This is a genomic window from Haemophilus parainfluenzae (genome assembly GCF_014931375.1).
Taxonomy (GTDB): domain Bacteria; phylum Pseudomonadota; class Gammaproteobacteria; order Enterobacterales; family Pasteurellaceae; genus Haemophilus_D.
The window spans coordinates 749731-807401 of the sequence record NZ_CP063117.1; the positions used below are offsets into that span (position 1 = coordinate 749731).

53 protein-coding genes, 1 tRNA gene and 3 rRNA genes (2 of these 57 only partly in view) are annotated in these 57671 nt (G+C 40.8%); 31 read left to right on the top strand and 26 right to left on the bottom strand.

All coding sequences use genetic code 11. The features are described 5' to 3' along the window. From INP95_RS03620 to rpoC, 7 genes are all read left to right on the top strand, one after another. Positions 1-234, top strand: partial view of a YagU family protein gene (locus INP95_RS03620; protein WP_005700166.1) — the 3' portion only. Its footprint begins 390 nt before the window's first position; the window shows 234 of its 624 coding nt (coding positions 391-624); its start codon lies beyond the left edge, outside the window; its stop codon occupies positions 232-234. 199 nt (positions 235-433) lie between these two features. Further along, the gene (locus INP95_RS03625; protein ID WP_111387953.1) at positions 434-1180 is read left to right on the top strand and encodes an MlaA family lipoprotein; all 747 of its coding nucleotides are present in this window, start codon (positions 434-436) and stop codon (positions 1178-1180) included. An 80-nt stretch (positions 1181-1260) separates the two neighbouring features. Next, complete coding sequence (locus tag INP95_RS03630; protein ID WP_005694694.1) at positions 1261-1650, top strand: RidA family protein; 390 nt, start codon at positions 1261-1263, stop codon at positions 1648-1650. 312 nt (positions 1651-1962) lie between these two features. Next, a complete protein-coding gene (gene rplJ, locus INP95_RS03635; protein WP_005694693.1) occupies positions 1963-2454 on the top strand; it encodes a 50S ribosomal protein L10 in 492 nt (163 codons plus the stop codon). Between the two features lie 54 nt (positions 2455-2508). Beyond that, positions 2509-2880: a 50S ribosomal protein L7/L12 gene (gene rplL, locus INP95_RS03640; RefSeq protein WP_005697375.1), complete on the top strand. Its 372-nt coding sequence runs from the start codon at positions 2509-2511 to the stop codon at positions 2878-2880. A 296-nt stretch (positions 2881-3176) separates the two neighbouring features. Then, entirely contained in the window at positions 3177-7205 is a 4029-nt protein-coding gene (rpoB, locus tag INP95_RS03645; RefSeq protein ID WP_197560917.1) for a DNA-directed RNA polymerase subunit beta, read from the top strand. 123 nt (positions 7206-7328) lie between these two features. Further along, on the top strand, positions 7329-11579 hold the full coding sequence (rpoC, locus tag INP95_RS03650; protein ID WP_197560918.1) for a DNA-directed RNA polymerase subunit beta': 4251 nt from the start codon (positions 7329-7331) through the stop codon (positions 11577-11579). Positions 11580-11763: 184 nt separating this feature from the next. Here rpoC and INP95_RS03655 read toward each other — a convergent pair whose 3' ends face one another. From INP95_RS03655 to metN, 3 genes are read right to left on the bottom strand one after another with little or no spacing between them, the layout of a single operon-like run. After that, complete coding sequence (locus INP95_RS03655; protein WP_070582971.1) at positions 11764-12594, bottom strand: MetQ/NlpA family lipoprotein; 831 nt, start codon at positions 12592-12594, stop codon at positions 11764-11766. A 39-nt stretch (positions 12595-12633) separates the two neighbouring features. Next, positions 12634-13326 carry a methionine ABC transporter permease gene (locus INP95_RS03660; protein WP_049371343.1) on the bottom strand — a complete coding sequence of 231 codons (693 nt, stop codon included), beginning with the start codon at positions 13324-13326 and terminating at the stop codon, positions 12634-12636. After that, positions 13316-14353 (bottom strand): methionine ABC transporter ATP-binding protein MetN, encoded by a 1038-nt coding sequence (gene metN, locus INP95_RS03665; protein ID WP_005694681.1) that lies wholly within the window; start codon positions 14351-14353, stop codon positions 13316-13318. The genes INP95_RS03660 and metN overlap by 11 nt, the downstream gene beginning before the upstream one ends. A 174-nt stretch (positions 14354-14527) precedes the next feature. Here metN and gmhB point away from each other — a divergent pair, with 174 nt between their 5' ends. From gmhB to hemN, 8 genes are all read left to right on the top strand, one after another. Continuing rightward, positions 14528-15082, top strand: a complete 555-nt coding sequence (gene gmhB / locus INP95_RS03670; RefSeq protein ID WP_197560919.1) for a D-glycero-beta-D-manno-heptose 1,7-bisphosphate 7-phosphatase — start codon at positions 14528-14530, stop codon at positions 15080-15082. A 331-nt stretch (positions 15083-15413) separates the two neighbouring features. Further along, positions 15414-16953, top strand: a 16S ribosomal RNA gene (locus INP95_RS03675). A gap of 112 nt (positions 16954-17065) precedes the next feature. Next, positions 17066-17141, top strand: a tRNA-Glu gene (locus INP95_RS03680). A gap of 182 nt (positions 17142-17323) precedes the next feature. Further along, positions 17324-20221: ribosomal RNA gene (locus INP95_RS03685) — 23S ribosomal RNA — on the top strand. A gap of 146 nt (positions 20222-20367) precedes the next feature. Continuing rightward, positions 20368-20483: ribosomal RNA gene (gene rrf / locus INP95_RS03690) — 5S ribosomal RNA — on the top strand. The 16S, 23S and 5S rRNA genes sit together here with 1 tRNA gene alongside, the layout of an rRNA operon. 178 nt (positions 20484-20661) lie before the next feature. Further along, entirely contained in the window at positions 20662-21219 is a 558-nt protein-coding gene (gene yihI, locus INP95_RS03695) for a Der GTPase-activating protein YihI (RefSeq protein ID WP_070775900.1), read from the top strand. Positions 21220-21224: 5 nt separating this feature from the next. Beyond that, positions 21225-21668 (top strand): DUF2489 domain-containing protein, encoded by a 444-nt coding sequence (locus INP95_RS03700; RefSeq protein WP_070775902.1) that lies wholly within the window; start codon positions 21225-21227, stop codon positions 21666-21668. Then, positions 21668-23035, top strand: a complete 1368-nt coding sequence (gene hemN / locus INP95_RS03705) for an oxygen-independent coproporphyrinogen III oxidase (RefSeq protein ID WP_197560920.1) — start codon at positions 21668-21670, stop codon at positions 23033-23035. The genes INP95_RS03700 and hemN overlap by 1 nt, the downstream gene beginning before the upstream one ends. A gap of 54 nt (positions 23036-23089) precedes the next feature. Here hemN and lysA read toward each other — a convergent pair whose 3' ends face one another. Together lysA and lptM are read right to left on the bottom strand one after the other, a co-directional pair. Further along, on the bottom strand, positions 23090-24340 hold the full coding sequence (gene lysA, locus INP95_RS03710) for a diaminopimelate decarboxylase (RefSeq protein WP_197560921.1): 1251 nt from the start codon (positions 24338-24340) through the stop codon (positions 23090-23092). 27 nt (positions 24341-24367) lie between these two features. After that, on the bottom strand, positions 24368-24493 hold the full coding sequence (gene lptM / locus INP95_RS09860) for an LPS translocon maturation chaperone LptM (protein ID WP_005697346.1): 126 nt from the start codon (positions 24491-24493) through the stop codon (positions 24368-24370). Positions 24494-24588: 95 nt separating this feature from the next. Here lptM and cyaY point away from each other — a divergent pair, with 95 nt between their 5' ends. After that, positions 24589-24894 carry an iron donor protein CyaY gene (cyaY, locus tag INP95_RS03715; RefSeq protein ID WP_070868500.1) on the top strand — a complete coding sequence of 102 codons (306 nt, stop codon included), beginning with the start codon at positions 24589-24591 and terminating at the stop codon, positions 24892-24894. Next, complete coding sequence (recQ, locus tag INP95_RS03720) at positions 24894-26759, top strand: DNA helicase RecQ (RefSeq protein WP_197560922.1); 1866 nt, start codon at positions 24894-24896, stop codon at positions 26757-26759. Before cyaY ends, recQ begins: the two co-directional genes overlap by 1 nt. Positions 26760-26801: 42 nt before the next feature. Here recQ and INP95_RS03725 read toward each other — a convergent pair whose 3' ends face one another. Then, on the bottom strand, positions 26802-28343 hold the full coding sequence (locus tag INP95_RS03725) for a YjjI family glycine radical enzyme (protein ID WP_197560923.1): 1542 nt from the start codon (positions 28341-28343) through the stop codon (positions 26802-26804). Positions 28344-28533: 190 nt separating this feature from the next. Here INP95_RS03725 and yczE point away from each other — a divergent pair, with 190 nt between their 5' ends. Next, complete coding sequence (gene yczE, locus INP95_RS03730) at positions 28534-29199, top strand: membrane protein YczE (protein ID WP_197560924.1); 666 nt, start codon at positions 28534-28536, stop codon at positions 29197-29199. Here the strand turns inward: yczE and INP95_RS03735 are convergent. The 5 genes from INP95_RS03735 to INP95_RS03755 all read right to left on the bottom strand — a co-directional run bounded on the left by INP95_RS03735 (position 29149) and on the right by INP95_RS03755 (position 34653). Then, a complete protein-coding gene (locus INP95_RS03735) occupies positions 29149-30180 on the bottom strand; it encodes a glycosyltransferase family 9 protein (RefSeq protein ID WP_197561031.1) in 1032 nt (343 codons plus the stop codon). The two genes, yczE and INP95_RS03735, sit on opposite strands and share 51 nt — an antisense overlap. Further along, positions 30177-31163 (bottom strand): O-antigen ligase family protein, encoded by a 987-nt coding sequence (locus INP95_RS03740; RefSeq protein ID WP_232088529.1) that lies wholly within the window; start codon positions 31161-31163, stop codon positions 30177-30179. Before INP95_RS03740 ends, INP95_RS03735 begins: the two co-directional genes overlap by 4 nt. A 341-nt stretch (positions 31164-31504) precedes the next feature. Continuing rightward, positions 31505-32584 (bottom strand): class II fructose-bisphosphate aldolase, encoded by a 1080-nt coding sequence (gene fbaA / locus INP95_RS03745; protein ID WP_005699675.1) that lies wholly within the window; start codon positions 32582-32584, stop codon positions 31505-31507. Between the two features lie 96 nt (positions 32585-32680). Further along, positions 32681-33841, bottom strand: coding sequence for a phosphoglycerate kinase (gene pgk, locus INP95_RS03750; protein ID WP_005696971.1), 1161 nt, complete (start codon positions 33839-33841; stop codon positions 32681-32683). A 98-nt stretch (positions 33842-33939) separates the two neighbouring features. Continuing rightward, on the bottom strand, positions 33940-34653 hold the full coding sequence (locus INP95_RS03755; RefSeq protein ID WP_049384072.1) for a ribonuclease T2 family protein: 714 nt from the start codon (positions 34651-34653) through the stop codon (positions 33940-33942). A 75-nt stretch (positions 34654-34728) separates the two neighbouring features. Between INP95_RS03755 and INP95_RS03760 the strand changes: the two genes are divergently transcribed. The 7 genes from INP95_RS03760 to rpoH all read left to right on the top strand — a co-directional run bounded on the left by INP95_RS03760 (position 34729) and on the right by rpoH (position 40726). Beyond that, on the top strand, positions 34729-34989 hold the full coding sequence (locus INP95_RS03760; protein ID WP_014064693.1) for a YfhL family 4Fe-4S dicluster ferredoxin: 261 nt from the start codon (positions 34729-34731) through the stop codon (positions 34987-34989). A 35-nt stretch (positions 34990-35024) separates the two neighbouring features. Beyond that, positions 35025-35177 carry a DUF1232 domain-containing protein gene (locus INP95_RS03765; protein WP_005696968.1) on the top strand — a complete coding sequence of 51 codons (153 nt, stop codon included), beginning with the start codon at positions 35025-35027 and terminating at the stop codon, positions 35175-35177. A 142-nt stretch (positions 35178-35319) separates the two neighbouring features. Next, positions 35320-36534: an MFS transporter gene (locus INP95_RS03770; protein ID WP_049384164.1), complete on the top strand. Its 1215-nt coding sequence runs from the start codon at positions 35320-35322 to the stop codon at positions 36532-36534. A 134-nt stretch (positions 36535-36668) separates the two neighbouring features. Next, positions 36669-38372 (top strand): nitrate/nitrite two-component system sensor histidine kinase NarQ, encoded by a 1704-nt coding sequence (gene narQ, locus INP95_RS03775; RefSeq protein ID WP_049373508.1) that lies wholly within the window; start codon positions 36669-36671, stop codon positions 38370-38372. 9 nt (positions 38373-38381) lie between these two features. Next, positions 38382-39407, top strand: coding sequence for a UDP-N-acetylmuramate dehydrogenase (gene murB / locus INP95_RS03780; protein ID WP_197560926.1), 1026 nt, complete (start codon positions 38382-38384; stop codon positions 39405-39407). 19 nt (positions 39408-39426) lie between these two features. Beyond that, complete coding sequence (locus INP95_RS03785) at positions 39427-39738, top strand: DUF2322 family protein (RefSeq protein WP_197560927.1); 312 nt, start codon at positions 39427-39429, stop codon at positions 39736-39738. Between the two features lie 145 nt (positions 39739-39883). After that, a complete protein-coding gene (gene rpoH / locus INP95_RS03790) occupies positions 39884-40726 on the top strand; it encodes an RNA polymerase sigma factor RpoH (protein WP_049373516.1) in 843 nt (280 codons plus the stop codon). 49 nt (positions 40727-40775) lie between these two features. Here the strand turns inward: rpoH and plsY are convergent, their stop codons facing one another. Then, entirely contained in the window at positions 40776-41375 is a 600-nt protein-coding gene (gene plsY / locus INP95_RS03795; RefSeq protein ID WP_049373518.1) for a glycerol-3-phosphate 1-O-acyltransferase PlsY, read from the bottom strand. Positions 41376-41472: 97 nt separating this feature from the next. On the opposite strand from plsY, the gene folB reads away from it, so the two are divergent. Continuing rightward, positions 41473-41829: a dihydroneopterin aldolase gene (gene folB / locus INP95_RS03800; RefSeq protein WP_049356175.1), complete on the top strand. Its 357-nt coding sequence runs from the start codon at positions 41473-41475 to the stop codon at positions 41827-41829. A gap of 54 nt (positions 41830-41883) precedes the next feature. Here the strand turns inward: folB and INP95_RS03805 are convergent, their stop codons facing one another. After that, complete coding sequence (locus tag INP95_RS03805; RefSeq protein ID WP_197560928.1) at positions 41884-42495, bottom strand: cation diffusion facilitator family transporter; 612 nt, start codon at positions 42493-42495, stop codon at positions 41884-41886. An 85-nt stretch (positions 42496-42580) separates the two neighbouring features. On the opposite strand from INP95_RS03805, the gene INP95_RS03810 reads away from it, so the two are divergent. Then, entirely contained in the window at positions 42581-42964 is a 384-nt protein-coding gene (locus tag INP95_RS03810) for a MerR family transcriptional regulator (protein WP_193475751.1), read from the top strand. A 51-nt stretch (positions 42965-43015) separates the two neighbouring features. Here the strand turns inward: INP95_RS03810 and INP95_RS03815 are convergent, their stop codons facing one another. The 7 genes from INP95_RS03815 to INP95_RS03845 form a co-directional block, all read right to left on the bottom strand. Continuing rightward, positions 43016-44113 carry an NnrS family protein gene (locus tag INP95_RS03815; protein WP_197560929.1) on the bottom strand — a complete coding sequence of 366 codons (1098 nt, stop codon included), beginning with the start codon at positions 44111-44113 and terminating at the stop codon, positions 43016-43018. Continuing rightward, entirely contained in the window at positions 44106-44798 is a 693-nt protein-coding gene (locus INP95_RS03820) for an ATP-binding cassette domain-containing protein (protein WP_178163454.1), read from the bottom strand. The genes INP95_RS03815 and INP95_RS03820 overlap by 8 nt, the downstream gene beginning before the upstream one ends. Then, positions 44798-45595, bottom strand: coding sequence for an ABC transporter permease (locus INP95_RS03825; RefSeq protein ID WP_197560930.1), 798 nt, complete (start codon positions 45593-45595; stop codon positions 44798-44800). Before INP95_RS03825 ends, INP95_RS03820 begins: the two co-directional genes overlap by 1 nt. Before the next feature lie 21 nt (positions 45596-45616). Then, positions 45617-46594: an ABC transporter substrate-binding protein gene (locus INP95_RS03830; protein ID WP_197560931.1), complete on the bottom strand. Its 978-nt coding sequence runs from the start codon at positions 46592-46594 to the stop codon at positions 45617-45619. 178 nt (positions 46595-46772) lie between these two features. Beyond that, positions 46773-47258, bottom strand: a complete 486-nt coding sequence (locus INP95_RS03835; RefSeq protein WP_049373532.1) for a PM0630 family protein — start codon at positions 47256-47258, stop codon at positions 46773-46775. Between the two features lie 26 nt (positions 47259-47284). Beyond that, on the bottom strand, positions 47285-48694 hold the full coding sequence (locus INP95_RS03840) for a multicopper oxidase domain-containing protein (RefSeq protein WP_049373533.1): 1410 nt from the start codon (positions 48692-48694) through the stop codon (positions 47285-47287). Between the two features lies 1 nt (position 48695). Continuing rightward, entirely contained in the window at positions 48696-49418 is a 723-nt protein-coding gene (locus tag INP95_RS03845; RefSeq protein WP_049373535.1) for a 1-acylglycerol-3-phosphate O-acyltransferase, read from the bottom strand. 87 nt (positions 49419-49505) lie between these two features. Here INP95_RS03845 and lpxH point away from each other — a divergent pair, with 87 nt between their 5' ends. Then, positions 49506-50210, top strand: a complete 705-nt coding sequence (lpxH, locus tag INP95_RS03850) for a UDP-2,3-diacylglucosamine diphosphatase (RefSeq protein ID WP_049373537.1) — start codon at positions 49506-49508, stop codon at positions 50208-50210. Positions 50211-50274: 64 nt separating this feature from the next. Here the strand turns inward: lpxH and glmS are convergent, their stop codons facing one another. The 6 genes from glmS to nudC form a co-directional block, all read right to left on the bottom strand. Further along, positions 50275-52107: a glutamine--fructose-6-phosphate transaminase (isomerizing) gene (gene glmS / locus INP95_RS03855; RefSeq protein ID WP_049373539.1), complete on the bottom strand. Its 1833-nt coding sequence runs from the start codon at positions 52105-52107 to the stop codon at positions 50275-50277. A 50-nt stretch (positions 52108-52157) separates the two neighbouring features. Further along, positions 52158-52940, bottom strand: coding sequence for a DeoR/GlpR family DNA-binding transcription regulator (locus INP95_RS03860; RefSeq protein WP_049368683.1), 783 nt, complete (start codon positions 52938-52940; stop codon positions 52158-52160). A gap of 126 nt (positions 52941-53066) precedes the next feature. Continuing rightward, positions 53067-53339, bottom strand: coding sequence for an HU family DNA-binding protein (locus INP95_RS03865; protein WP_005696943.1), 273 nt, complete (start codon positions 53337-53339; stop codon positions 53067-53069). A 137-nt stretch (positions 53340-53476) separates the two neighbouring features. Beyond that, a complete protein-coding gene (locus INP95_RS03870; protein ID WP_005696942.1) occupies positions 53477-54067 on the bottom strand; it encodes a YjaG family protein in 591 nt (196 codons plus the stop codon). Between the two features lie 11 nt (positions 54068-54078). After that, positions 54079-55143 carry a uroporphyrinogen decarboxylase gene (gene hemE / locus INP95_RS03875; RefSeq protein ID WP_049373543.1) on the bottom strand — a complete coding sequence of 355 codons (1065 nt, stop codon included), beginning with the start codon at positions 55141-55143 and terminating at the stop codon, positions 54079-54081. A gap of 10 nt (positions 55144-55153) precedes the next feature. Beyond that, positions 55154-55948, bottom strand: coding sequence for an NAD(+) diphosphatase (gene nudC, locus INP95_RS03880; RefSeq protein ID WP_049373544.1), 795 nt, complete (start codon positions 55946-55948; stop codon positions 55154-55156). A gap of 147 nt (positions 55949-56095) precedes the next feature. On the opposite strand from nudC, the gene INP95_RS03885 reads away from it, so the two are divergent. The 3 genes from INP95_RS03885 to INP95_RS03895 all read left to right on the top strand — a co-directional run. Continuing rightward, on the top strand, positions 56096-56551 hold the full coding sequence (locus INP95_RS03885) for a DUF3290 family protein (protein ID WP_049365274.1): 456 nt from the start codon (positions 56096-56098) through the stop codon (positions 56549-56551). Further along, the gene (locus tag INP95_RS03890) at positions 56551-57186 is read left to right on the top strand and encodes a DUF421 domain-containing protein (protein WP_197560932.1); all 636 of its coding nucleotides are present in this window, start codon (positions 56551-56553) and stop codon (positions 57184-57186) included. The genes INP95_RS03885 and INP95_RS03890 overlap by 1 nt, the downstream gene beginning before the upstream one ends. Positions 57187-57362: 176 nt before the next feature. After that, positions 57363-57671, top strand: partial view of a factor H binding protein domain-containing protein gene (locus INP95_RS03895; RefSeq protein ID WP_197560933.1) — the start only. The gene runs 1638 nt beyond the window's last position; only the first 309 of its 1947 coding nucleotides appear in the window; the start codon lies at positions 57363-57365; its stop codon lies off the right edge, out of view.

Below are 57671 nucleotides of genomic sequence, written 5' to 3' on the forward strand. Positions count from 1 at the left end.
TTCTGGCAAGGTATTGGTGCAGGTTTAATCGCAGATATTTGTGTGCACTACATCACTTTCCCTGCATTAGGTTTAACACCACCTGTTGCAGAATGGCCGTTATATGAACATATTTCTGAATTAGTGGGACACATTTTCTGGTTCTGGACAATTGAGATTATTCGTCGTGATTTACGTAACCGTATTACTCGCGAGCCAGATGCAGAAATTCCATTAAAAAATGCAACTGAATAATTAATCTATATTGCAAAGAATGCCACCGAAAGGTGGCATTTTTGTTTATGTCAGGAACAAAAGTCATTTTTGGAAAACTAAAAAGCACCATGATTAAACATAGCTAACAGAAAAGTCATTTCTAGGTTTTAATAAATTTTTTGTAGTTATCTTTCAAGTTGGTTAGAATAAAGACAATTTTTTATGATAGGAAAGTGGAATGAAAAAAACACCTTTACTTGCGGTCGGCTTAATGACAACAGTTTTATTAACGGGTTGTGCAACCAAAGCAGATGGTGAACGCAATGATAAATTAGAAAGTTTTAACCGTACGATGTTTGATTTTAACTATAAAGTTATGGATCGTTATGTGTTGGAACCTGCAGCTAAAGGCTGGCGTGATTACGTGCCGACACCGGTCACAAAAGGTTTATCCAATGTGGCAAATAACTTAGATGAGCCAGTGAGCTTTGTGAACCGTTTATTAGAAGGTGAACCGAAAAAAGCCTTTGTTCACTTCAACCGTTTCTGGATTAACTCCACATTTGGTATTGGTGGTTTATTTGATTTTGCCAGTGCAAGCAAAGACTTGCAGGTTTATGATCAACGCAGTTTTGGTGAAACATTGGGCACCTATGGTGTAGATGCCGGCACTTATATTGTATTGCCAATTTATAATGCAACAACACCTCGTCAATTAACAGGGGCGGTGGTCGATGCGGCTTATACTTATCCGTTCTGGAATTGGGTGGGCGGTCCGTGGTCACTGGTGAAATATGGTGTGCAAGCCGTAGATAAACGCTCGAAAACATTGGATCAAACAGAATTGCTCAATCAAGCACAAGATCCTTATGTTACTTTCCGTGAAGCTTATTATCAGAATTTAGAATTTAAAGTAAATGATGGCAAAGTAAAAGAAAGTTCACAGAAAGAATTGTCTGATGATGTATTAAAAGAGATTGATTAAGAATACTCGTATAAGCGATAAAGTCACTTATATGTTAGGATAGCAAGCGTATTTATACGTCAATATTAAAGGAGAATATCATGACTAAAATCATTCATACAGAAAAAGCCCCAGCCGCAATCGGTCCTTATGTTCAAGCGGTAGATTTAGGTAATTTAGTTTTAACATCAGGTCAAATCCCGGTTAATCCAGCAACGGGTGAAGTACCAAAAGATATTGTAGCTCAGGCGCGTCAATCGTTAGAAAACGTGAAGGCGATTATTGAACAGGCTGGTTTGAAAGTGGGTGATATTGTGAAAACTACTGTATTTGTGAAAGATCTTAATGATTTTGCAGCAGTAAATGCAGAGTATGAGAAATTCTTTAAAGAAAATAATCACCCAAATTTCCCTGCTCGTTCTTGCGTAGAAGTTGCTCGCTTGCCAAAAGATGTTGGCTTGGAAATTGAAGCAATTGCGGTAAGAAAATAATAGCAAAGTGCGGTTAAAATCTGCAGATTTTTTCTACAATAGACTTTACAAGAGCGAGATTAATCACTATAATCTCGCTCCTAAATTACGCTTAGCGTAAAATTTCTGGTTGGTGCTTGACCTATTCAAGCCCCGTCCAAGACCGTAGGGAATGGTTAGCAATAATCATCTTAATAATCCTACGTAGATGGTGAACAGAATAAGAATATTTCTTGCTTCTGGGCACCGAAGTCGTCCTAGTCTGAAAGATAACTCTTTCGATGAGGTAAATTAATTCCGAGAAATCGGAGTGTATTCAGGAGCTAAAAGCCAATGGCATTAAATCTTCAAGACAAACAAGCAATTGTTGCCGAAGTAAATGAAGCAGCCAAAGGTGCACTTTCAGCAGTAATCGCGGATTCTCGTGGTGTAACTGTTGATAAAATGACTGAATTACGTAAAGCAGCTCGTGAAGCTGGTGTAACAATGCGCGTTGTTCGTAATACTTTATTACGTCGTGCGGTTGAAGGCACTGATTTCGAATGCTTACAAGATACGTTTGTAGGTCCAACACTTATCGCATTCTCTAATGAACACCCAGGTGCAGCAGCACGTTTGTTCAAAGATTTTGCTAAAGCAAACGATAAGTTTGAAATTAAAGGTGCAGCCTTTGAAGGTAAGATCCAAGATGTTGAATTCTTAGCAACATTACCAACTTACGAAGAAGCAATTGCACGTTTAATGGGCACAATGAAAGAAGCTGCGGCAGGCAAACTTGTTCGCACTTTTGCGGCATTACGCGACAAATTACAAGAAGCAGCTTAATCATTAAGCGTTTCTTACTTCATTTAACTTTATTAATTTTAGGAATTGATTGTTATGTCATTAACTAACGAACAAATCATTGAAGCGATCGCTTCTAAATCTGTAACTGAAATCGTTGAATTAATCGCAGCGATGGAAGAAAAATTCGGCGTTTCTGCAGCAGCAGTAGCAGCAGCTCCAGCAGCTGGCGGTGCAGCAGCAGCGGCAGAAGAAAAAACTGAATTCGACGTAGTTCTTGCTGAAGCTGGTGCTAACAAAGTAGCAGTTATCAAAGCAGTACGTGGTGCAACTGGTTTAGGCTTAAAAGAAGCTAAAGACTTAGTTGAATCTGCTCCAGCTAACTTAAAAGAAGGTGTTTCTAAAGAAGAAGCTGAAGCACTTAAGAAAGAATTAGAAGAAGCTGGTGCAAAAGTAGAAATCAAATAATTTTTGATTCACTTATGTCCTGTTTCTCAGGCTTAATGGCTGGTGGTTTACCATCAGCCATTTTGTGCTATCAAAAACAGCACAAAAAACAGATAGGCATTTTCCGTTTAATGGTATCTGTTTCCACTTAAATTAATCAGACGTTTTAATTTAAGTAGCCCACTACAGAAGTAAGGTTCAGAGTGCGGTATCCGAAACGGCGTCAATCTCCGATATAAATAAAAACGTCAATTAATTTGACCGCACTTTTTTTATATCAACTCGGTCTCACTAAAATTTACAGAGGAAAACCAATAATGGGTTACTCCTATACTGAGAAAAAACGAATTCGTAAAGACTTCGGCAAACGTCCGCAAGTTTTAAATGTACCTTATTTATTAACTATCCAATTAGATTCTTTTGATAAATTCATTCAAAAAGATCCTGAAGGTCAACAAGGCTTAGAAGCTGCATTCCGTTCTGTTTTTCCAATCGTAAGCAATAACGGTTATACAGAATTACAATATGTTGATTACCGTTTAGAAGAACCAGAATTTGATGTACGTGAATGTCAAATTCGTGGTTCAACTTATGCAGCAGGCTTACGTGTAAAATTACGTTTAGTTAGCTACGATAAAGAGTCTTCATCACGCGCAGTCAAAGACATTAAAGAAAGCGAAGTATATATGGGTGAAATCCCATTAATGACTGACAACGGTACCTTTGTCATCAATGGTACTGAGCGTGTTATCGTTTCACAATTACACCGTAGCCCAGGCGTATTCTTTGATTCTGACAAAGGTAAAACACACTCTTCAGGTAAAGTGCTTTATAACGCACGTATTATCCCTTACCGTGGTTCTTGGTTAGATTTCGAATTTGATCCAAAAGATAACTTATATGCGCGTATTGACCGCCGTCGTAAATTACCGGCAACCATTATTTTACGTGCATTAGGTTACACTGTTGAAGAAATCTTAAACTTATTCTTCGACAAAGTAACTTTCGAGATTGCTGGCAATAAATTACTCATGACATTAGTGCCAGAACGTTTACGTGGTGAAACGGCGACGTTTGATATCGAAGCAAATGGTAAAGTCTATGTAGAACGCGGTCGTCGTATCACTGCTCGTCACATCAAAGCATTAGAAAAAGATAATGTGACACAAGTTGAAGTGCCAACTGAATATATCGCAGGCAAAGTAGCAGCGAAAGATTACGTTGATCTTGAATCAGGTGAAATTATTTGCCCAGCAAATGGCGAGATTTCTTTAGAAGTGTTAGCGAAATTATCGCAAGCAGGCTATAAAGTGATCGAAACATTATTCACTAATGACTTAGATTACGGTCCGTATATTTCTGAAACATTACGTGTTGATCCAACTTACGATCGTGTAAGTGCATTATATGAAATTTATCGTATGATGCGCCCAGGTGAGCCACCTACACCAGAATCTTCAGAAGCATTGTTCCATAACTTATTCTTCTCTGCAGAACGTTATGATTTATCTGCAGTAGGTCGTATGAAGTTTAATCGCTCATTAGGTATTCCTGAAGGCGAGGGGACTGGTATTTTAAGTAACGACGATATCATTCGTGTGATGAAAAAACTCATCGATATCCGTAATGGTCGTGGTGAAGTGGATGATATCGACCACTTGGGTAACCGTCGTATTCGTTCTGTGGGTGAAATGGCAGAAAACCAATTCCGTATTGGTTTAGTTCGTGTAGAAAGAGCAGTTAAAGAGCGTTTATCTTTAGGCGATTTAGATGCGATCACGCCACAAGACTTAATTAATCCAAAACCAATTTCTGCGGCAGTGAAAGAATTCTTTGGTTCTTCACAACTTTCGCAATTCATGGACCAAAATAACCCATTATCAGAAGTAACACACAAACGTCGTATTTCTGCATTAGGTCCAGGCGGTTTAACGCGTGAACGTGCTGGCTTTGAGGTACGTGACGTACATAACACTCACTATGGTCGTTTATGTCCAATCGAAACCCCTGAAGGTCCAAACATCGGTTTGATCAACTCACTTTCTGCGTTTGCTCGTACTAATGATTATGGTTTCTTAGAAACGCCATATCGTAAAGTGGTTGATGGTCAAGTAACCGAAGAAATCGAATATTTATCTGCAATTGATGAAGCAAACTACATCATTGCACAGGCGAACTCAAACCTTGATGAGAACAATCGCTTTACAGATGCATTCGTTACTGCACGTGGTGAACGTGGTGAATCAGGTCTTTATAAACCAGAAGAAATTCACTATATGGACGTTTCAACCCAACAAGTTGTATCTGTGGCAGCAGCGTTAATTCCATTCTTAGAGCATGACGATGCGAACCGTGCCTTAATGGGTGCGAACATGCAACGTCAAGCGGTTCCTACTTTACGTGCTGATAAGCCGTTAGTGGGTACAGGTATGGAAAAACCAATCGCACTAGACTCAGGTGTGGCGGTTGTAGCGAAACGTGGTGGTACAGTTCAATACGTTGATGCTTCTCGTATCGTTATCAAAGTAAATGAAGACGAAACCGTAGCAGGCGAAGCGGGTATCGATATTTATAACTTAATTAAATACACCCGTTCTAACCAAAATACCTGTATCAACCAAATTCCTTGTGTGAATTTAGGCGATCCAATTAACCGTGGTGAAGTGTTAGCAGATGGTCCTTCAACAGACTTAGGTGAATTAGCATTAGGTCAAAATATCCGTGTGGCGTTCATGCCTTGGAACGGTTATAACTTCGAAGACTCAATGTTAGTTTCCGAGCGTGTTGTACAACAAGACCGCTTCACAACAATCCACATTCAAGAATTATCTTGTGTGGCACGTGATACAAAATTAGGCTCTGAAGAAATCACAGCGGATATTCCAAACGTAGGTGAATCTGCATTAAGTAAATTGGATGAATCAGGTATCGTTTATGTGGGTGCTGAAGTGAAAGGTGGTGACATCTTAGTCGGTAAAGTAACCCCTAAAGGCGAAACGCAATTAACACCAGAAGAAAAATTGTTACGTGCAATCTTTGGTGAAAAAGCATCTGATGTGAAAGACTCTTCATTACGTGTACCAAATAGCGTAAGCGGTACTGTAATTGACGTTCAAGTCTTCACCCGTGATGGCGTAGAAAAAGACAAACGTGCATTAGAAATTGAAGAAATGCAGTTAAAACAAGCTAAGAAAGACCTTTCTGATGAATTAGAAATCTTAGAAGCTGGCTTGTTTGCTCGTGTGCGTAATGTCCTTATCGCTGGCGGTATTGATGCGGCTCAATTAGATAAAATGGATCGCACAAAATGGTTAGAACAAACCATTTCAGATGAAGAAAAACAAAACCAATTAGAGCAGCTTGCTGAGCAATATGAAGAATTACGTAAAGAGTTTGAACACAAACTTGAAGTAAAACGTAAGAAAATCATTAAAGGCGATGACCTAGCACCAGGCGTGTTAAAAGTGGTTAAAGTTTACCTAGCGGTGAAACGTCACATCCAACCGGGTGATAAAATGGCGGGTCGTCACGGTAACAAAGGTGTTATCTCAAAAATCAACCCTGTGGAAGATATGCCATACGATGAAAACGGTCAACCGGTTGAAATCGTATTGAACCCACTGGGTGTACCATCTCGTATGAACATCGGTCAGATCTTAGAGACCCACTTAGGCTTAGCAGCGAAAGGTATTGGTGATCAAATCAATGCGATGATCAAACAAAAACAAGATGTTGAGAAACTTCGTGGCTATATGCAAAAAGCATACGATTTAGGTCATGGCGCACAAAAAGTGGATTTAAGCACCTTTAGTGATGACGAAATCATGCGTTTAGCAGAAAACCTACGTAAAGGTTTACCGGTAGCTACACCAGTGTTTGATGGTGCTGATGAGCAAGAAATCAAAGAAATGTTGAAACTTGGTGGCTTACCAACTTCAGGTCAGATCACATTATACGATGGCCGTACAGGTGAGAAATTCGAGCGTCCAGTAACTGTAGGTTATATGTACATGCTCAAATTGAACCACTTAGTTGATGACAAAATGCATGCTCGTTCAACTGATTCTTATAGTCTTGTTACTCAACAACCACTTGGTGGTAAAGCACAATTCGGTGGTCAACGTTTCGGTGAGATGGAGGTATGGGCACTTGAAGCATACGGTGCGGCTTATACCTTACAAGAAATGTTAACTGTGAAATCCGATGACGTGAACGGCCGTACGAAGATGTATAAAAACATCGTCGGTGGCAACCAACAAATGGATCCGGGTACACCGGAATCTTTCAACGTAATTATGAAAGAAATCCGTTCACTTGGTTTGAATATCGAGCTAGACGAAGAGTAATCGACAAACCGGTCTTCCCCTGTACACAGGGGAAGCAAAAGGAAGAAATCGCCGAAGTGCGGTTAAAAAACAAAATATTTTTGACCGCACTTTGAAACCCTTAACTCCGACAGGAGACTATTTGTGAAAGACTTAGTTAAGTTTTTAAAAGCACAATCAAAAACCAGTGAAGATTTTGATGTGATTAAAATTGGGTTAGCTTCTCCAGACATGATCCGTTCTTGGTCATTTGGTGAAGTTAAAAAACCTGAAACAATCAACTATCGTACGTTCAAACCTGAGCGTGACGGTCTTTTCTGTGCACGTATTTTCGGGCCAGTAAAAGATTACGAATGTTTATGCGGTAAATATAAACGCTTAAAACACCGTGGTGTGATTTGTGAAAAATGTGGTGTTGAAGTAACACAAACTAAAGTGCGTCGTGAACGTATGGGCCACATTGAATTGGCTTGTCCAGTTGCACATATTTGGTTCTTAAAATCACTTCCGTCCCGTATCGGTTTATTACTTGATATGCCGTTACGTGATATTGAACGTGTGCTTTATTTTGAAATGTACATCGTGACTGAACCGGGTATGACCGATTTGGAACGTGGACAGTTATTAACTGAAGAACAATTCCTTGATGCAGAAGACCGCTGGCAAGATGAATTCGAAGCGAAAATGGGTGCTGAAGCAATTCAAGATTTACTTAAAGGTATTGATCTTGAAGTGGAATGTGAAAAATTACGTGAAGAGTTACAAGAAACTAACTCTGAAACAAAACGTAAGAAAATCACTAAACGCTTAAAATTATTAGAAGCTTTCCAACAATCTGGTAACAAACCAGAGTGGATGGTGATGACTGTATTACCTGTACTTCCACCAGATTTACGTCCGTTAGTACCATTAGATGGTGGTCGTTTTGCAACTTCTGACTTGAACGATTTATATCGTCGTGTAATCAACCGTAACAACCGTTTAAAACGTTTATTGGATTTAATCGCGCCAGATATTATCGTGCGTAACGAAAAACGTATGTTACAAGAATCTGTTGATGCGTTATTAGATAATGGTCGTCGTGGTCGTGCGATTACGGGTTCTAACCGTCGTCCATTGAAATCACTTGCGGATATGATCAAGGGTAAACAAGGTCGTTTCCGTCAAAACTTATTAGGTAAACGTGTTGACTATTCAGGCCGTTCTGTAATCACTGTAGGTCCATACTTGCACTTACACCAATGTGGTTTACCGAAGAAAATGGCATTGGAATTATTCCGTCCGTTTATCTACGCAAAATTAGAAAGCCGTGGTTATGCAACTACAATCAAAGCAGCTAAGAAAATGGTTGAGCGTGAAGACGCGATTGTTTGGGATATCTTGGCAGAAGTTATTCGTGAGCACCCAATTCTATTGAACCGTGCACCGACACTTCACCGTTTAGGTATCCAAGCGTTTGAACCACTTCTAATCGAAGGTAAAGCAATCCAGTTACACCCACTTGTTTGTGCGGCGTTCAACGCGGACTTCGATGGTGACCAAATGGCGGTTCACGTACCATTAACACTTGAAGCGCAGTTAGAAGCGCGTGCGTTAATGATGTCAACCAACAACGTACTTTCACCAGCAAACGGTGATCCTATTATCGTTCCATCACAAGACGTGGTGTTGGGTCTTTACTATATGACCCGTGAAAAAGTGAACGGTAAAGGTGAAGGCATGTTATTGCAAGATCCGCGCGAAGCTGAAAAAGCCTATCGCACAGGTGAAGCAGAGTTACATTCTCGCGTTAAAGTACGTATTACTGAATATGTGAAAAATGAAGCTGGCGAATTCGAAGAGAAAAACACATTAACCGATACCACTATCGGTCGTGCAATCTTATGGATGATCGCGCCAAAAGGTATGCCTTATTCATTGTTTAACCAAACATTAGGTAAAAAAGCAATTTCTAAACTTATCAACGAAGCTTATCGTCGTTTAGGTTTGAAAGAAGCGGTAATGTTTGCTGACCATATTATGTATACCGGTTTTGCTTATGCGGCTCGTTCAGGTTCTTCTGTGGGTATCGACGATATGGTTATCCCAGAGAAAAAATATGAAATTATTTCTGCAGCGGAAGCTGAAGTGGCAGAAATTCAAGAACAGTTCCAATCTGGTCTTGTAACAGCTGGTGAGCGTTATAACAAAGTCATCGATATTTGGGCTGCAGCAAATGAGCGTGTAGCGAAAGCAATGATGGAAAACTTATCTCAGGAAGAAGTTATCAACCGTGAAGGTAATCCTGAGAAACAAGCTTCTTTCAACAGTATCTTTATGATGGCTGACTCTGGTGCTCGTGGTTCTGCAGCTCAGATTCGTCAGTTAGCAGGTATGCGTGGTTTGATGGCACGTCCAGATGGTTCGATCATCGAAACTCCAATTACAGCTAACTTCCGTGAAGGTTTAAACGTACTTCAATACTTTATTTCAACCCACGGTGCGCGTAAAGGTTTGGCGGATACCGCATTAAAAACAGCAAACTCTGGTTACTTAACTCGTCGTTTAGTTGACGTAGCACAAGACTTAGTGATCGTTGAAGATGACTGTGGTACGCACGAAGGCTTAGTCATGACCCCATTAATCGAAGGTGGTGATGAGAAAGTTCCACTTCGCGAATTAGTGTTAGGTCGTGTTGTGGCTGAAGATGTGTATAAACCAGGTACAGAAGAAGTATTAATTGCACGTAACACTTTATTAGATGAAAAACTTTGTGATGTGTTAGATGCAAACTCAGTGGACAGCGTAAAAGTACGTTCTGTTGTAACTTGTGATACTGACTTCGGCGTATGTGCGAAATGTTACGGTCGTGACTTAGCACGTGGTCACCTCATCAACCAAGGTGAAGCAGTTGGTGTTATCGCTGCTCAATCTATCGGTGAGCCAGGTACACAGTTAACCATGCGTACGTTCCACATCGGTGGTGCAGCTTCTGCAGCAGCGAAAGAATCTAGCGTACAAATCAAAAACAACGGTACTTTACACCTTGCTAACGCGAAATTCGTTGTTAATGATGAAGGTAAATTAGTTTTAACTTCTCGTAATACTGAATTAACGGTGACTGATGAATTTGGTCGTACGAAAGAACACTATAAAGTGCCTTACGGTACTGTATTGAACAAAGCTGACGGTCAAGAAGTGTCTGCTGGTGAAACTGTGGCAAATTGGGATCCACATACTATGCCAGTAGTCTCTGAAGTATCTGGTTTTGTGAAATTCGTTGATATCGTGGATGGTTTAACTGTAACTCGTCAAACGGATGAATTAACCGGTCTTTCTTCTATCGTGGTACAAGACGTGGGTGAACGTGCAACAGCAGGTAAAGATTTACGTCCAACTATTAAATTAGTTGATGCAAAAGGTAACGATATCTTCTTACCTGAAACTGACGTTATTGCACAATACTTCTTACCAGGTAAAGCAATCGTAAGTTTAGATGACGGTGCGGAAGTGAAAGTGGGTGAACCACTTGCACGTATTCCACAAGAATCTGTGGGTACTAAAGATATTACCGGTGGTCTTCCACGCGTTGCTGATTTATTCGAAGCTCGTAAACCGAAAGAGCCTGCAATCTTGGCTGAAATTTCAGGTATCGTGTCCTTCGGTAAAGAAACCAAAGGTAAACGTCGCTTGTTAATCACCCCAACTGAAGGTGAAATCTACGAAGAAATGATTCCAAAATGGCGTCAGCTCAACGTATTTGAAGGTGAGATGGTAGAACGTGGTGACGTGATTTCTGATGGTGCAGAGACTCCACACGATATCTTACGTTTACGTGGTGTTCGTGCTGTAACTGAATACATCGTGAACGAAGTGCAAGAAGTTTACCGCTTACAAGGGGTAAAAATTAACGATAAGCATATCGAAGTTATCGTACGTCAAATGTTACGTAAAGCAGTTATCACCAAAGCTTATGACAGCGAATTCCTTGAAGGGGAACAAGTTGAAGTGGCTCGCGTGAAAATTGTTAACCGTAAACGTGAAGCGGAGGGTAAACCACCAGTTGAGTTCGAACGTGAATTACTTGGTATTACCAAAGCGTCATTGGCGACAGAATCCTTCATTTCTGCAGCATCGTTCCAAGAAACCACTCGCGTGCTTACTGAAGCAGCGGTGGCGGGTAAACGTGATGAATTACGCGGCTTGAAAGAGAACGTAATCGTAGGTCGTTTAATCCCAGCTGGTACTGGTTTTGCGTATCACCAAGGTCGTCACAAGAAACGTATTGTAGACGATGTTGTAATTAAATTGTCTGAAGACGATGAAGCAGCAATTGCTGATGAATTCGTGATGACAGCAGATGATGCAACAACTAACTTAGCAGAAATGCTTAATATGGCAGATGATGCAGAGTAATCGCTAATCGATAAAAGAAAACCCGAGTTTAGGCTCGGGTTTTTTATTATCTTAATACAGAAAGGCGGTCAGTTTTTGATGCGTTTTTCGTTTGGAAAAGTATCGTAAAAATGACCGCACTTTCTTTTCATCAATAAAAAAGCCACCTTATCGGTGGCTTTGAAATATTTTGCTTAAGCTGAGATTACCAACCTTTTACAACACCATCTTTAAAGTGTTTTTTCGCTTCTTGGTAAACTTCTTCAGTTTGGTATGCTTTCACGAAATCTTGGATCGCTTTGCTGTCTTTGTTATCAGTACGCGCAACGATGATGTTTACGTATGGAGAATCTTTATCTTCTACGAATACGCCATTATCTTGTGCATTTAAGCCAACTTGACCCGCATAAGTGTTATTTACAACAGCAAGATCAACATCATCTAATGCACGAGCTGCAACAGAGGTATCTACTTCAGAAATTTTTAAGTTTTTCGGATTTTCAACGATATCTGCGACAGTTGAAAGAAGATCGTTAGAATTTTTAAGTTTGATTAAACCTTGTTTTTCAAGAAGGATTAATGCACGACCACGGTTTGATGGGTCATTTGGCACAACAACTTTCGCGCCATCTTTTAATTCATTTACATTTTTGATGGTTTTAGAATAGCCAGCAAGAGGGTAAACAAAGGTGTTACCAACGATCACTAAATTGTTTAAGTTTTTCGCTTTTACATCTTCATCTAAGTAAGGTTTATGTTGCATTGCGTTAGCATCTAAATCACCTTTAGATACAGCAGTATTTGGTAATGCGTAGTCATTGAATAAAACAAATTCAACATTTAAGTTGTATTTGTCTTTTGCCACTTTTGCAGCGGTTTCGGCTACTTGGTGCTCAGGACCTGCCATTACACCAACTTTGATTGATGTTGCTGCAGGCGCAGTTGACGCTGCATCTGCTTTTTTCTCTTCTTTACAACCTGTTAATACTAATGCTGACGCGATAGCGGTGATAGCAAATAAGTTTTTTAATTTCATGTTTTTTCCTTGTTGTGAATAAAATGATATAGAAAATAATTAACGGTGATCCACTCGTTTTGCGAGTGTGTCGCCTAATTTTTGACTGAGCATCACGATAATCACGATAACAATCGTTGCTGCCCAAGTTACTGATGGCATATTACGATAGACACCATAGTTAATGGCGAGACTTCCTAAGCCGCCACCGCCTTGCGTTCCCGCCATTGCGGTATAGCCAATTAATGTCACGAAAGTGAGCGTAATAGCATTAATGAGCGTAGGTAGGGATTCAGGCAAATAGAATTTACGAATAATTTGCCAATTGGTTGCACCCATGGCTTTTGCTGTTTCAGTCAAACCGGTTGGAATCTCAAAAAGCGCATTACTCGTAAGACGTGCAAAAAATGGCGTTGCGGCTGCACTTAATGAGACAATCGCTGCATTAGAACCAATACTACCGCCAGGAAGTAACCAACTGGTAAGCGGAATTAAAGCGAGTAATAAAATAATATAAGGAATTGAACGTCCGATATTAATAATGACGTTTAAAAACGCATTGAGCTTTTTGTTTTCTAAAATCGCCCCTTTATTGGTTAAAAAGGTTAAAAAACCCAGTGGTAAGCCTAATAAAGCGGCAATTAATGTCGATAATACTGACATATAAATTGTTTCAACGGTCGATACCGTTAATAAACTCGCAAAATTATCGGGGAATTGTTGGCTAAATGTTGCCCATAAATCATTGAACATAGCCTAGCACCTCTACTCGAACGTTATTTTCCATTAAATAAACTTTGGCTTGCGTAATCGCATCTTCATCACCTTCAACCTCCGCAATGGTAAAGCCAAATTTTACCCCACCGGCATAATCAATTTGTGATGTTAAGATACTGAGTTCCACGCCAAATTTTTTCGATGCTTGAGAAAGTAATGGCGCATCGACGGAACGACCAGTAAATTCAAATTTGATGATCGGATACGATTTGGCATGTTTTGGTGTATCAGATAAATTTTCTAAATATTCTTCCGGCAACGTAATGTGGAAAGTCGAACTGATAAATTCTTGGGCCAATTCTGTTTTCGGATTAGAGAAAATTTCGCTAACCGTGCCTTGTTCAATCAGACGACCTTTATCAATCACGGCAACTTGATCGCAGATGCGTTTAACCACTTCCATTTCATGGGTAATAAGAAGAATGGTGATACCTAAAGTGCGGTTGATTTCTTTTAATAATTTTAGAATGGATTGGGTTGTTGCCGGATCTAATGCGCTAGTCGCTTCATCACAAAGTAAGACTTTTGGATCGCTTGCAAGTGCACGAGCAATCGCTACTCGTTGTTTTTGACCACCAGAGAGATTAGCAGGATACACATTATGTTTATCACTTAATCCAACAAGTGCTAAAAGTGCGGTCGTTTTTTCTTGAATTTCTGCTTTCGATTTATTTTCTAATTCAAGTGGCAATGCCACGTTTTCAAAAACGGTTCGAGAGGTCAATAAATTAAAATGTTGGAAAATCATACCGATTTGGCGGCGTGTTTTCACTAATTCAGCGTCAGAAAGTTGAGTTAGATCCACATCATCGATGATCACTGCACCGTGAGTCGGTCTTTCTAATAAGTTTACACAACGGATAAGCGTACTTTTACCTGCACCAGAGGCACCAATGACACCGCAAATCTGTCCCTTAGGCACATGTAATGAAACATTATCAAGTGCGGTCAGTTTTTTATCTGGAAGTGTAAAAATCTTCGTAATGTTATTTAGCTTAATCATATAAGCCCTTGTTCTCAGTTAATATTTGAATTTCATTTGTATTCTAGACGTCTAGAATGCTGTGTCAATATCTTCAGGGATCTTTTTTAAACATATCAGTTATGACTTATTATTGCTTATATTAAGGATAAAAGGGATAATTTTGCCTTAAGAAAAAGATAAATGAGAAAATATATGAAGAAAGCTGTTTTTTTAGATCGTGATGGCACTTTAAATATCGACCATGGTTATGTCCATAAAATTGATGATTTTCAATTTATTGAAGGCAGTATTGATGCATTAAAAGAATTGAAGGAAATGGGATACCTTTTAGTTTTAGTAACCAATCAATCAGGCATCGCACGTGGATATTTTTCAGAAGATCAGTTTTTGCAACTGACAGAATGGATGGATTGGTCATTAGCTGATCGTGGTGTGGATTTAGATGGCATCTACTATTGTCCTCATCATCCAGAAGGGAAGGGCGAATATAAAGAAGACTGTGCATGCAGAAAACCAAAATCAGGCATGTTATTAGAGGCGATTAAAGCGCTGAAAATCGATCCTGCACAATCTATTATGGTTGGCGATAAGATTGAAGATCTTAAAGCAGGCATGGGCGCAAAAGTAAAAACAAATATTTTAGTGCGAACAGGCAAACCTATTACAGAAGAGGGAGAGAACCTTGCTGATTATGTTTTGGATTCCATTGCAGATTTGCCAAGAATAGCAAAACGATTAATTAAGTAACAAAAATGATCTATTTTTTGTTCGAATAGGCGAAAAGATCTTCAACTAAGAAAAAATTTACATTTTTTTACAAAAAGATCTTGCAAAGGTGTCTGAAATGCCTATAATACGCCCCACACAACGACGCGCTGTTGTGACTCTTAAGAAAAACCGGTGCGTCGTTCTTTTTTGCTCTTTAACAATATATCAGACAATCTGTGTGGGCACTTGTTGATTGACTTGTTTTAAAAATATTTTTTAATTTTGAAGTCTTAATAGGTGCTAACTAGAAATTCATAATACTTTTTTAAGTAGTGACATTTTATGTCAGCAGTATTGAGCGATTGAACTTGAATTGAAGAGTTTGATCATGGCTCAGATTGAACGCTGGCGGCAGGCTTAACACATGCAAGTCGAACGGTAACATAAAGAAGCTTGCTTCTTTGATGACGAGTGGCGGACGGGTGAGTAATGCTTGGGAATCTAGCTTATGGAGGGGGATAACTACGGGAAACTGTAGCTAATACCGCGTAGTATCGAGAGATGAAAGTGTGGGACCTTCGGGCCACATGCCATAGGATGAGCCCAAGTGGGATTAGGTAGTTGGTGAGGTAAAGGCTCACCAAGCCGACGATCTCTAGCTGGTCTGAGAGGATGACCAGCCACACTGGGACTGAGACACGGCCCAGACTCCTACGGGAGGCAGCAGTGGGGAATATTGCGCAATGGGGGCAACCCTGACGCAGCCATGCCGCGTGAATGAAGAAGGCCTTCGGGTTGTAAAGTTCTTTCGGTAGCGAGGAAGGCATTTAGTTTAATAAACTAGGTGATTGACGTTAACTACAGAAGAAGCACCGGCTAACTCCGTGCCAGCAGCCGCGGTAATACGGAGGGTGCGAGCGTTAATCGGAATAACTGGGCGTAAAGGGCACGCAGGCGGTGACTTAAGTGAGGTGTGAAAGCCCCGGGCTTAACCTGGGAATTGCATTTCATACTGGGTCGCTAGAGTACTTTAGGGAGGGGTAGAATTCCACGTGTAGCGGTGAAATGCGTAGAGATGTGGAGGAATACCGAAGGCGAAGGCAGCCCCTTGGGAATGTACTGACGCTCATGTGCGAAAGCGTGGGGAGCAAACAGGATTAGATACCCTGGTAGTCCACGCTGTAAACGATGTCGATTTGGGGGTTGAGCTTTGAGCTTGGCGCCCGTAGCTAACGTGATAAATCGACCGCCTGGGGAGTACGGCCGCAAGGTTAAAACTCAAATGAATTGACGGGGGCCCGCACAAGCGGTGGAGCATGTGGTTTAATTCGATGCAACGCGAAGAACCTTACCTACTCTTGACATCCAGAGAACTTTCCAGAGATGGATTGGTGCCTTCGGGAACTCTGAGACAGGTGCTGCATGGCTGTCGTCAGCTCGTGTTGTGAAATGTTGGGTTAAGTCCCGCAACGAGCGCAACCCTTATCCTTTGTTGCCAGCGATTCGGTCGGGAACTCAAAGGAGACTGCCGGTGATAAACCGGAGGAAGGTGGGGATGACGTCAAGTCATCATGGCCCTTACGAGTAGGGCTACACACGTGCTACAATGGCGTATACAGAGGGAAGCGAGAGTGCGAGCTGGAGCGAATCTCACAAAGTACGTCTAAGTCCGGATTGGAGTCTGCAACTCGACTCCATGAAGTCGGAATCGCTAGTAATCGCAAATCAGAATGTTGCGGTGAATACGTTCCCGGGCCTTGTACACACCGCCCGTCACACCATGGGAGTGGGTTGTACCAGAAGTAGATAGCTTAACCTTCGGGGGGGCGTTTACCACGGTATGATTCATGACTGGGGTGAAGTCGTAACAAGGTAACCGTAGGGGAACCTGCGGTTGGATCACCTCCTTACCAAAAACGAGAGACAATAAGTGTCCACACAGATTGATTGATATATTGTAGAAAATGAATGAAGAGAGAAAAGTGCGTAAGCAAAATGTAAGATAGAGTATCTTTATTTGTTGTCCCCATCGTCTAGAGGCCTAGGACATCGCCCTTTCACGGCGGTAACCGGGGTTCGAATCCCCGTGGGGACGCCAAATAAAGATAACTTTATTATCTTCTGTTCTTTAACAACCAGGAAACAAGCTGAAAAACTGAAGAGACTTTCAAGTCCTTTTAAAGGATAAGAAAAAGTCTGAGTAAGAAAAAAATCTTGATTGAACAAAAGCAATCAAGTGTTTAGTTGAAAACACAACATCAAGAATTTTTGAGGTTGTATAGTTAAGTGACTAAGCGTACAAGGTGGATGCCTTGGCAATCAGAGGCGACGAAGGACGTGCTAATCTGCGAAAAGCTTGGATGAGTCGATAAGAGGCGTTTAATCCAAGATGTCCGAATGGGGAAACCCAGTAGATGAAGAATCTACTATCACTTACTGAATCCATAGGTAAGTGAGGCAAACCGGGAGAACTGAAACATCTAAGTACCCCGAGGAAAAGAAATCAACCGAGATTTCGTTAGTAGCGGCGAGCGAACGCGAAGGAGCCTGTTAGTGATAATGACAGAGACAGAGGAACAAGCTGGGAAGCTTGGCGATACAGGGTGATAGCCCCGTACTCGAAGTCCAGGTCATGGTACTAAGCTAACGACAAGTAGGGCGGGACACGTGATATCCTGTTTGAAGATGGGGGGACCATCCTCCAAGGCTAAATACTCCTGATTGACCGATAGTGAACCAGTACTGTGAAGGAAAGGCGAAAAGAACCCCGGTGAGGGGAGTGAAATAGAACCTGAAACCTTGTACGTACAAGCAGTGGGAGCCCTTTAAGGGTGACTGCGTACCTTTTGTATAATGGGTCAGCGACTTATATTTTGTAGCGAGGTTAACCGAATAGGGGAGCCGAAGGGAAACCGAGTCTTAACTGGGCGAATAGTTGCAAGGTATAGACCCGAAACCCGGTGATCTAGCCATGGGCAGGTTGAAGGTTGGGTAACACTAACTGGAGGACCGAACCGACTAATGTTGAAAAATTAGCGGATGACTTGTGGCTGGGGGTGAAAGGCCAATCAAACCGGGAGATAGCTGGTTCTCCCCGAAATCTATTTAGGTAGAGCCTTGAGCGGACACCTTCGGGGGTAGAGCACTGTTTCGGCTAGGGGTCCATCCCGGATTACCAACCCGATGCAAACTACGAATACCGAAGAGTGATACTCAGGAGACACACGGCGGGTGCTAACGTCCGTCGTGGAGAGGGAAACAACCCAGACCGCCAGCTAAGGTCCCAAAGTCTATATTAAGTGGGAAACGAAGTGGGAAGGCTTAGACAGCTAGGATGTTGGCTTAGAAGCAGCCATCATTTAAAGAAAGCGTAATAGCTCACTAGTCGAGTCGGCCTGCGCGGAAGATGTAACGGGGCTCAAATATAGCACCGAAGCTGCGGCATCAGTAGCAATACTGTTGGGTAGGGGAGCGTTCTGTAAGCGGATGAAGGTGAATCGAGAGGTTTGCTGGACGTATCAGAAGTGCGAATGCTGACATAAGTAACGATAAAACGGGTGAAAAACCCGTTCGCCGGAAGACCAAGGGTTCCTGTCCAACGTTAATCGGGGCAGGGTGAGTCGGCCCCTAAGGCGAGGCTGAAAAGCGTAGTCGATGGGAAACGGGTTAATATTCCCGTACTTGGATAAACTGCGATGTGGGGACGGAGTAGGTTAGGTTATCGCACTGTTGGATATGTGCGTTTAAGTTGGTAGGTGTGAAGTTTAGGCAAATCCGGACTTCTTTAACACCGAGAGATGATGACGAGGCTCTACGGAGCTGAAGTAACCGATACCACACTTCCAGGAAAAGCCACTAAGCTTCAGGTTTATCTAAACCGTACTGAAAACCGACACAGGTGGTCAGGTAGAGAATACTCAGGCGCTTGAGAGAACTCGGGTGAAGGAACTAGGCAAAATAGCACCGTAACTTCGGGAGAAGGTGCGCCGGCGTAGATTGTAGTCCCTAGCGGGCGAAGGTTGAACCGGTCGAAGATACCAGCTGGCTGCAACTGTTTATTAAAAACACAGCACTCTGCAAACACGAAAGTGGACGTATAGGGTGTGATGCCTGCCCGGTGCTGGAAGGTTAATTGATGGTGTAATCGAAAGAGAAGCTCCTGATCGAAGCCCCAGTAAACGGCGGCCGTAACTATAACGGTCCTAAGGTAGCGAAATTCCTTGTCGGGTAAGTTCCGACCTGCACGAATGGCATAATGATGGCCAGGCTGTCTCCACCCGAGACTCAGTGAAATTGAAATCGCCGTGAAGATGCGGTGTACCCGCGGCTAGACGGAAAGACCCCGTGAACCTTTACTATAGCTTGACACTGAACATTGAATTTTGATGTGTAGGATAGGTGGGAGACTTAGAAGTAGTCACGCCAGTGATTATGGAGTCGACCTTGAAATACCACCCTTTAACGTTTGATGTTCTAACGAAGATTACGAAACGTGGTCTCGGACAGTGTCTGGTGGGTAGTTTGACTGGGGCGGTCTCCTCCCAAAGAGTAACGGAGGAGCACGAAGGTTTGCTAATGACGGTCGGACATCGTCAGGTTAGTGCAATGGTATAAGCAAGCTTAACTGCGAGACAGACAAGTCGAGCAGGTACGAAAGTAGGTCATAGTGATCCGGTGGTTCTGAATGGAAGGGCCATCGCTCAACGGATAAAAGGTACTCCGGGGATAACAGGCTGATACCGCCCAAGAGTTCATATCGACGGCGGTGTTTGGCACCTCGATGTCGGCTCATCACATCCTGGGGCTGAAGTAGGTCCCAAGGGTATGGCTGTTCGCCATTTAAAGTGGTACGCGAGCTGGGTTTAGAACGTCGTGAGACAGTTCGGTCCCTATCTGCCGTGGGCGTTGGAGAATTGATTGGGGCTGCTCCTAGTACGAGAGGACCGGAGTGGACGCACCACTGGTGTTCCGGTTGTGTCGCCAGACGCATTGCCGGGTAGCTAAGTGCGGAAGAGATAAGTGCTGAAAGCATCTAAGCACGAAACTTGCCAAGAGATGAGTTCTCCCTGTTTTTAAGACAGTAAGGGTTGTTTAAGACTAAGACGTAGATAGGTCTGGTGTGTAAGCGGTGCGAGCCGTTGAGCTAACAGATACTAATTGCCCGAGAGGCTTAACTATACAACGCTCAAGGGTTTTTGGGGTTGTAAGACTAAAATAAAAAGACTCAGAGAAGAAAGAGAAAGTTTTGAAGTTGAATCAGCTTGTTTGGTTGTGAGCGCTAGAGATAGCGGAACAGAAAGAAATAGAGTTATTAAAGGAATAATCCTGGCGGCGATAGAGCGGTGGTCCCACCTGACCCCATACCGAACTCAGAAGTGAAACGCCGATGCGCCGATGGTAGTGTGGGGCTTCCCCATGTGAGAGTAGGACACCGCCAGGTAGTGAATGTGAACCCCGAGCTGAATGGCTTGGGGTTTTTATTTTTAGATTTTATTTTAATAAATAAAAAGTGCGGTCAAAATCAGAATAGTTTTATTAAAGATGTTTAAATCTTTTAATGAGAAAATAGAGGTGGAATGGTACAATCACCAAAATTTTTTATAGGATAAATAACACAAATGGCTCGTAAAAAGAAAAGTCGTAAAATTAGCGATATTATGCCAATTCGTAAATCGGACAAGAAACCTGAAGCACCAAAGCTATCAGGTAAGAAATTAACACGTTATGAATTAGACGCTAAGGCAAGAGAAGATAAGAAAAAACGTAAACATAAAGGTTTAGCATCCGGTTCTCGTCATAGTAACGCTGAACAAAATAAAAATAACCAAATCATTGAACAAAAAGATCCGCGTATTGGTAGCCGTAAAAAGGTTCCACTGATTGTTGAATTTGTGAATAAGCCTGAGAAAGGGATGACAATTCCAGCCGTCAAAGAACCGAAAAAACTTGCGCCTGAAGTGGAGTTAGAACGTTTAGAAAATAATGAAATTCTAAATGAATTGTTGGATGCTTTAGATGAAGGCAAAACGATTAGTAAAGCTGATCAACAATTTGTAGATGAATGCTTAGATCGTATTGCTCAGTTAATGGAAGAATTAGGTATTCAAGATGAAGAAGAGACAGAGGATGACCTCTATCGAACCTTCGAGAAGATTGATATCAACCAATTCAGATAATTGTCATGTGGCCGATTATTTTAAGTATTATTGCTTTGGGAATTATTGCTGGCGTATCATTTTATGCCTTTAAATTACTTAGGAAGTTACGCCATCAAAACACTCTCATTAAACAGGCTAAGATAGCACGTACAAAACGCCTAAAAGAGAGTATGGTAATTATCGCTAAAGCGATGCAAAATGGAGATTGTAACCATTCAGAAGGGGTGATTCGTTTATCAATGCTTTTACTCCCTTTTGGACAATCTTTGCAGCCATATCAAGCCATGTATGCACTTTATAATATTGTAAAAGAAATGCCTACGCATGAAGCTCGGAAAGCCTTATTAAAAAAAGAAAGAATGAAACTCGATCTTGAGCGAGAAAGTGCAGAAGCAAAATTTGAAGAAGAAATTATGTTGGAGTTACGTCAGTTTTTAAATGACGTAGAGAAATTTGGGGAAGTTTAATGTCTGAAATTATTTGGGATCTTGCGTTAATTCAAAAATATAACCAATCAGGACCTCGTTATACATCTTATCCAACTGCATTAGAATTTAATGAAAGTTACACAAACGAAGATTTTATTGCAGCAGCTAATCGTTATCCGGAAAGACCACTTTCCCTTTACGTACACATTCCGTTTTGTCACAAACTTTGCTACTTTTGTGGCTGTAATAAGGTAATTACTCGTCATCAACATAAGGCGGATATTTATCTTGATTACCTTGAAAAAGAAATCAAAGCGCGTTCAGAATTATTCAAAAATCGTGTTGCGACTCAAGTGCATTGGGGCGGTGGTACACCGACTTATTTGACAGAAGAGCAATCTGCTCGTTTGATGAAGATGCTTAAAGATCATTTTACGATTGCGGATAATGCAGAAGTTAGTATTGAGATGGACCCACGCGAAATTGAGCTCGACATGCTTGATCATTTACGCAATATTGGTTTTAACCGAATTAGCATGGGTGTACAAGATTTCAATAAAGCGGTTCAAAAAGCGGTAAACCGTGAACAAGATGAAGAGTTTGTGAATGCATTACTTGTTCGTGCTCGTGAGTTAGGTTTCCAATCGACCAACCTTGATTTAATTTATGGATTGCCACTTCAAAATGTGGAAAGTTTTATGTTTACATTACATAAAGTGATTGAATTAAATCCAGATCGTTTGAGTATCTTTAACTATGCTCATTTACCAAGTCGATTTGCGGGGCAGGCAAAAATTAAAGAAGATCAATTGCCGCCACCAGAAACTAAATTAGAGATCTTACAGAAAACTATCGAAACTTTGGGCAATGCAGGCTATAAGTTTATCGGTATGGATCACTTTGCTAAACCCGATGATGAATTAGCGATTGCCCAAGAGAAAGGTGTCTTACACCGAAATTTCCAAGGCTATACCACACAAGAAGAATGTGATTTGCTCGGTTTAGGTGTATCAGCCATTAGTTTATTAGGTGATACATATGCTCAAAACCAAAAAGAATTAAAACATTATTATCATGATATAGAAAATTCAGGTATTGCACTGCATAAAGGTTTAGCGATGACAGAAGAGGATTGCTTACGCCGTGATGTGATTAAGCAATTGATTTGTAATTTTAAGCTTGATTTTGCACCAATTGAAAAACAATATAATATTGATTTCAAAAAGCACTTTGCTGAAGATTTACAGTTATTAAAACCATTACTTGAAGATGGATTAATTTCTGAAACGGAAACAGGCTTACAAGTTTCGCCTAAAGGTCGATTATTAATTCGTAATATTTGCTTATGCTTTGATACCTATTCAAGAGCTGCAGCAAAACGACAACAATTCTCTCGAATTATTTAGTTATATAAAAAACGGTCAAGATGTAAGTCTTGACCGTTTTTTCTTTCTATCTTTTTATTCCGCGATGCTTTCTAGTGCCCATAACTCGCTGAGATTTTCTCTACGACGAATTAAATGAGTTTTGTTTCCATCCACTAATACTTCAGCCGTACGTGGACGAGAATTGTAGTTTGAGGACATACTTGCACCATAAGCACCAGCAGAGCGTTGAGCAATATAATCACCTTCAGCAATGGCGAGTTCACGCTGTTTACCTAAGAAATCAGAGGTTTCGCATACCGGGCCAACAACATCATAAATGGCTTTTTCACGCCCTAAAGTGCGGTCAATTTCAATTATATTCATATAAGCTTCATAGAGTGCTGGACGAATCATATCGTTCATCCCTGTATTGGTAATCGCGAAGTTTCGACTTTCATTACTTTTTAAGTATTGAACTTTTGCCACTAAAATCCCTGCATTCGCCGCGATCGCTCGACCGGGTTCTAGAATAATTTCGAGATCTTCATAATCTTTTAATTTATTCAGTAGCGCAGTTGCATAGTCACTTGGGTGAGGTGGCGTTTCATTAGTATAAGTTACGCCCAAACCACCACCGAGATCTAAGTGTTTTAATTTGATGCCATCTTCTTTTAATTGTTCCATTAAACGAATGAGGCGATCAGTTGCATCTAAGAAGGGCTGTAATTCAGTAAGCTGAGAGCCAATATGGCAATCCATACCCGTAATTTTCACATGAGGTAAGGTTGCTGCTAATTTATATACCTCACGTGCTTCATCTACGTTCACACCAAATTTATTTTCTTTCAATCCAGTGGAAATGTAAGGGTGGGTATGGGCATCAACATCGGGGTTCACGCGTAAAGAAATAGGGGCTACTTTACCCATTTCACCCGCAATTTGGTTGATGTGATGTAATTCCGCAACAGATTCCACATTGAAACAACGAATGCCTATTTCTAACGCTCGCATAATTTCTGTACGAGATTTTGCTACGCCGGAAAAGACAACTTTTGATGCGTCCCCACCTGCTGCCAATACGCGTTCTAATTCACCTTGTGAAACGATATCAAAACCAGAACCTAATTTTGCCATGACATTCAATATTCCAATATTAGAATTGGCTTTAACGGCATAACAAATTAAGTGTGGATGCTTTCCTAAAGCGGAATCGAAGGCATGCCAATGGCGTTCAAGTGTGGCACGAGAATAAATATAAAGTGGTGTACCGAATTCTTCAGCGAGTTGTTTGACGGGCAAATCTTCAACATAAAGTTGCTCGTTTTTATATTGGAAAAAATCCATGACGAATCCTTTGAGTGCAGTCAGTTTTTATTGTGTTTTTTGTGTGTTTTGCGGTTGTTCTTTTTCAGGGAAATATAATGGCCCTTTTACACCGCAACCTGTCGCTAAAGTACAGAATGCACTGAGTAATAAAATAGAAAGTAATTTTTTCATTTTTCAATCTCTCTAATAAGTAAAATCTGCCTTTGCCAACGAGGCGAAAGGCTTTATAATTCACGGCATTCTATCAGATTTAATCGGAAAATTTTATGAATGTTGCAGAATTTCACCAAAATATTGAACAGGTTTGGCAAAAAATTGAAGAAACGTTAGAGAATCAAGATTGTGATGTGGATTGCGAAACGCAAGGTTCGGTATTCACGATCACATTTGATGACCGTTCACAAATCGTTATCAATAAACAAGAACCACTTCTTGAGCTTTGGCTTGCGAGCCGTTTGGGTGGATTCCATTTTGCTTATAAAAATAATGATTGGGTGGCAAATGATGGTAAACGCTTTTGGGATTCTTTAACCGAGGCGGTTGCGGCTCACGGAGAAACGGTAACATTCTAATGACCGAACTCGCGGAACATGCCCCGCAAAAAACAGACTTAAAAACGACCGCACTTCATACGTTGCGGTCTGTTTTTGGTTACCAATCTTTCCGCAAAGGGCAGGAAGAAGTGATTCATGCTGCATTAAGTGGTCAGGATGCCTTAGTGGTTATGGCTACAGGGAATGGCAAATCCTTGTGTTATCAAATTCCAGCACTTTGTTTTCCCGGTCTCACATTAGTGATTTCGCCTTTAATTTCTTTAATGAAAGATCAGGTGGATCAACTCCAAGCAAACGGTATTGAAGCTGATTTTCTAAACTCTAGTCAGACGCCAGAACAACAACAGCAAGTTGAAAATAAGCTGATTTCAGGACAATTAAAATTATTGTATGTTTCACCTGAAAAAGTGATGACAAACAGTTTTTTTCAGCTGATTTCTTATGCTCAAATTTCCTTTATCGCTATTGATGAAGCACATTGTATTTCACAATGGGGGCATGATTTCCGTCCTGAATATACCCAACTTGGCGGCTTAAAAGCGGCTTTTCCAAATGCGCCGATTATGGCATTAACGGCTACGGCTGATTATGCGACAAGACAGGATATTCTCACTCATCTTAAATTAGACCATCCTCACAAATACATTGGCAGTTTTGACCGTCCGAATATTCGTTATACGTTGGAAGAAAAGTTTAAGCCAATGGAGCAGCTTACGCATTTTGTCTTAGCTCAGAAAGGCAAAAGTGGCATTGTGTATTGTAATAGTCGTTCGAAAGTAGAACGTATAGCTGAAACTTTGCGAAATAAAGGTGTTTCAGCTGCGGCATATCATGCGGGAATGGAAACTGCACTGCGTGAACGCGTCCAGCAAGATTTTCAACGAGATAATGTTCAAGTTGTGGTTGCGACGATTGCGTTTGGAATGGGCATTAATAAATCCAATGTGCGTTTTGTTGCCCATTTTGATTTGCCGAGAAGCATTGAATCATATTATCAAGAAACTGGTCGCGCGGGGCGAGATGATTTACCTGCAGAAGCAGTACTTTTCTACGAACCGGCTGATTATGCTTGGTTACAGAAGATTCTGCTTGAAAAACCAGAGACGCCACAACGTCAAATTGAGCAACATAAATTGGAAGCCATTGGTGAATTTGCCGAAAGTCAAACTTGTCGCCGTTTGGTATTACTCAATTATTTTGGTGAATATCGTCAAACGCCTTGCCAAAACTGCGATATTTGTCTAGACCCGCCAAAGAAATATGATGGCTTAATTGATGCGCAAAAAGTGATGTCGACGATTTATCGTGTGGGGCAGTGTTTCGGCGTGCAATATGTGATTGCGGTATTGCGAGGGATGCATAATCAAAAAATTGTAGAACGCCAACATGATAAGTTAAGTGTTTATGGCATTGGTAAAGATAAAAGCAAAGAACATTGGCAATCGGTCATTCGCCAACTTATCCACCTTGGTTTTATTCAACAAGTAATCGGTGAGTTTAATAGTGCAACGCTTCAGCTCACAGAAAGTGCACGCCCTGTTTTAAAAGGCGAAGTGCCGCTTGAATTAGCGATGCCACGTATTTCATCCATTAATAAAATTGTGCATACGTCTCATAAAAATACAGTGGCAAATTATGATAAAGATTTGTTTGCGCGTTTGCGTTTCTTACGGAAGCAGCTAGCGGATAAGGAAAATATTCCACCTTATATTGTCTTTAATGATGCAACATTGCAGGAAATGGCACAGTATATGCCAACAAGTAATATTGAAATGCTACAAATTAATGGAGTCGGGGCGATCAAATTAGAACGCTTTGGGCAGCCGTTTATGGCATTGATTAGAGAACACAAAGCAATTTTAGAAAAGGCAGAAAAAGAATAAGTGCGGTCAAAAAACAAAGAATTTTTCGACCGCACTTTTTTTCTAGCTTGCACTTACATCTTGTTCATCGCGTAATTGGCGGTCAAAGACTTGTGCACAATCATCGGTACCTGAACCATACCAAGTGGTATCACGTAATGCTACTTCACCTTTACGGTATTTTTCCACTTCGCTTTTCTTCACCAAATAACCCGTTACCCGAATCAAATCGGTGTTTTTAAGATAAGTGGTGATATAACGGTAACCTTGCGCAAATGAACCATCGATAATATCAACGACGGCATCTAAATGATCCACATAGGTTTGGTCAAAGGCAAACAAATCTCCCGTACCTGATGGGAAGTATTTATGGAATGGCGCAGATTGTTTTAAATGAGCCAATAACGTTGGTTCTTCACCCACACGAATACGATGCGCAGGCGCATTACGTTTATCTTCTTCATGATTGCTTGCGCCTACTTGCGCATGTAATAAATAACGATTGCCCGTGCGTTCCGCATACACGCCTTCATGGTTATCTGTGACTTCTTTCAATTTATCCATAATCATGGTCGCAATTTCATCACCGCGTTGGCTTTTACCAAAGGTTTCGTTTAAGCCTTCTTGTTGTAGCAAGTGATTCGCTGCATCTGCAAGTCCTACAATGGCAAACATCCCCGTAAAATTAGTGCGTTTGATAAAACCTTCTTTTTCGAGGAATGAGGTATTGAAGAAGTTGCTTTCTTCCACTACAAATTTATGGCGTTTATCCATAGTGGAAAGTGCACATTTTGCTACACGAGGTAAGAGCTCATTGATCATTTCATCCACGGTTTTACAGGCGCGCGCGATAGTCCCTAAGCGCAAGCGAGTGAGGGTATAAGCGCCGCCACATTCAGGCAGTGCGTTATAGCAGCTTGCAATACCATATTGTTCGCCTAAGTCAGAAATGTAGTAAGCATCATTGGCAAAAGACGGTTTGGAAACCAATAAGCACGCTTTTGCCGCCAATTCTGCAAATTCACGACTTGTTTTACTCTTATCATAACGAATGGTCATATTTGGTGTTGGCGCTTCCAATTCAATCACCGCTTTTAAAATCAAACGCCCTGCTTTGGTATCATAAGGACCAATATTGGCGTGGCAAAATGAATCCGGCACAGTTTTGTCTACATGATTTAAGAAACGTTTAATTTTGATGTAGTCTTGTTCCTCATCGGTAATAAACGGATCAAGTAGCACGTCTAAACGACCAATGTAAACTGGGAATGTGGTAATGGAGGGCACGTGGGAATATAAAATCAATAAGCCATCTAATGCTTCATCAAGATCTTTTGGTGGCGGCAATTCAAGGAATTCACAGCCTTTTTTAATATACACATTGTAATCCGGCAAAATATAGCGGGGGCGATAAATCGCATAGCCTTCGTTTAAATCACAGATCATTTGATTTTGAAGGAATTGCCATTCTTCATCCGTGTAGCCTAATAATTCACGAGGATCAAATAATCGCTCGGCGATATTGCCTAAACACATGAGTTTTTGTTGATAGGTGAGTGTATTGGATTTTACGGTATCCAAAATATCTTGAAGAGATGCAAGCATAATCATGTCCTAATTTAAAAGGGTAGCCTATTTTAAGTCAGTGGCTGAATGATGACAATTTTGACAATGTGATCTACATCACATTTATGATATTTATCAGTCAATTCGGTTATATCATATGACGTTAAAATGTTTTGGTTTTATGGGGTTTCCCATTATGATGTAAGCGTTAAATATAAATGGGAATAATATGAAAAAAGCACGGGTGATTCCTCACACCAGTTGGGCCGCCAAATCGCTATGGTCAGTCGAAGGTAAAACCATGTCGATGCTCTTATTTGCTTTGGCAATACTGGGCATTGGAGATGGCTTGATTGTGCTCGCTAATTTGGGTTCTTCACCTTGGACCGTACTTTCTCAAGGCGTGGCATTACAAGCTGGAGTTAGTATTGGTTGGGCATCATTCGGTATTAGCTGTTTGGTGATGTTGGCTTGGATTCCCCTTAGGTTAAGATTTGGGCTTGGCACGATTTTGAATATTATCGTGATTGCTTTTTTTCTGGGTTTAACCGTGAAAATTATACCTGAACCAACCGCACTTTTGAGTCGAATCTTATTCGGCGGAATTGGGCTTTTGCTTTATGGGCTTGGAACAGCATTATATTTAACCTGTCATCAAGGCGCTGGCCCGCGGGATGGATTAATGGTGGGGTTTTGCCAACGCCTTCATTTAAAAGTAGGCATTGTGAGAACAAGCCTTGAAGTGTCGGTTTGTGTGTTGGGTTATCTTCTCGGCGGCACAGTCGGAATCGGTACCGTTGTTTTTGCCGCCGCAATAGGTTGGATTGTACAGTTATGCTTAAACTCAATTGCTCGCTTGCCACATCTTCCGCACGAAGGGGATAATCTCCACTAAGGCATCATCAATAGAAATTAAGCCTAAATTCATTTCGTCTTTCCCTTTTGGCGGGCAGAAAGCAAGGTGTTTGTCTGCATCGTTAATCGGTTTCCAACGACGAGGCTGAGATGAGCGACTATTTGGATAGAACCCGATTGTTGGCACATTGAATGCACTGCTTAAATGCAATGGTCCAGTAGAGCCCGCAATGAATAAATCCGCACAAGCCAGAGAGTGTGCAAAATCAACCAATCCTTTATTTTTATCGTAAACAACCACATTTGGTCTGTCGATTTTTTCCGCTAACTCATGAGATTTTTCACTTTCACCAGGTCCTGCTGTTAAGATAATCTGGCAATCAAATTCGCTTAACAAACCTTGTATTAATTGAGCATATTGTGTCAACGAAAGGCTTGTTGCTGAACCACCTGTTCCGCTATGCACAAACACCCATTTTTTATCAGCCGATATGCCTAATTGTTCTTGCAGAAAAACACGTTGATTTTTAACCGCACTTTCAGGAAGTGAAAGGTAAGGTGGTTTGGGTTCCACAATCGGCATATTGTGTTTTTTTAAGAAAGCACGAGCCAGATCTTGATTGTATTCTGCTTCAGATTTTTCTGAGCGTGAACGGCGTTGTGTTAAACGATGGTTATAAAGGATTTGCACCCATTTTGTCGCAGGTGCAAGACGATAGGAAATTCCACTTTTCCATGCTAATTTACCATTATGGGTATTGGAAAAGAAGCTAATCATGCCATCAAATTGCTGCTCTTTAATTTCTTTAACAAGACGATTAAAATCCGCTTTGTCGTTCTTGGCACTATCAATGATGACATTATCTAAATAGGGGCAAATTTGAGCCAATGGGGCTGTATAAGCCGGCACAAGTGCAGTTAGTTTTAGCTCGGGATTTGAGGCTTTCAACATCGCAAAAGCGGGAAACGCCTGAACAAAATCGCCCAGTTTATCATTACGAATGACTAAAATTTTCATTATTCTGCCTTCTGATGTGTTCGTATTGCAGCATAAAACACAATCGTTAAGAAAAAGTAAAAAATAGTACCTGAATTATGTACCAAGAAACCTTGGCTTAAGCCATAGATCATCACAGATAAAATATGGGCAACGCCTAACGTTGCAATTAGCTTGATCTCATTATTTGCTGTTTTCAGATTTTTCATAAAGCTATGTAGAGGGATAAATAAAACAGCAAGTAAGGCGAGCAAGCCAACAATTCCTCGTTTGGATAGGTCATCTAAATATTGGTTATGAGCATGAGTAAATTGTCCAATGTTACCTGTGGCAATTTTTTCTTTTGTTTCTTGTTTACGTTTTTCTGTTGCCCCTTGAATGCCCCAGCCAAATAGGGGTTTTTCTTTTACCATTTCCAGTGCGCTTTTCCACATTTCAAAACGCGCACCTAGAGAAGTATTGCCATCATGGTTATCCAAGTAAAGTTGGATATCTTTTCGTGCAACGTCAATCCGTTCCATAATTCGGTTATTGGGCATTTGGCTAATTCCAACGCTTGCTACGGCAATGATTCCAAAGAAAGTCAGGAAAAAACGTTTTGAAAGAGAATGGCGATAAATATAAAGGATAACAATAAGTAAGATCGGTAGTGCAACCCATCCTCCACGAGCGGTAGAAAGCAAACTTCCTACGATGCCACATAAAGCACCAATCACACTAAGAGCGGTCAGTTTCCCCTCTCTTTTTTGATAAGCATATAGGGCAACAATCAGGCTCAAAATGCCTAATGACATAGAAATGTCACCGCCTTGAATGTGCATAATTCGAGGATTTTGATCCGGATTAAGATTCAAGATAAATTTATCATAAAGCGCGATGCAGACAGAAACAATACCACCAAGGGGGATAGAGTAACTCAATACACAGGTTTTGATTGGATATTTTAATAATAAAAGTAAAACAGGAATTAAGAAAACAACACGACTTGCCGTATCTAGATCACGCATTTTCCCCCCATTAATACAGAGGGAAAGTACAAAGGTAAGAAAATAAAAAAGGTAGCTGTAAATTAACCATTTATCAACTTTCGATAAGTTTAAAAGCGGTCTCTTGATTAAAGCATAAACGCCATAACCTAAACCGATTAACATCAATAGAGCAGGCGCAGCATTATATCCCCCTTTGACAATAAATATCGAAAGAAAGAAAAGCGTTACCGCAAAGTTTATTAGGGTGGCTAACCAATTTTGTTTTGTTATTTGCATAGATAAGAGCCAACATTCGGGTTATGTAAAACTAAAAAACCGCACTAACAAAGTGCGGTTTCATTTTAGTCTATTTTTATGGATTATAAAACATCAACGCAGTTTAAGTCTTCGAAAGATTGCTCTAAGCGTTTAGACATTGATTCTTCCATTTTACGTAACCAAACACGTGGGTCGTAGTATTTTTTGTTTGGTGCATCAGGACCCTCAGGGTTACCTAATTGACCTTGAAGATAAGCTTCATTTGCTTTATAGAAGTTTAAGATACCATTCCATGCAGCCCATTGAGTATCCGTATCGATATTCATTTTGATTGCACCATAGCTAATTGCTTCGCGGATTTCTTCGCGGCTAGAACCTGAACCACCGTGGAAGACGAAATTGATTGGTTTAGCAGGAAGATTACGTTCTTTTGCAACGAATTCTTGTGATGCACCTAAAATAGATGGTTTTAATTTTACGTTACCTGGTTTGTAAACACCATGCACGTTACCGAATGCTGCAGCAACAGTAAAGTTAGGGCTTACAGGGTTTAATTGGTCGTAAACATAAAGCACATCAGATGGTTGGGTATATAAACGAGATTCATCTACATCTGAGTTGTCCACGCCATCTTCTTCACCACCGGTAATACCGATTTCGATTTCAAGGGTCATACCTAGTTTGTCCATACGCGCAAGGTATTCACGGCAGATTGCCATGTTTTCTTCCATTGGTTCTTCAGATAAATCAAGCATGTGAGAAGAGAATAATGGACGGCCAGTTTCTGCGAAGTGTTTTTCACCCGCTTCAAGTAAGCCATCGATCCATGGAAGTAATTTTTTCGCTGCGTGGTCGGTATGAAGAATAACTGGCACACCGTATTCTTTGGCTAAAGTATGAACATGTTTTGCACCTGCGATTGCACCTAAAACGTCTGGACGTGCACCGCTTGTTGGTTTGATACCTTTACCTGCGTAGAAAGCTGCACCACCGTTTGAGAATTGGATAATTACTGGCGCTTTCACACGTGCAGCGGTTTCCAATACAGCATTTACGGAGTCAGAACCCACGCAGTTTACTGCAGGGATCGCGAAGTTGTTTGCTTTGGCATAAGCAAAGATTTTTTGTACATCTTCACCTGTTACTACGCCAGGTTTTACGATATCTAATAATTTAGCCATAGTTGTGTTTCCTTTTGTTTTGGAGGATTTCTTCCTCTGTTTGAAGAATCAATATTTATCCCCTCTATGAGCACAGAGGGGATTGAAGCCATTTAATTAACCGTTCGCACGTTTTTCAAGAATTTCTACTGCAGGTAATACTTTACCTTCAACGAATTCTAAGAATGCACCGCCACCGGTAGAGATATAAGAGATTTTATCTGCAATACCGAATAAATCGATAGCCGCTAAAGTATCACCACCACCAGCGATAGAGAATGCATCGCTGTTTGCAATCGCGTGAGAAATGATTTCAGTCCCTTTACGGAAGTTAGGGAACTCAAACACGCCAACTGGACCATTCCATAAAACGGTTTTTGCATTTTTGATGATTTCAGCTAATTGTTCTGCAGATTTATCACCGATATCGAAGATAGATTCATCGTCTTTCACTTCGGTTACTGATTTTTCTGTTGCAGGTGCAGTTTCAGAGAATTCAGTACCAACACGCACATCAACTGGAACTGGAATATCCGTGCTTGCTGCTAATTCTTTTGCTACAGGGATTAAATCTGCTTCATATAATGATTTACCTACATTGTGGCCAGCTGCCGCGATAAAAGTATTTGCAATACCACCACCCACGATAATTTGGTCAGCAATTTTTGAAAGAGAGTTTAATACTTCTAATTTAGTGGAAACTTTAGAACCGCCTACGATCGCAACCATCGGACGAGCAGGTTCTTTTAATGCTTTACCTAATGCATCTAATTCTGCTGCAAGTAATGGACCTGCACAAGCAACTGGTGCAAATTCCGCTACGCCGTAAGTTGACGCTTGTGCACGGTGAGCGGTACCGAATGCATCCATTACGAAGACATCGCAAAGTGCGGCATATTTTTTACCTAATTCAGGATCGTTTTTCTTCTCACCTTTGTTTACACGTACGTTTTCTAAAACAACGATTTCGCCTTCTTTAACATCCACACCGTTTAAGTAGTCTTGTACTAAACGCACATTGAAACCTGCGTCTTTTAAGTAATCAACAACCGGTTGTAAAGAGTCTTCAGGTTTGAATTCACCTTCAGTTGGACGACCTAAGTGAGAGGTAACCATCACTTTTGCGCCTTTCTCTAAAGCCAGTTTTAACGTCGGGATAGTCGCACGAATACGCGCATCAGATGTCACTTTGCCATCTTTTACCGGTACGTTTAAGTCCGCGCGAATAAATACACGTTTACCTTTTAAATCTAAGTCGGTCATTTTGATTACTGACATAAGCTTTCCTCTTGGGTTAGTTAAAATTAAACTGGGACATTATACCTAGATCTTACTAGGTTGTAACGATGTAGATCAAATAAAAAAGCGAATTATGCTTATTTAGGGCAATCGATTACTTGCCATTGACGATCATAGCAAATGAATAATTCATTATGGCTCGCGCCTAAATAAGCGCCTTTTAGTTGTGGATTATTCTGCTTCATCCATTGAAATAATTCTTTACGGCTTAATTGTTCGTTTGGCAAGGAGAGTGATTCAAATAATGCTTTCTCTTGTTTGAAATAAGCTTCCGCTGAATCAAACGCACAGCTGCCGTGTTTTTCCCATTCGCCTTGTAATAATTTTGCACCTGGCGAGATTGAAAGGTAAGGTTCGAGCGTTTCAACTGGAAGCGGTGCTAAATCACCCTTACAAAAACGTGGATGATCCGTAACAGAACGTGCATTCGCATTTTGTGGCCATAAACCATGCACTACCCAGCCAAATTGGTTTTTTGTACTACATTGATATTGCGCTGAATCAGGTAAATTATTGCCATATTGCGCACGTTGTTTTTCACAGAATGCAGGCGACCAAGATAAGGCCAACATATAGTAATCAACAGGGGCATTTTTATTTTGTCCAATGGCATCATCGCGCATGATGACATCATAATTTCCAAAATCTTTAGTATTTTTGACCGCACTTTGGGTTTGTTGCTGTGGGGGTGTTGGGGCGGGTTTAGTGTCTTTTTTGTGCTCAGTGAAATATTGCCAAATGCTAAATGCAGCAAGGGCAATAAGGGAAAGAGTGGAAACCTGTTTTTTCATAAAAATCCTGTTTAAATTTTGTCAATTTTGCTTTTGTCGGCTATAATTCGCCGCTTTCTCATATAAAGGAATGGTATGGCGTTACTGATCACAAACAAATGCACAAACTGCGATATGTGCCTCCCCGAATGCCCGAATGAAGCAATTTCAATCGGCGAGGAGATCTATGTGATCGATCCTGTCCTTTGTACGGAATGTGTTGGTCATTATGACACGCCAACTTGCCAAAAAGTTTGCCCGATTACAAACTGTATTAAGCCAGATCCTGAACATCAAGAAAGCGAAGAGCAGCTTTGGGAACGTTTTGTGATGATTCACCATTCGGATAAGTTGTAGAATTTACCTGATCTTTTTCTTTTCGTCCAATGACTATGAATAAAACGAAGTTAATTAAAATCGCCATCATTCTGATTTATCTGTTCAGTCCCATTGATATTTTGCCTGAAGCGGTGCTTGGCCCATTAGGTTTGGTGGATGATGCGGCAGCCATTGCTTTATTGATTCGAATTTTATTGAAAAAATAAAAACTTGAATAAAATCAACCGCACTTTGCTTTTCTCATTCTTGCAAAATCCCTTCAATTTTTCTAAACTACGCATCGGAAAATTTCTTTCCTCATCATTTCACTTTAAACGCTACCCGTGAGTAGCAAAAGGGACTTCAATCATGACAAACGTCAATCAATATGGCTGGAAAGCCTTGATTGGATCTGCTGTCGGCTACGCGATGGATGGATTCGATCTTCTTATTCTTGGATTTATGCTTAGTGCCATTTCGGCCGATCTTAATTTAACTCCCGCACAATCTGGCTCATTAGTCACTTGGACACTTATTGGTGCTGTGGTGGGCGGTATCGTATTTGGTGCATTAAGCGATCGTTATGGACGTGTACGCGTACTGACTTGGACAATCGTACTTTTCGCCGTATTCACTGGTTTATGTGCAATCGCACAAGGCTATTGGGATTTATTAATTTATCGCACCATCGCGGGTATCGGTTTAGGCGGTGAATTTGGTATCGGTATGGCATTAGCCATTGAAGCTTGGCCAGCCAAACACCGCGCAAAAGCGGCTTCTTATGTGGCATTAGGTTGGCAAGTGGGTGTGTTAGCGGCTGCGTTACTCACCCCTGTATTACTTCCACATATCGGCTGGCGCGGTATGTTCGTTGTCGGTATCTTCCCGGCGTTTGTTGCTTGGTATTTACGAGTTCGCTTACATGAACCTGAAATTTTCTCACAAAAACAGACCGAACTTTCAACACAAAAAATATCAAAACTGGAATCTTTCAAACTCTTAGTGAAAGATAAAGCAACCACAAAAGTGAGTCTTGGTGTGGTAGTGTTAACCTCCGTACAAAACTTCGGTTACTACGGCATTATGATTTGGATGCCAAACTTCTTATCTAAACAACTTGGCTTTAGTTTAACGAAATCGGGTTTATGGACGGCAGTTACCGTATGCGGCATGATGGCGGGGATTTGGATTTTTGGTCGCTTAGCCGATAAAATCGGACGTAAACCAAGTTTCTTATTATTCCAACTAGGTGCTGTGATTAGCATCATCACTTACTCTCAATTAACTGATCCAACTGCGATGTTGGTGGCTGGCGCATTCTTAGGGATGTTTGTCAATGGCATGATGGGCGGTTATGGGGCGTTAATGGCAGAAGCCTATCCGACAGAAGCGCGAGCAACAGCACAAAATGTGTTGTTTAACTTAGGTCGTGCCGTAGGTGGTTTTGGACCGGTTGTTGTTGGCGCGATTGTATCCGCGTACTCATTCAGTATTGCGATTGCTTTCTTAGCAGTGATTTATGTGATCGACATGGTGGCGACAGTCTTCTTAGTGCCAGAATTAAAAGGCAAAGAATTAAGCTAAGTGCGGTCAAAAAAATTAATGTTTTTGAAAACATCGGGGTTAAAGCCGATGTTTTTTATTTATGAAAAATCAGCCAATTTCAACCGCACTTTATGCTAAACTATGGACACTTTCCCCAATGTTGAAGAATTATCGTGTACGCTAAACGTTCAGTTTCTACCCGTATTGCTAAATATTTATTTGTGGTCATTATCTTCATGGGCATTATTAGCTCATTGAGTTTGCTCGTGATGGCCAGTAATAAATCGGATGCGGAAGCCATTAATATCTCCGGTTCTTTGCGTATGCAAAGTTATCGACTATTAACAGAAATGGAACGTTCGCCGGATACGGTTGAACAGAATCTGGTGCGTTATCAACGAAGCCTCAATGCTGAGGCCTTGCTTTCTGTGCAGAATCAGCTTTTTGCACCTTCAGGGGTGAGAGAATCCTATCAAAAAATTCTACAACGCTGGGCGGTGATGTCTGATTTCGCCCGTGCGCATCAAATCGAAAAATATCATGCAGAACTGAAAAGTTATGTACAAGATGTCGACGATTTCGTGTTGGAATTACAACGCTTTGCTGAACAAAAATGGATTAGTGCGGTTTCAGTGCTATGCGTGTCGATGTTGTTAATTTTGGCCATGGTGTCTTATGTCATTTGGTATCTAAAGCGCGAAGTAGTGAAGCCTTTAGAGCTGATGACCAAAGCCAGTATGCAAGTGCAAATGGGGCAGTTTAAACATATCCAGCTTGATACAGAAAGTGGTAATGAGCTTGGTGTCTTGGCGAAAGTGTTTACGCAAATGTCCTCGGAATTAGGGCGACTTTATTCACGTTTAGAAGATGCCGTTAATGAGAAAACGCAAAAGTTGCGCCAAACTAACCGCTCTTTAACCACACTTTATCAAAGCTCGCAGTTGCTTACGCCCACAAAGATTAATGATAAAATTCTCAGCCAAGTGCTCAATCATATTCGTGTCAGCGAACATTTACGCTATATTGAGTTAGAAATTTTCGGCTCAGAACATTGGGAAATTTCTTTTGGTCAAAAAGATCCTAAACAATCACTTCAAGTCGAAGAACTTTCTATTGAAAATGAAAACTTGGCTGTGCTCTCATGGCAAGCCGGTTTGCCTTGTCCTGATCCACGCATGATGAAAAACTTAGGGCAAATGGTGGCAAAAGCGTTGTATTCGCACAAAACGCAACGCCAGCAAGAGCAACTCTTATTGATGGAAGAGCGGTCCATTATTGCACGGGAATTACATGACTCGTTGGCACAAGTGCTGTCTTTCTTACAAATTCAATTAACGCTGTTAAAGCATAATTTGAAGAAAGAAGACGAGGAATCAAAAGAGAAAAGCATTGCGATCATTGGCGAATTTGAACAAGCCTTATCAGATGGGTATTCTCAATTACGAGAATTATTAGCGACTTTCCGTTTAACGGTACAAGAAGCCAATCTACAGGTTGCCTTGGAGCAAGTTATCGAAAGTTTACGTTCGCAAACGAAGATGCAAATGACCGTGGACTGCAGTTTGCCATCACAAAGTTTAAATCCACAAGAATTAGTGCACGTTCTACAAATTGTGCGTGAAGCAACGCTGAATGCGATTAAACACTCAAAAGGTACGTTGATTGAGGTAAAAGCACACATCAATGCAGAAGGGGAATACGAAATTCTTGTGCAAGATAATGGCGTAGGGATTCCGACGTTAGACGAGCCAGAAGGGCATTATGGTTTAAATATCATGACTGAACGCAGTCGCCAATTAAATGCTCAGCTTACAATTTTAAAAGGGGAGCAAGGTGGTACGATGGTGAAAATCACGCTCCCTCACACGTTTTTTTAAGGAAAGTTAATGCAAAGTTTACAACCGTTTCACACCTTCAATATTCCAGCAAATGCACGTGAAATTATTGAAGCCACATCGATTGAACAAATCCAACAAGCTTGGCAAAAGGCGAAAGCTGAAAAGCTACCAGTCTTATTTTTAGGTCAAGGCAGCAATATGCTGTTTTTAGAAGATTTCCAAGGTGTTGTAATTGTTAACCGTTTATCGGGTATTCAACATACAGAAGATAGCGATTACCATTATTTGCATGTTAATGGTGGCGAAAATTGGCATCAGTTGGTGGAATGGTCGCTTTCACAAAGAATTAATGGTTTAGAAAATCTTGCACTCATTCCAGGCTGTGCCGGCTCCGCACCAATTCAAAATATCGGTGCGTATGGCGTAGAGTTTAAAGATGTGTGCGATTATGTGGATGTGTTGAATCTTAACACGGGCGAACAATTCCGTTTGCAGGCGAGCGAATGTGAATTTGGTTACCGTGAAAGTATTTTCAAACATCGCTATGCGCAGGGTTATGTGATAACGGCTGTTGGATTGAAATTAGCGAAAAATTGGCAACCGATTTTAAAATATGGCTCATTAGTGAATTTTGATCCTCAAACGGTAACGGCAAAACAAGTGTTTGATGAAGTGTGCCATATTCGCCGTAGCAAATTACCCGATCCAAAAGAATTTGGTAATGCGGGCAGTTTCTTCAAAAATCCTGTGGTGAGTGCAGAACAATTTGTGAAAATCCAAAAACAGGTCGAAAATCTACCGCACTTTCCACAACCGGATGGCTCTGTGAAACTTGCTGCGGGTTGGTTAATCGATCAGTGCCATTTAAAAGGTTTTCAAATCGGTGGTGCAGCTGTTCATCAACAACAAGCGTTAGTACTGATTAATAAAGGTAATGCCACAGGTCAGGATGTTGTGAAGCTTGCGCATCATATCCGTCAAACCGTGGCAGATAAATTTGGTGTGTATTTACAGCCAGAGGTACGCTTTATGGGCGCAAATGGCGAAGTGAATTCAGAGCAAGCCATCAGTTAATTTATAGAGGAAAGCAATCATGAACTTTAAAGACATTTTAGAGACTTTACCAAGCATTGATCATCTAACAGGTTTAGACGTATTAAACGGTGAAACAGTGATTTATCATATTCCCGCTGCGCCAGGTAAGCTTGGCTCGCTCCGTCTTTATCATGCGTTAGCAGAAAAATTTAATGGGAAATTAGACCGCACTTCTGCGCAGCAAGGCATTGAATGGTTTGCCGAACATGTTGAAGATGCGAAGAAAAATCCTGGCAAACACCCGAATATTGATTTATTGTTTAAGGTAACGGCGGAGGATGTCATTTATTCGCTTGTGCCATTAAAATAATTTGAAAATTTTTAGTGATTAATCTGAACTTTCAATCGTTAAAAACTGTCAAATAAAACAAATTGAGGTATAATGACAACAGTTGTTATACAATAACAAATAAGTAATGAGTCGGGGCGTCGCTCCGCATGCTGTGAGGAGAAGAATGAATAAAGAAACTCAAATGATGTTAGTACCTCAAGGTAGCATCGAAGGTTATATTCGAGCAGCAAACGAATATCCGATGCTAACTGCAGAGGAAGAAAAAAGCTTAGCAGAACGTTTGTATTATGACGGTGATATTGAAGCAGCGAAAAAATTAGTTTTATCACACTTACGTTTTGTTATTCATGTTGCGCGTGGTTATTCTGGTTATGGATTGCCACAAGCAGATTTAATTCAAGAAGGTAATATCGGATTAATGAAAGCGGTAAAACGTTTTAATCCGGAAGTAGGCGTTCGCCTTGTATCTTTTGCGGTGCACTGGATCAAAGCTGAAATCCACGAATATGTCCTTCGTAACTGGCGTATTGTGAAAGTCGCGACCACAAAAGCACAACGTAAATTGTTCTTTAACCTACGTAAAACCAAACAACGTTTAGGTTGGTTCAATGAAAACGAAGTGGATATGGTGGCGAATGAGCTTGGCGTGTCAAAAGAAGATGTCATCGAAATGGAATCCCGTATGACAGGGGCTGATGTCGGCTTTGATTTGCCAACAGACGATGACGATGAGGCTTATGTACCTTCTTTATATTTAGAAGATAAAAGCTCAAACTTTGCGGCAGAACTTGAAAGTGAAAACTTTGAAGAACAAGCCACAGAAAAATTAGGTACAGCGTTAGCTAATCTTGATGAACGTAGCCAAGAGATTATCAAAGCACGTTGGTTAGATGATGATAAAGCCACCCTTCACGATCTTGCAGCAAAATATAATGTGTCTGCAGAACGTATTCGTCAGCTTGAAGCCAACGCACTGAAAAAACTTAAAAGTGCGGTTGATTTCTAAGCCGTTTTGATAAAAAGAAAACCTGTCGATAATCGACAGGTTTTTTTATTTATTTCTTTTTAGATTTTCCCCACATTTTATCTTCTTGGCCTCGCCATAAGCGTTGAATATTGTCGTGGTGGCGATAAATTAGTAAGCAACAAACTAAGGCAACGGGGAAGGTAAATTCAGGTTTAAGCCACCAAACATAAAACGGTACAAGAAGTGCAGTGATAACCGCACTTAATGAGGAATAACGGCTAATTAGGAATACTAGCAACCAAGTGCCTAGCGTTGAACCGGCGACGCCCCAAGAGATGGGCGCAATCGCACCGAATGCGGTCGCGACACCTTTCCCGCCTTTAAACTGAAAGAAAATAGGGAAAATATGGCCTAAACATGCGCCTAATGCCACCATGCCTAATTCAAATTGCGTGAGCCCTAAATAATACCCCGCCCAAACCGGTAACATCCCTTTTAAAATATCGCAAATTAATACTGTGAGAGCCGCCCAACGTCCGCCAATACGCAATACATTGGTCGCACCAGGGTTATGAGAGCCATTTTTTCGCGGGTCAGGCAAGCCTGCTACCTTACAAATCAAAATTGCACTGGAAATCGAACCCAGTAAATAAGCAAAAATCATATAAAAAAGGGCAAATAGGCTCATTTTGTGCTCCACAATCTTGATTGTATTTGAAAAACTTGTTCGTTATTTTAACCAAACTTGATAGCATAAGCCCACTATATTTTTACAGGAATGAGAGATGGATCGTATTTTTATTGAAGAATTAGTGGTCTTCGCACAAATCGGTGTGTATGACTGGGAGCAACAAATCAAACAAAAGCTCGTTTTTGATTTGGAAATGGCATGGGATTGTCAAAAAGCCGCAGAAACGGATGATGTGCAATACTGCCTTAATTATGCCGAAGTGAGCCAATTTATTTTAGATTATGTTCAAGCTAAGCCATTTTTATTGATTGAGCGTGTGGCTTATGAAGTAGCAGAGCAATTACAACAACGTTTTGGGATTTCATGGTTACGTCTCAAATTAAGCAAACCCAAAGCGGTTGCTCAAGCAAGTAATGTGGGGATCATTGTAGAGCGCGGTGAGTTGAAATAATCGCTGAAAATTGACCGCACTTTGGAAATATCAAACCAAAGTGCGGTTAATTTTTTAAGTGTTTTTTAATGCCAAGCGAAATGCTCCAATTCCGCTTTTTAATATTAGCATGCTTAATATCATACTTGCCAATGGGTCAACCCATAACCATCCCAGAAAATAGGCACTGATACCCGAAAGAATAGCAATAATGGAACCGAATAAATCGGTCAGTACATGTAGATAAGCCGCTTTGATATTGAGATTATCATGATCGCTGTTCAACATCATCTTTGCAACGAAAAGGTTTACCAATAATCCTAAAGATGCCACACCAAGCATCGGTAATGCCATCATCTCGATGGGATTTTGCCAGCGTTGAATCGCCTCAAATAAAATCATCAATGCCACAACAATCAATGAGCCGCTATTGAGTAGGGCAATGTATCGTTGTTTTTGAGCGGATAGAAACAACGCTAACAAGGCTAAAAATAACGATAAACTATCATTTGCCATGTGTCCGGCATCAGCCATGAGCGCCAAACTGTTAAACCAATAGCCACCAACAAATTCGACAACCATAAAGCTCGTAATGATGGCAAAACTGAGCGCTAAGATTTTTTTATCTTGTGGAATATGCGCATGAGATGAATGGTCATGATGTTCATGGGAATGGTGGACGGACATAATGCTCCTTATTGTGTCTTTGATTAACTTGGGATAAAGTATAAAGTCCGTAGTAACTACAAGGTCAAGGCTTGATTTTAACAAGATGAAGATTCACGAACTCAGCAAACAAAGCGGTATTCATTTAGAAACGATTCGGTATTATGAAAAAATGGGGTTAATGCCAGAGCCTAAACGTCTGGCAAATGGTTATCGAGATTATGATGAAGCCAGTTTGAAGCAATTAAAATTTATTAAAACCTGCCGAGCGTTAGATTTTAGTTTGGCCGAAATTAAATTTTTTAATGAGATGAAAACGCAGCAATCTCAACATTGCAAAGTGGATAGCATGTTGGCGAAACATTTGGTTTCAGTCGAAGAAAAAATTGCCGAACTGACTGAAATTAAACATTTTCTACAAAGTTTAATTACCGAAGATGATCATCAAGCTGCAGATTGTAAAGCTATGGCCCAATTAAAAGCCTATTAAGAGCGGTCTAAAAAATATCAAAAATCCGCACGTTGATATGCGGATTGGTCACTATTCTGGATCATCTGTAAACGCGTTGTTTCGGAATATCGGCACAAAGGTTGCGAGATACAGCACAAACACAATAGCAATTAAAAGAGCCGGAATCGTGATAAAAAACAGCTCGTCCACATACATTAAACAAGCGCGAGAAAGTGCCGCCGTGAAAAGACAAAGCACGGCAAGGCGACAGAGTTTGGGATAATCCAGTTTCGTAAAGCCACTATGCCATAATCCCGCGGTGAGCCAAATCATCATCATGCTGCCGAGAATCCCGCCGAGTGTCACCATGTGTAATGGATCGGCGGTAGGCTCATCAATTAATTTATTTATACCAATCCACAAATAGCCAATCGCGGCGAACAGTTGAAGGAAATAATAAGTGCGTACGTAATGTTTGCGTAGCAGTTCGTGATGATGTAATTCGCGTAACTTGGCAAGCAAGATAAAGCCAACGGCAAAGGCTGTAAAAGCGGCTGTTTGTGCAGGCAACCAAAGCTCTGCTGCGGTATGAAGTAATAAAAATGTAATTGCGATATTTTTATACACGACATTCGGGATAAATACGGGATCTTTCAATATACTTTCTTTCAGTGCCTCTGCGCCTAATAGAATGCTGACTCGAATTGATACAAACATCACTGCCGCCATATTCAAATGCACCTGTGCCCGCAATAATTTCAGACTATCAGTCATGGCGTAAGCCGTCTGACAAACCGTAAATGCAGCAAGTAACATCAGTAAAGTAAAATTGTCGGTATTGCTATCCAACCAAAACAGCCAAGCACAAAAGAGTAACAAAGCGAGCCAATAAGCTGCCACTAAAAACGAGGCGGTTTGCGGGGAAAATGGCAATAATACCAATCCTGCAAGCAAGAGCATCGCTAAAATCGTTGCAATAGGTTTTAAATTACCTTTGTAATTTGTCCATTCGAGCATGGAAGCCGTCAGAAAGCCGCCGTATGCGGCTGGCAGCATAAATTCTAAGAATATTTTGCGGTGTAGGATGAGATCATCGGGGCTGATGAAAAAGCTCAAGGCTCCAACAATCGCAAGAATGGAGGCACCAACAAAAAAGGGTCGCATTGGATGAGTAAAGAAATTATTCATAGTAATGGATTCCTTGAAATTCGCGTGCGACTACGGTTTCTTCAAAGGCTGAATTACGTTCGGATAATGGTGTTGGCAAGGTAATCACATTTTGCACATCCATCCCTTTTGGAGAAAGCTGCATAATCTCTCGGCTTAATCGAGCTGCTTCAAAACGATCGTGCGTCACTAAAATGCAAGCCATGCCTTGCTGCTCAATTTTTTCCACTAACATAGCGGCTAAAATATCACGTAAATCGCGATCCAAACCGACAAAAGGTTCATCCAATAAGGCTAAATCACAGCCACATAGCAATAGACGTAAAAATGCCACGCGTTTTGCCATTCCGCCCGATAATTCGGTTGGGTATTTATTCAAATCACCCGAAGAAAGCCCGATCTTTTCTGCCAGCGCAATGATTTCATGTTCATTTGGTTCATCCATAAAAATGGCGATATTCTGCATAGCCGTGAGATTTTCCAATAGTCGATTTTCTTGAAACAGAAAGCCCGTTTTACGAAATGTATTCTTGATTTCGCCTGATTTTGGTGTTTCCAAACCTGAAATTAAACGCAGCACAGTGGTTTTGCCACACCCGCTTGGACCGAATAAGGTTTTCACTTCACCCGGTTGTAAATCCATACTGAAATCGCGCACGATGGGATCGCGGAGAATTTCAAAACGCACATTCTTTAAACTCAGCATTATCTTCTCCACGGCATAAACAGGATTTCCAATGGCTTGGTAATCAAATATTCAAAGAGGGAAACAAACACAATCACCAACAACACATAAGCCATCACTGTTGATGTATCTAACATGGCTCTGGCATCGGCAATCTTTGCCCCGATACCCTCATTAGCACCCAGAAGCTCAGCCATAATGACGACTTTTACGCCCATAGCCACCGCGACGCCAATGCTGGAAATCGCATAGCCTGTGAGATGGGGAACGTACAAATAACGGATTTTTTTCCACAATCCGAGTTTGTACGCATCAAACAATTCTTCATGTTGTTTGTTGACACTTGCCATGCCCATGGCGGCACTGGCAAAGGTCAGCGGGGCGACTAATACGATAATGGTAAATAGCACACTTGGGTTGCCAAAGCCAAACCAAAATAATGCCATCACGACCCAAATGATTGGCGGCATGGCTAACAAAATCGTAATGGCGGGTTTGAGCAATGCCATAGCAGTTTTAAAGCTTCCCGCAATCAGTCCTGCGGCTAAGCCAGCGACTAATGCAATGGTAATACCCACCACAGAACGCCATAGTGAAATACCGATTTCGTTTTGTTGGAAATGATCGAGTAGCTCAAGGGCCTTTTGAAAAACATCCGCGGGAGCAGGCAGCATAAATTCACCAAATACTGCGCTGCCCCAAGCCCACAAGGCAACAACCATCATCGCCACACTCAAGCCGGTAAAGCCACTCCAGAGATAGTCGATGATGTAAAACAGGACAGGTTGTGGTTTACGGATTTTGTCAGTTTTAATCATGTTATGTGATTCAGTTTCAAATTAAGCCAAGAAGAATTTATCATCTGGTAATTTACCACCTAAGAGTTTTGGATTGAACTCCATCAAGGTTTCATAGAATTGCATGATTTCATTTTTCAGTTCACTGGCTTTGGTTACTGTTAAGCGTGCACCGTCTAAGCCCATTTCAATAGCGGCTTCTGGAGCAGGAAGATAATTAGCGCCAATTTCAGCCGCACTTTTGCGATTAGCCATAATCCAGTTTAACGCATCACTTAAATCTTGGTGAAGTAGATCAAACTCTGCCTTGTGTGTGTGGAAGTATTCTTCGTTAGCAATAATGCCTGCCATTGGAATAAGAGGTTTGGTATTAAACGCTTGTCCCCATTCTTTCACTAAATCAAAGCCGCGTACAATCTCTGTACCGACAATTTTAGCTTTCTGCACAACGGCGCTCGCCATTGGTTCCGGCAAGATGGCTGCATGGAAATCTTTCAGTAAGAACAAACCAATTGCCTCAGTTGGTGTAGCTGCATAGGTGATATCCACTTTATTAATATCAATATTCAGTTTTTTCAGTAGAGCCTGCAATACGATGTCTGGCATATCGTTTTTAAATGGCACAAGGATTTTTTTACCCACCAATTCTTGCGGTGAAGTAATGGCACCACCTTTACACATCAACTGCGTAATCCCATTGGTGAGAATATTTACCATGCCAACTTGTTGCCCCTGATTACGTAAATTCACGCCCACATTACTTGGGCTCATCATCACTTTAAATTGCCCACTTGCCACACCCGCACGCAACTGATCAGGCGAACGCCAAATCTCTAATGATACATCCGCTTGTTTGGCTAATTTACCTTGTGCTGCCGCCACCGCAATGGTTACACTTGGCATTGCTGGTGCGCCATAAATGGTAAATTGTTCTTTTGTTGCCGCAAAGAGAGAAGGCGACATGCCCGCTGCTGTAAGTGCTGCGCTCATTCTTAAAAAATCACGTCTATTCATTGTCATGGTTATCTCCTTATTGAATCAGGGCTAATACCTGTATTTTGATAATAGTTTTCATTAATTATCTTACTGGAGATGACTAAAGTAAAGAAAGACCGTCTGAAAATTGAATTCCAGACGGTCTTTGCCTTAGTCTTAAAACAGCACACATATAAGTGCGGTCGTTTTTTGAGTGTTTTTCTTACTCAGTCACGTAGAAAACTTGTTTTTCAAATTCGTGTTTACCGATTTTGACAGTCAGTACATATTTGCCGATTGGATCTCTACGGTCGAATGTCCAGCAGTTCATCATGTATTTGCCATTTTCTAATGTTGGTCTGGTATAAGTGATGGTATGGAGTTTTTTATTTGGTGAAGACACCACTTTCGCATTTTCAATCGAACTGGCGAATTCACTTTGGGCTTGAGCTTTAAAGGTTTCACTTACCGTTGCTTTTTTACCAAAATGACCTGTTGCGAGCCAGCATACTTTCTCGTTTTTACTGGAACGAGAGGTTTCTTTTTTATTTAAATCAGGTGATGGCTCCTGAGTTCTATCGAACACAGAGAGATAAATAGTGGGCTCATTTGCCATATCTTTAGCTGCGTCTTTTGATTCTGGTGATGCAGCAAATGTGGTGGTTGAAAATAGGCTCGCAATTAAAGCGAATGTTGAGATTTTTTTCATGTTAGATTCCTTTTTATATCATTATTTTATTGAACGATCATTATACCAAGGCACCCCATATCTGCCAGCATTAAATTGGATGAGCCAAATAAGAAGGGATGAGTATTTGACGAAGGTTGTTCAAATTTTACTAAAATTTGTACTTTCTTTTTCACCCAAACTGTGTCTTTCCAAGCAAGTTCCGACGCATCGACCTTGACATCATCTTGGCTTTCAATCACAAATTTTGCGCCTTGAATGGTGAAACCCACTGGCAGTGAGCTGTTGATGATCCAACGTTCGACAGTACCTACTTTAACCGAAACATCAATACGGCGTGGGTCAAAGCGTTGTTTGTTGATTAGACCATTCGTGACATCCAGTTCAAAGGTGCGTTCTTGGGCGATTTTACTTTCGAGCATAGCCGTGGCATCAGTATTGAATGACTCATTCATTTTTTTGCTGAATGCAGAGATTTCACCTTGTGGGCGAAGTTCTAAAACGGTGTTATCTGCAAAATCATTACCTGAACTGAACACATTTTTGATTTTGTCGAAGAAACCACGTTTAGCCCCAGAGATGAGCGATACACCTTCTCCTTCGCTTAAATTGACTAACACTTCTGCACGTTCACCTGGTGCAAGAATAAGAGAATTAATCGCTTTACCTTGTGGTAAAAAACCTAAATCTCTCGCAACAAGCAACATGTCTTGTTCGTTATCTAAACGGAGATCATAGGCTCTTGCCAATGAGGCATTAAGTAAGCGTAAACGTACCCAACCGCGAGGGGCGTCAAGATAAGGCGCTTCTTGTCCATTCACAAGAAGACGATTACCGACAAAGTGCGGTTGATTTTGCTTAAATAATTGTAATCCGTCACCGTTAAATTCCATGTCTTGTAAGATTAATGGAATATCGTCCACGCCGTATTTATGAGGTAGCTGAGATTTTAAGCTTTGATCATCTTCAATTAACCACATCCCGACGATGCCGCGATAGGTTTGATAAGCCGAGTTAGCCAAGGTCGCTGAACGATACCAGCAAGTCGAGGCAGGTTGGTCTATTGGGATAATCGGTGCCCAAGATTCCCCTTTTTTTAGGACTTTTGCAGCACCACCAAATAATTCGCCACTGGCTTGCAGTCCTTGAATGGAGAGGGCAATGCTTTGTGGCAAATTGTTGTGATAATTGAGTTTTGCAAAGGAACCCGATTTGATACGAATAGTGGGGCCAAGATAATTGCCGTTAAAGCCCCAGACACTGACACTATGGGAGCCATCTAACTTATAGCCAGTTTCTTCCATATTAAGGATAATTGGGCGACCACGTTTTGCTTCCATCAATGGAGGAATGGTTAATTTTTCACGGGATGCCGCTAATACCGATTGAGGTGTGGCAGCAAGTGCGGTTGAAATTGCGGTAGTTTTTAATAATTGGCGACGAGAAAGACGCAACATATTATTTTCCTTGTGCAATTTCAGCATCGAGTTCAGCGATGCGTTTTTCCATCAAATCGTGACAGTAAGTAGCAAGTTCGCGAACATTGTCTTTTGTGTATGATGACACATCAATTGGATCCATCATTTCACAAATCACTTTACCGTTATCCCAACGATTCAAATCAATTTTGTTATGCGTCGTCGAGCACACAACGGGCACGATTGGTACGCCAGCCGCAATTGCAGCATGGAATGCACCTGTTTTGAATGGCAATAAACCACGACCACGGCTACGTGTGCCTTCAGGGAACATCCAAATTGACAGGTTGTCTTTATTGATACGGCGAGCAAGTTCTGTCATGGTGCTGTGTGCTTTAGAGCGATTTTCACGATCCAAGAAAATATTGCCGGTTACCCAATATAAAATGCCAAAGAAAGGGATCCAAATCAGGCTTTTTTTACCTACACTTACTGTGCGAGGGAGTACCATGTAAGAGATGGTCACCATATCGAAATTATTTTGGTGGTTACCGATGTAAATACAACGTGGCATATTCTCTTTATTTTGTGGAAAACGGTGTTCTACTTTTAAGCCAAATAAAGGGTATAAACGACCAAACCAGCGAGCCATAACGCCCACATTGCTTGGGTTTTTGAAACGAATAAAGGAATAGATCGTACCGAGCACACAAATTAAAATACAACAAAGTGCAACGATGAGAATTCTGGCGATTTTTAACATAGAAAATACCTAATTAAAATTTTTGGAAAGTATAGCAAATTACACAAAAATGTGTGCTAATCTAATGAAAAAAATGACGGAATAGTTATGAAACCCATTTATTTTATTGCAGATCTTCATTTAAGCGAAACGCATCCGGAATTAACCGCACTTTTTAGCGATTTTATGCAAAATCAAGCACAAGAATCGCAAGCGGTTTATATTTTGGGAGATCTTTTTGATTTTTGGATTGGTGACGATGAAACTTCACCTTTAATCTCACAAGTAAAACAGTTGATAAAAAAACTGACAGAAAAGGGTATAGCTTGCTATTTCATTCATGGTAATCGAGATTTCTTGGTAGGGAAAAAATTTGCACAAGATTGTGGTTTAACGTTATTGCCTGACTATCATTGTGTTGATCTTTATGGTGTGAAAACCTTAATTTGTCATGGTGATACCTTATGTATTGATGATGTGAAATATCAACAATTTCGCCGAAAGGTGCATCAAAAATGGCGACAAAGATTGTTTTTATGCTTGCCATTAAAAGTGCGGTTAAAAATTGCAGAGAAAATTCGCGCGAAGAGTAAACAAGATAAGCAATATAAGTCACTGGATATAATGGATGTGAATTTAGCGTTTACGGCACAAACTGTAAAAGAATTTGGCGTAAATCGATTAATTCACGGTCATACGCATCGAGAAGCCATCCATCAGGAAAAAGGGTACACGCGAATTGTGTTAGGCGATTGGCGAAAGGATTATGCCTCAATTCTGGAAGTAACAGAGAACGGTTATCGGTTTATTTAAACAAAAAGCACAGGATTAAACCTGTGCTTTTTTGCATTAAAACGTGCTGATTTCCAACCGCACTTTATTCTACGGTTACCGATTTCGCTAAGTTACGAGGTTGATCCACGTCGGTTCCTTTAATTAATGCCACATGGTATGACAATAATTGCATAGGAACGGTGTAGAAAATTGGCGCAATAATTTCATTCACTTTTGGCATAGTGATAATTTTCATACCTTCGCTTGGTGTGAAGCCTGCTTCTTTATCAGCGAACACATAAAGCTGACCACCACGCGCACGTACCTCTTCAATGTTTGATTTCACTTTTTCAAGTAATTCATTGTTTGGTGCGACCACGATAACCGGCATATCTGCATCGATTAAGGCTAATGGACCGTGTTTTAATTCACCTGCCGCATAAGCTTCAGCATGAATATAAGAAATTTCTTTTAATTTCAATGAAGCTTCCATTGCGATAGGGTAAAACTCACCACGACCTAAGAATAGTGCATGGTTTTTCTCTGCGAAGTCTTCTGCTAATGCTTCGATATCTTTATCAAATGCAAGGGCTTTTTCAACTTCAGCCGGAAGTGATTGTAACGCTTTTACAATTTCCACTTCTTGTTCGTTTGAGATATTGCCTTTTACTTTACCAATTGCAGTGACTAACATTAATAATGCGGCCAACTGAGTGGTAAACGCTTTAGTTGATGCCACACCGACTTCAACGCCTGCACGAGTCATGAAGGCAAGATCGGATTCACGCACTAAAGATGAACTTGATACGTTACAGATCGTTAAGGCTGCCATGTAACCTTTTTCTTTTGCAAGACGAAGTGCTGCAAGGGTATCCGCTGTTTCACCTGATTGAGAGATAGTCACTAACAAGCTATTTGGACGAGTGACAAATTTGCGATAGCGGAATTCAGATGCGATTTCGACATCACAGCTCACGCCAGCAAGTGCTTCAAACCAGTAACGAGCAGTCATCCCTGCATTATAAGAAGTACCACAAGCCACGATTTGAATGTGTTCAACTTTTTCTAAAATTTCAGCTGCGCCATTACCAATAGCATCCACAATCACGTTGTTGTGAAGGATACGTCCTTCCATTGTGTTGATTAATGCATTTGGTTGCTCATAGATTTCTTTTTGCATGAAATGGCGGAATTTGCCTTTTTCTGCAGCGTCATTTTCAAGGTTAGACTCGTGTACTTCACGTTCTACTTTTTGACCATTCGCATCGTAAATATCCACGGTACGACGTGTGATTTCTGCGATATCGCCTTCCTCTAAATAGATGAAACGACGAGTTACGCTTAATAGCGCAAGTTGGTCAGATGCCAGGAAGTTTTCACCAATTCCTAAACCAATTACTAATGGGCTACCTGAACGCGCTGCCACTAAATGTTCTGGATGCTCACGATCTAGTACAACCATACCGTATGCACCAGTAAGTTGTTTTACGGTTTTTTGGACAGCTTCAAGAAGATTTGAGGCTGTACGCATTTCCCAATTAACAAGGTGAGCAATTACTTCGGTATCAGTTTGAGAATTAAACACATAGCCACGTGATTTAAGTAATTCACGTAATTCTTCGTGATTTTCGATGATACCGTTATGGACGACAGCAAAGTTGCCCGAAGTATGCGGGTGAGCATTAGCTTCAGACGGTTCACCATGAGTTGCCCAACGGGTGTGAGCGATCCCTGTACCACCGATTAATGGTTTTACAGCAGCAGCTTCATCAAGGGCTTTTACTTTACCCAAGCAGCGTACGCGGTGTAATTCATGGTTTGGATCCACAACGGCAACACCCGCTGAGTCGTAACCACGATACTCTAAGCGGTGTAAACCATTAATTAAAATTTCTGCTACATCACGTTGTGCTACCGCACCAACAATACCACACATAGTTTTTCCTTATTTAATAAAATTAAAAGTCTTGTTTTTCTGACCGCATTTTATGCCACATCCACACAAATTACTTCTACGCCTTGCGCCATTATGGCTTCTTTGTCAGCCTGAGATAATTTGTTATCGGTAATCAGCACATCAATTTGCTGCCAGGTTAATTCCACATTTGGCATTTTTCTGCCAATTTTTTGTGATTCCACCATTACAATCACTTCACGAGATACTTCAGCCATCACTTGGCTTAAGCGAACCAACTCATTAAATGTTGTTGTACCACGTTCTAAATCAATGCCATCGGCACCAATAAATAATTGGTCAAAGTCATAAGAACGTAGCACTTGTTCGGCAATATTGCCTTGGAAGGATTCAGAACGCGTGTCCCAAGTGCCTCCCGTCATTAAGAGTGTCGGTTCATTTTCGAGTGAACGTAATGCTGTGGCCACCGAAAGCGAATTCGTCATCACAACCAAGCCTTGCTTGCGATTAAGCTGTTTAATCAATGCGGCGGTTGTGCTGCCACTATCCACAATAATTCGATTGTGATCACGAATACGTTCTGCAGCTGCCTTTGCTAAGACTAACTTTCGTTGCGAAAGTTCATCATCTTGTTCTTCTTCGATGATTTCTTGTGGCATTAAAATGGCGCCACCATATTTTCGAAGAAGGAAACCATTACTTTCCAATGCAGTGAGATCTTTTCGAATCGTCACTTCAGAGGTGTCAAATAACTGTACGAGTTGTTCAACACTGACTTCACCTTGTTCTTGCAGAAGTTGCATGATGGCATGTCTGCGTTGTTGGGTATTTCGGTGTTGAATGTTTCGTTTCATTATTTATATCCCGTAATAAGTTTCGGTTCGGAATTATATCGGCAAAATGATGATTGTAAAGTTAAAATTTAGGCAACAAAAAACCCTGACAAAGCAGGGTTCAATTAAAATTCGTTTTAAGACTAATTATTTGATTGCGTCTTTTAATGCTTTACCAGATACGAATGCTGGAACTTTAGATGCTGCGATTTTGATTTCAGCACCAGTTTGTGGGTTACGGCCAGTACGTGCAGCACGTTTGTTTACTTTGAATGTACCGAAACCGATTAATTGAACAGGTTCACCTTTTTTAAGGCTACCAGTGATAGCTGCTAAAGTCGCTTCTAATGCAGCTTTAGCTTGTTTTTTGTTTAATTCAGCTGCACTTGCAATTGCATCGATTAAATCTGTTTTGTTCATAAATTTGTACCTTCTGTTAAATTAAAATTGACTCTATTCAAATAAGCGTAGCTTTTAACTGCTACGGCTTGGGCAAGTCTAATCGAACTTGGGGGGAAATAAAAGCCCGATTTGCAAAAATTGTGACAAATCTCACGTTATTGCTCAATTTTTATACCAATATTGGAGATTCCCTCCTGCTTTATCTCGTTTCGGAGGGATAAAATCAAGTCTACATCGCGTTTTTCACAGTCTTTAAGTAAGCGATAGATTTGCCATTGAAGGTCAAGTTCTTCTTCAATTTCTTCACGGCTTTTCAGTTCAGTTTCAGAAAGATCTCGATCTTCTTGTGTTTCTAACAAAGAACAAACCGTGCCTAATGAAATTTGGCTGATTTGAATTGCTTTTTCAAGTGTCTCGCCCGCGATAATCGCATGCAACAATTCACCTAGCGCTTCACAAGCATCGAGAGCAGGTACCACACCAAAGAAGTCATAATCATTCACATCAGGAATAATTTCTTCAAGTTTCTCTAATTGGTTCTCGAAATTAATCTTTGCCTCTTTAACCGTTAGAAATTCCCACACTAAGTTTAAAATGTTGTGATAGGTTTTGTCTGCAGGCTTTTGTTCCGTCATTTGGCAGAATAGGGCAAAGTTAGGTGCCATACGCTCGCATAAGCAAGCCATAAAGGTCAGATGTTGCCAGCTTTCGAGATTTTCGAGACGCTTGTGAATCGGATTTCGCATTTTTTTCTCGCTTATTTATGATAGGCTTTAGAGAACTCATGAATCGCATCCACGAAGATTTTTGGCGCACTTTCCGGCACATCTTGGTGAATACCATGACCTAAATTAAACACGTGTCCGCTACCTTGGCCAAAATCAGCTAAAATTGACCGCACTTCTTGCTCAATACGTTCTGCCGGGGCATATAACACGCTTGGATCCATATTGCCTTGTAGTGCCACTTTATGGCCTACTTGTGCTTTCGCATCAGCCAAATTAACGGTCCAGTCTAATCCGAGCGCATCACATCCTGTATTTGCCATGGCTTCTAACCATAACCCGCCGCCTTTAGTAAATAAAGTCACCGGTACTTTACGGCCATCGTGTTCACGAATTAAACCATCGACGATTTTGTGCATATATTGCAGAGAGAAGTCTAAATATTCACGATGACCTAACACACCGCCCCAAGTATCAAATACCATGACCGCTTGTGCACCTGCTTTGATTTGCGCGTTTAAGTATAAAATCACGGAATCCGCTACTTTATCTAATAAAAGATGCAAAGTTTGCGGTTCGGCATACATCATTTTTTTGATTTTATTGAAGGTCTTGCTGCTACCACCTTCAACCATATAAGTCGCCAGTGTCCACGGGCTACCAGAGAAACCAATCAGTGGCACTTCGCCTTTTAGTTCGCGACGAATTGTGCGAACAGCATTCATCACATATTGAAGTTCGCCTTCAGGGTCAGGAATCGGTAAATTTTCGACCGCACTTTTGTTTTCAATTGGATGAGCAAATTTCGGGCCTTCACCTGCACCAAAACTTAATCCTAAGCCCATCGCATCAGGAATAGTCAGAATATCTGAAAATAAAATAGCCGCATCTAAAGCATAGCGACGAAGTGGCTGTAAGGTGACTTCACAAGCTAAATCCGCATTGCGGCAAAGAGACATAAAATCGCCCGCTTCTGCGCGTGTTGCTTTATATTCAGGCAAATAGCGTCCCGCTTGGCGCATCATCCATACGGGTGTCATATCCACTGGTTCACGTAATAAGGCTTTTAAATAACGATCATTTTTTAATTCAGACATGGGCTTTCCTTTATTTATTTTGTTCCGCTTTGCAAAGCTCAAGCGTAGCATTAATTAATTTGAGTGCGATAGTACCTGTTGGCGGTAATTCTGGCAAGGGGGCAGCGCTAGAAAACCATTGTGCATCATGCAGTTCTGTTTCTTGCAGTTGAATTTCTCCACTGTCGTAATCGGCTAAAAAGCCCACCATTTGTGAATTCGGGAATGCCCAAGGTTGACTACCGAAATAGCGAATATTTTTAATGCGAATGCCAGTTTCTTCAAAGACTTCGCGACGAACGGCATCTTCAAAGGTTTCACCCACTTCCACAAAACCGGCTAGCGTGGTGTAAATACCTGCTTTGCCAGGCGTGTAATGGCGTTTATGGTTGGCTAATAAAATCTCTGTACCACGACGAACAGCGACAATAATCGAAGGGCAAATAACCGGATAAATACGATAACCGCAACTTGTGCATTGAACCGCAAGCTCATCGTGAGTTTGTTCCGCTTTTTGACCGCATTTTCCGCAGAATTGGTGAGTTTTCAAAAAATGATTGATTTCCACACCTCGGCTTAATAAATGAAAATCTTCAGTCGGTAATGACAACAAACTCCGTAAGGAAAGGTATTCTCGTTCATCTTGATCATTTTCTGCCACAAGCCATAAAGGTTGTGATTTCCATTTCCCGAGCAACATCGCTTTTTGCGTCGTGAGGCCGAGTTCCTTTGCTGTTCCAAAAGGCAGATCATTTTCCTGCCAATAAAGTGTCGATCCTTTGGTGAACAGCCAATATCCCTGATCTTCAGGCTGAATTGCTTTCATATTTTTCTCTTTTTGTTTCAAAAGTGCGGTCATTATAAAAGGGATTTTTCGGAAAAACGAATTTAATTTCTGTGATAAAAATAGCTAGTCAGTTTTCGTTGTGCTACAGTAGCAACCTGTTTTTCTCTTTAAAATTAGGAATGACAAATGTCTTTTTTCTCTTTTGCTTTTTTAGAAAATGCGATGTCTTTTGAAGGTTATTTTAAATATATCGCCATTTTTGTCTCGTTAGGTGCATTGCTTGTGGTGACAAGCTTATATTTACGTCATCGGTTACAAACCAAATATCGCGATCTCAGTATTATCTTTCTTTTATTAATTATTTTCTTGCTCGGTGTGCAATATAAGCAATATGAGCAAAATGAAGTCTATGCAGCTGATATCTCTAGCGTGGTGACATTTTTAAATTCGGTGAAAGATAGTCAAAATTTACAGAAAGAAGATATTCGTACCAATAGCCGTACATTAATGAACGGCATGATTTTAAATATTCGGGATCAGTATTTCGAAGTCCATTTTAATAATGATTTTTCAGCGTATACCTTATCCCCAATTAACTTAGTAAACCCTAATGTTACTGTGATTGATAAGGAGGATAAATAATGGATGGCTACACATTATTAGGCTTGAAATTGGCCATGGGTATTATTGGACTGGTACTCCAAATTAACTTAATGGGAAAAGGTAACCTTGCACCGACTTCCGCGATGGATCAGGTACAAAACTATGTGCTAGGTGGCATTATTGGTGGTGTGATTTATAGCGATAGTATTGGGGTATTCCAGTTCTCTCTCGTGCTCGTGCTTTGGACATTATTGGTTTTTACCCTCCGTTTTATCAAAAATCATAACAAATTAGTTAAATCTTTGATTGATGGTAAACCTGTTTGGGTGATTTCAAACGGTAAGGTTAAAACCGCTGAATGTATGAAACACAGTATTACTGCTAATGACCTCATGTTTAAGTTACGTGCTGCCGGTATTTATGAAATCAAAACGGTTAAACGTGCGGTATTCGAACAAAATGGGCAACTCTCGATTATTCAATACGGCGATGATAACTTACGTTATCCATTAATTGTTGATGGACAATTAGATGATGATGTTTTAGACATTATTGATCGTGATGAAGAATGGGTTAAAGCTGAGTTAGAAAAACAGAACATGACGATTGAGCAAGTGTATATTGGCGAATACTTGAATGGTCAGTTAGTGGCACATGTATATGAAAACAAATAAAAGAGACCGCACCTTAAAAGTGCGGTCTTTTTTATTAAATATTTAAACCTACAAATTATTATTTTGTGCGATTTAGTAATTAACTTTAATTTTTTTTTAATTGTAGATTTTAATACTTAAAATTATAATAGCTTTGGATTTTTATTATTACTTTTATTTCCTAAGGAACCTATCTTATGAACATTCAAAAAACAATGCTCGCTACAGCGCTATTAGCTTTTTTAACTGGTTGTGGAAGTAGTGGCGGTGGCTCTAGCCAACCGACATCAAATAATGAAGTTAAAAATGATCAAGCAACACAAGCTCAAGTAGAGAAACAGAAAAACGAAGTTCAAGCGTTAAAAACTCAATTAGCCCAAGCACAATCAAATCAAAAGCAAATTGAAGAAAAATTAAAATTAGCGGAACAAAGTCATAAAAAAGATCTGTCTTCTGCAAAAGCTAATCTTGCTTCAGCACAAGATAATCTGAATAAGGCACAAGCA

What these genes read in the sequence shown, in the direction of transcription:
- rpoH (WP_049373516.1), top strand. Translation starts at nt 39,884, where the DNA reads ATGAATAAAGAAACTCAAATGATGTTAGTACCTCAAGGTAGCATCGAA.
- rplL (WP_005697375.1), top strand. Translation starts at nt 2,509, where the DNA reads ATGTCATTAACTAACGAACAAATCATTGAAGCGATCGCTTCTAAATCT.
- INP95_RS03870 (WP_005696942.1), bottom strand. Translation starts at nt 54,067, where the DNA reads ATGCGAAATCCGATTCACAAGCGTCTCGAAAATCTCGAAAGCTGGCAA.
- INP95_RS03765 (WP_005696968.1), top strand. Translation starts at nt 35,025, where the DNA reads ATGAATAAAACGAAGTTAATTAAAATCGCCATCATTCTGATTTATCTG.
- rplJ (WP_005694693.1), top strand. Translation starts at nt 1,963, where the DNA reads ATGGCATTAAATCTTCAAGACAAACAAGCAATTGTTGCCGAAGTAAAT.
- nudC (WP_049373544.1), bottom strand. Translation starts at nt 55,948, where the DNA reads ATGAAAGCAATTCAGCCTGAAGATCAGGGATATTGGCTGTTCACCAAA.
- gmhB (WP_197560919.1), top strand. Translation starts at nt 14,528, where the DNA reads ATGAAGAAAGCTGTTTTTTTAGATCGTGATGGCACTTTAAATATCGAC.
- INP95_RS03740 (WP_232088529.1), bottom strand. Translation starts at nt 31,163, where the DNA reads ATGCGTGATCTAGATACGGCAAGTCGTGTTGTTTTCTTAATTCCTGTT.
- INP95_RS03770 (WP_049384164.1), top strand. Translation starts at nt 35,320, where the DNA reads ATGACAAACGTCAATCAATATGGCTGGAAAGCCTTGATTGGATCTGCT.
- glmS (WP_049373539.1), bottom strand. Translation starts at nt 52,107, where the DNA reads ATGTGTGGTATTGTTGGTGCGGTAGCACAACGTGATGTAGCAGAAATT.
- INP95_RS03625 (WP_111387953.1), top strand. Translation starts at nt 434, where the DNA reads ATGAAAAAAACACCTTTACTTGCGGTCGGCTTAATGACAACAGTTTTA.
- cyaY (WP_070868500.1), top strand. Translation starts at nt 24,589, where the DNA reads ATGAATGTTGCAGAATTTCACCAAAATATTGAACAGGTTTGGCAAAAA.
- rpoB (WP_197560917.1), top strand. Translation starts at nt 3,177, where the DNA reads ATGGGTTACTCCTATACTGAGAAAAAACGAATTCGTAAAGACTTCGGC.
- INP95_RS03860 (WP_049368683.1), bottom strand. Translation starts at nt 52,940, where the DNA reads ATGAAACGAAACATTCAACACCGAAATACCCAACAACGCAGACATGCC.
- INP95_RS03785 (WP_197560927.1), top strand. Translation starts at nt 39,427, where the DNA reads ATGAACTTTAAAGACATTTTAGAGACTTTACCAAGCATTGATCATCTA.
- INP95_RS03725 (WP_197560923.1), bottom strand. Translation starts at nt 28,343, where the DNA reads ATGCTTGCATCTCTTCAAGATATTTTGGATACCGTAAAATCCAATACA.
- INP95_RS03890 (WP_197560932.1), top strand. Translation starts at nt 56,551, where the DNA reads ATGGATGGCTACACATTATTAGGCTTGAAATTGGCCATGGGTATTATT.
- INP95_RS03835 (WP_049373532.1), bottom strand. Translation starts at nt 47,258, where the DNA reads ATGAAAAAAATCTCAACATTCGCTTTAATTGCGAGCCTATTTTCAACC.
- INP95_RS03755 (WP_049384072.1), bottom strand. Translation starts at nt 34,653, where the DNA reads ATGAAAAAACAGGTTTCCACTCTTTCCCTTATTGCCCTTGCTGCATTT.
- INP95_RS03660 (WP_049371343.1), bottom strand. Translation starts at nt 13,326, where the DNA reads ATGTTCAATGATTTATGGGCAACATTTAGCCAACAATTCCCCGATAAT.
- INP95_RS03845 (WP_049373535.1), bottom strand. Translation starts at nt 49,418, where the DNA reads ATGTTAAAAATCGCCAGAATTCTCATCGTTGCACTTTGTTGTATTTTA.
- INP95_RS03885 (WP_049365274.1), top strand. Translation starts at nt 56,096, where the DNA reads ATGTCTTTTTTCTCTTTTGCTTTTTTAGAAAATGCGATGTCTTTTGAA.
- yihI (WP_070775900.1), top strand. Translation starts at nt 20,662, where the DNA reads ATGGCTCGTAAAAAGAAAAGTCGTAAAATTAGCGATATTATGCCAATT.
- INP95_RS03815 (WP_197560929.1), bottom strand. Translation starts at nt 44,113, where the DNA reads ATGAATAATTTCTTTACTCATCCAATGCGACCCTTTTTTGTTGGTGCC.
- lpxH (WP_049373537.1), top strand. Translation starts at nt 49,506, where the DNA reads ATGAAACCCATTTATTTTATTGCAGATCTTCATTTAAGCGAAACGCAT.
- INP95_RS03760 (WP_014064693.1), top strand. Translation starts at nt 34,729, where the DNA reads ATGGCGTTACTGATCACAAACAAATGCACAAACTGCGATATGTGCCTC.
- INP95_RS03865 (WP_005696943.1), bottom strand. Translation starts at nt 53,339, where the DNA reads ATGAACAAAACAGATTTAATCGATGCAATTGCAAGTGCAGCTGAATTA.
- INP95_RS03805 (WP_197560928.1), bottom strand. Translation starts at nt 42,495, where the DNA reads ATGTCCGTCCACCATTCCCATGAACATCATGACCATTCATCTCATGCG.
- INP95_RS03655 (WP_070582971.1), bottom strand. Translation starts at nt 12,594, where the DNA reads ATGAAATTAAAAAACTTATTTGCTATCACCGCTATCGCGTCAGCATTA.
- INP95_RS03830 (WP_197560931.1), bottom strand. Translation starts at nt 46,594, where the DNA reads ATGACAATGAATAGACGTGATTTTTTAAGAATGAGCGCAGCACTTACA.
- hemN (WP_197560920.1), top strand. Translation starts at nt 21,668, where the DNA reads ATGTCTGAAATTATTTGGGATCTTGCGTTAATTCAAAAATATAACCAA.
- hemE (WP_049373543.1), bottom strand. Translation starts at nt 55,143, where the DNA reads ATGTCTGAATTAAAAAATGATCGTTATTTAAAAGCCTTATTACGTGAA.
- murB (WP_197560926.1), top strand. Translation starts at nt 38,382, where the DNA reads ATGCAAAGTTTACAACCGTTTCACACCTTCAATATTCCAGCAAATGCA.
- INP95_RS03700 (WP_070775902.1), top strand. Translation starts at nt 21,225, where the DNA reads ATGTGGCCGATTATTTTAAGTATTATTGCTTTGGGAATTATTGCTGGC.
- INP95_RS03825 (WP_197560930.1), bottom strand. Translation starts at nt 45,595, where the DNA reads ATGATTAAAACTGACAAAATCCGTAAACCACAACCTGTCCTGTTTTAC.
- recQ (WP_197560922.1), top strand. Translation starts at nt 24,894, where the DNA reads ATGACCGAACTCGCGGAACATGCCCCGCAAAAAACAGACTTAAAAACG.
- lysA (WP_197560921.1), bottom strand. Translation starts at nt 24,340, where the DNA reads ATGGATTTTTTCCAATATAAAAACGAGCAACTTTATGTTGAAGATTTG.
- pgk (WP_005696971.1), bottom strand. Translation starts at nt 33,841, where the DNA reads ATGTCAGTAATCAAAATGACCGACTTAGATTTAAAAGGTAAACGTGTA.
- metN (WP_005694681.1), bottom strand. Translation starts at nt 14,353, where the DNA reads ATGATTAAGCTAAATAACATTACGAAGATTTTTACACTTCCAGATAAA.
- lptM (WP_005697346.1), bottom strand. Translation starts at nt 24,493, where the DNA reads ATGAAAAAATTACTTTCTATTTTATTACTCAGTGCATTCTGTACTTTA.
- plsY (WP_049373518.1), bottom strand. Translation starts at nt 41,375, where the DNA reads ATGAGCCTATTTGCCCTTTTTTATATGATTTTTGCTTATTTACTGGGT.
- INP95_RS03630 (WP_005694694.1), top strand. Translation starts at nt 1,261, where the DNA reads ATGACTAAAATCATTCATACAGAAAAAGCCCCAGCCGCAATCGGTCCT.
- INP95_RS03810 (WP_193475751.1), top strand. Translation starts at nt 42,581, where the DNA reads ATGAAGATTCACGAACTCAGCAAACAAAGCGGTATTCATTTAGAAACG.
- folB (WP_049356175.1), top strand. Translation starts at nt 41,473, where the DNA reads ATGGATCGTATTTTTATTGAAGAATTAGTGGTCTTCGCACAAATCGGT.
- INP95_RS03840 (WP_049373533.1), bottom strand. Translation starts at nt 48,694, where the DNA reads ATGTTGCGTCTTTCTCGTCGCCAATTATTAAAAACTACCGCAATTTCA.
- fbaA (WP_005699675.1), bottom strand. Translation starts at nt 32,584, where the DNA reads ATGGCTAAATTATTAGATATCGTAAAACCTGGCGTAGTAACAGGTGAA.
- yczE (WP_197560924.1), top strand. Translation starts at nt 28,534, where the DNA reads ATGAAAAAAGCACGGGTGATTCCTCACACCAGTTGGGCCGCCAAATCG.
- INP95_RS03820 (WP_178163454.1), bottom strand. Translation starts at nt 44,798, where the DNA reads ATGCTGAGTTTAAAGAATGTGCGTTTTGAAATTCTCCGCGATCCCATC.